At 49.3% G+C, this 57,671-nt stretch carries 48 protein-coding genes, 1 pseudogene and 1 riboswitch (1 of these 50 running past the window's edge); of the genes and pseudogenes, 34 read left to right on the top strand and 15 right to left on the bottom strand.

Annotated elements, in window-relative coordinates; translation table 11 throughout:
• Positions 1-694 carry the 5' portion of an aldo/keto reductase gene (locus HPT30_RS21690; RefSeq protein WP_175373412.1) on the bottom strand. 170 nt of this gene lie to the left of the window's left edge, so 694 of the gene's 864 nt are visible here — the first part of the coding sequence; the start codon lies at positions 692-694; the stop codon falls past the left edge of the window.
• A gap of 190 nt (positions 695-884) precedes the next feature.
• Here HPT30_RS21690 and HPT30_RS21685 point away from each other — a divergent pair, with 190 nt between their 5' ends.
• The 4 genes from HPT30_RS21685 (at position 885) to HPT30_RS21670 (ending at position 4,896) form a co-directional block, all read left to right on the top strand.
• Complete coding sequence (locus HPT30_RS21685) at positions 885-2,810, top strand: ATP-binding protein (protein WP_175373411.1); 1,926 nt, start codon at positions 885-887, stop codon at positions 2,808-2,810.
• A gap of 263 nt (positions 2,811-3,073) precedes the next feature.
• Complete coding sequence (locus HPT30_RS21680) at positions 3,074-3,310, top strand: ribbon-helix-helix domain-containing protein (protein WP_175373410.1); 237 nt, start codon at positions 3,074-3,076, stop codon at positions 3,308-3,310.
• Between the two features lie 24 nt (positions 3,311-3,334).
• Positions 3,335-4,462, top strand: coding sequence for a DNA polymerase III subunit beta (dnaN, locus tag HPT30_RS21675; RefSeq protein WP_175373409.1), 1,128 nt, complete (start codon positions 3,335-3,337; stop codon positions 4,460-4,462).
• An 89-nt stretch (positions 4,463-4,551) separates the two neighbouring features.
• Complete coding sequence (locus HPT30_RS21670) at positions 4,552-4,896, top strand: zinc ribbon domain-containing protein YjdM (protein WP_066378195.1); 345 nt, start codon at positions 4,552-4,554, stop codon at positions 4,894-4,896.
• 177 nt (positions 4,897-5,073) lie between these two features.
• Here HPT30_RS21670 and HPT30_RS21665 read toward each other — a convergent pair whose 3' ends face one another.
• Positions 5,074-6,177: a GIY-YIG nuclease family protein gene (locus HPT30_RS21665; RefSeq protein ID WP_175373408.1), complete on the bottom strand. Its 1,104-nt coding sequence runs from the start codon at positions 6,175-6,177 to the stop codon at positions 5,074-5,076.
• Positions 6,178-6,355: 178 nt separating this feature from the next.
• Between HPT30_RS21665 and HPT30_RS21660 the strand changes: the two genes are divergently transcribed.
• The 5 genes from HPT30_RS21660 to HPT30_RS21640 all read left to right on the top strand — a co-directional run bounded on the left by HPT30_RS21660 (position 6,356) and on the right by HPT30_RS21640 (position 10,654).
• Entirely contained in the window at positions 6,356-6,625 is a 270-nt protein-coding gene (locus tag HPT30_RS21660; protein ID WP_175373407.1) for a hypothetical protein, read from the top strand.
• A gap of 235 nt (positions 6,626-6,860) precedes the next feature.
• The gene (locus HPT30_RS21655; RefSeq protein WP_217622481.1) at positions 6,861-7,430 is read left to right on the top strand and encodes an ECF-type riboflavin transporter substrate-binding protein; all 570 of its coding nucleotides are present in this window, start codon (positions 6,861-6,863) and stop codon (positions 7,428-7,430) included.
• Between the two features lie 116 nt (positions 7,431-7,546).
• The gene (locus tag HPT30_RS21650) at positions 7,547-9,253 is read left to right on the top strand and encodes an ABC transporter ATP-binding protein (RefSeq protein ID WP_175373544.1); all 1,707 of its coding nucleotides are present in this window, start codon (positions 7,547-7,549) and stop codon (positions 9,251-9,253) included.
• The gene (locus tag HPT30_RS21645) at positions 9,250-10,083 is read left to right on the top strand and encodes an energy-coupling factor transporter transmembrane component T family protein (protein ID WP_175373405.1); all 834 of its coding nucleotides are present in this window, start codon (positions 9,250-9,252) and stop codon (positions 10,081-10,083) included. The genes HPT30_RS21650 and HPT30_RS21645 overlap by 4 nt, the downstream gene beginning before the upstream one ends.
• Positions 10,084-10,171: 88 nt before the next feature.
• A complete protein-coding gene (locus tag HPT30_RS21640) occupies positions 10,172-10,654 on the top strand; it encodes a GyrI-like domain-containing protein (protein WP_175373404.1) in 483 nt (160 codons plus the stop codon).
• Between the two features lie 111 nt (positions 10,655-10,765).
• On the opposite strand, the gene udk is transcribed toward HPT30_RS21640, so the two are convergent.
• Complete coding sequence (gene udk, locus HPT30_RS21635) at positions 10,766-11,401, bottom strand: uridine kinase (protein ID WP_175373403.1); 636 nt, start codon at positions 11,399-11,401, stop codon at positions 10,766-10,768.
• A gap of 371 nt (positions 11,402-11,772) precedes the next feature.
• Between udk and HPT30_RS21630 the strand changes: the two genes are divergently transcribed.
• The 4 genes from HPT30_RS21630 (at position 11,773) to HPT30_RS21615 (ending at position 15,305) form a co-directional block, all read left to right on the top strand.
• Positions 11,773-12,981: a nitric oxide synthase oxygenase gene (locus tag HPT30_RS21630; protein WP_175373402.1), complete on the top strand. Its 1,209-nt coding sequence runs from the start codon at positions 11,773-11,775 to the stop codon at positions 12,979-12,981.
• Positions 12,982-13,204: 223 nt separating this feature from the next.
• Positions 13,205-13,762 (top strand): TetR/AcrR family transcriptional regulator, encoded by a 558-nt coding sequence (locus HPT30_RS21625; RefSeq protein WP_175373401.1) that lies wholly within the window; start codon positions 13,205-13,207, stop codon positions 13,760-13,762.
• Positions 13,763-13,867: 105 nt separating this feature from the next.
• Positions 13,868-14,854 (top strand): NAD-dependent epimerase/dehydratase family protein, encoded by a 987-nt coding sequence (locus tag HPT30_RS21620; RefSeq protein WP_175373543.1) that lies wholly within the window; start codon positions 13,868-13,870, stop codon positions 14,852-14,854.
• A gap of 94 nt (positions 14,855-14,948) precedes the next feature.
• Entirely contained in the window at positions 14,949-15,305 is a 357-nt protein-coding gene (locus HPT30_RS21615; protein WP_175373400.1) for a nucleotide excision repair endonuclease, read from the top strand.
• A gap of 118 nt (positions 15,306-15,423) precedes the next feature.
• Here HPT30_RS21615 and HPT30_RS21610 read toward each other — a convergent pair whose 3' ends face one another.
• The gene (locus HPT30_RS21610; protein ID WP_175373399.1) at positions 15,424-16,410 is read right to left on the bottom strand and encodes a BadF/BadG/BcrA/BcrD ATPase family protein; all 987 of its coding nucleotides are present in this window, start codon (positions 16,408-16,410) and stop codon (positions 15,424-15,426) included.
• A 148-nt stretch (positions 16,411-16,558) separates the two neighbouring features.
• On the opposite strand from HPT30_RS21610, the gene HPT30_RS21605 reads away from it, so the two are divergent.
• The 3 genes from HPT30_RS21605 to HPT30_RS21595 all read left to right on the top strand — a co-directional run bounded on the left by HPT30_RS21605 (position 16,559) and on the right by HPT30_RS21595 (position 19,458).
• Positions 16,559-17,221, top strand: a complete 663-nt coding sequence (locus tag HPT30_RS21605) for a glycosyltransferase (protein ID WP_175373398.1) — start codon at positions 16,559-16,561, stop codon at positions 17,219-17,221.
• A gap of 273 nt (positions 17,222-17,494) precedes the next feature.
• A complete protein-coding gene (locus tag HPT30_RS21600) occupies positions 17,495-18,154 on the top strand; it encodes a hypothetical protein (RefSeq protein WP_246317332.1) in 660 nt (219 codons plus the stop codon).
• A 5-nt stretch (positions 18,155-18,159) separates the two neighbouring features.
• The gene (locus HPT30_RS21595) at positions 18,160-19,458 is read left to right on the top strand and encodes a polysaccharide deacetylase family protein (RefSeq protein WP_175373396.1); all 1,299 of its coding nucleotides are present in this window, start codon (positions 18,160-18,162) and stop codon (positions 19,456-19,458) included.
• Positions 19,459-19,541: 83 nt separating this feature from the next.
• On the opposite strand, the gene HPT30_RS21590 is transcribed toward HPT30_RS21595, so the two are convergent.
• A complete protein-coding gene (locus HPT30_RS21590; RefSeq protein WP_175373395.1) occupies positions 19,542-22,322 on the bottom strand; it encodes an O-antigen ligase family protein in 2,781 nt (926 codons plus the stop codon).
• A gap of 225 nt (positions 22,323-22,547) precedes the next feature.
• Here HPT30_RS21590 and rlmN point away from each other — a divergent pair, with 225 nt between their 5' ends.
• Together rlmN and HPT30_RS21580 are read left to right on the top strand one after the other, a co-directional pair.
• The gene (gene rlmN / locus HPT30_RS21585; RefSeq protein ID WP_175373394.1) at positions 22,548-23,645 is read left to right on the top strand and encodes a dual-specificity RNA methyltransferase RlmN; all 1,098 of its coding nucleotides are present in this window, start codon (positions 22,548-22,550) and stop codon (positions 23,643-23,645) included.
• A 175-nt stretch (positions 23,646-23,820) separates the two neighbouring features.
• The gene (locus HPT30_RS21580; RefSeq protein ID WP_175373393.1) at positions 23,821-24,111 is read left to right on the top strand and encodes a DUF6509 family protein; all 291 of its coding nucleotides are present in this window, start codon (positions 23,821-23,823) and stop codon (positions 24,109-24,111) included.
• Between the two features lie 69 nt (positions 24,112-24,180).
• Here HPT30_RS21580 and HPT30_RS21575 read toward each other — a convergent pair whose 3' ends face one another.
• The 3 genes from HPT30_RS21575 to HPT30_RS21565 form a co-directional block, all read right to left on the bottom strand.
• Positions 24,181-24,930 (bottom strand): esterase family protein, encoded by a 750-nt coding sequence (locus HPT30_RS21575; protein ID WP_175373392.1) that lies wholly within the window; start codon positions 24,928-24,930, stop codon positions 24,181-24,183.
• Between the two features lie 2 nt (positions 24,931-24,932).
• A complete protein-coding gene (locus HPT30_RS21570) occupies positions 24,933-26,108 on the bottom strand; it encodes an ATP-grasp domain-containing protein (RefSeq protein ID WP_175373391.1) in 1,176 nt (391 codons plus the stop codon).
• Between the two features lie 119 nt (positions 26,109-26,227).
• Positions 26,228-27,676: an FAD-dependent oxidoreductase gene (locus tag HPT30_RS21565; RefSeq protein WP_175373390.1), complete on the bottom strand. Its 1,449-nt coding sequence runs from the start codon at positions 27,674-27,676 to the stop codon at positions 26,228-26,230.
• A gap of 223 nt (positions 27,677-27,899) precedes the next feature.
• On the opposite strand from HPT30_RS21565, the gene greA reads away from it, so the two are divergent.
• The 13 genes from greA to HPT30_RS21500 all read left to right on the top strand — a co-directional run bounded on the left by greA (position 27,900) and on the right by HPT30_RS21500 (position 43,640).
• A complete protein-coding gene (greA, locus tag HPT30_RS21560; protein ID WP_175373389.1) occupies positions 27,900-28,379 on the top strand; it encodes a transcription elongation factor GreA in 480 nt (159 codons plus the stop codon).
• 173 nt (positions 28,380-28,552) lie between these two features.
• Positions 28,553-28,656, top strand: a riboswitch (purine riboswitch).
• Between the two features lie 177 nt (positions 28,657-28,833).
• The gene (locus HPT30_RS21555; RefSeq protein ID WP_175373388.1) at positions 28,834-29,454 is read left to right on the top strand and encodes a xanthine phosphoribosyltransferase; all 621 of its coding nucleotides are present in this window, start codon (positions 28,834-28,836) and stop codon (positions 29,452-29,454) included.
• Positions 29,448-30,746: a nucleobase:cation symporter-2 family protein gene (locus HPT30_RS21550; protein ID WP_066378253.1), complete on the top strand. Its 1,299-nt coding sequence runs from the start codon at positions 29,448-29,450 to the stop codon at positions 30,744-30,746. The genes HPT30_RS21555 and HPT30_RS21550 overlap by 7 nt, the downstream gene beginning before the upstream one ends.
• A 104-nt stretch (positions 30,747-30,850) precedes the next feature.
• Entirely contained in the window at positions 30,851-32,185 is a 1,335-nt protein-coding gene (locus HPT30_RS21545; protein ID WP_175373387.1) for an MFS transporter, read from the top strand.
• A gap of 4 nt (positions 32,186-32,189) precedes the next feature.
• Entirely contained in the window at positions 32,190-33,344 is a 1,155-nt protein-coding gene (locus HPT30_RS21540) for a glycosyl hydrolase family 8 (protein WP_246317330.1), read from the top strand.
• Between the two features lie 28 nt (positions 33,345-33,372).
• Positions 33,373-34,905: a glycan biosynthesis hexose transferase WsfD gene (wsfD, locus tag HPT30_RS21535; RefSeq protein WP_175373386.1), complete on the top strand. Its 1,533-nt coding sequence runs from the start codon at positions 33,373-33,375 to the stop codon at positions 34,903-34,905.
• The gene (locus HPT30_RS21530) at positions 34,902-36,446 is read left to right on the top strand and encodes a hypothetical protein (protein WP_175373385.1); all 1,545 of its coding nucleotides are present in this window, start codon (positions 34,902-34,904) and stop codon (positions 36,444-36,446) included. Before wsfD ends, HPT30_RS21530 begins: the two co-directional genes overlap by 4 nt.
• Positions 36,447-36,474: 28 nt before the next feature.
• Positions 36,475-37,725 carry a glycosyltransferase family 2 protein gene (locus HPT30_RS21525; RefSeq protein ID WP_175373384.1) on the top strand — a complete coding sequence of 417 codons (1,251 nt, stop codon included), beginning with the start codon at positions 36,475-36,477 and terminating at the stop codon, positions 37,723-37,725.
• Positions 37,726-37,797: 72 nt separating this feature from the next.
• Complete coding sequence (locus HPT30_RS21520; protein WP_175373383.1) at positions 37,798-39,891, top strand: cellulose biosynthesis cyclic di-GMP-binding regulatory protein BcsB; 2,094 nt, start codon at positions 37,798-37,800, stop codon at positions 39,889-39,891.
• Positions 39,881-40,735 (top strand): diguanylate cyclase domain-containing protein, encoded by an 855-nt coding sequence (locus HPT30_RS21515; protein WP_175373382.1) that lies wholly within the window; start codon positions 39,881-39,883, stop codon positions 40,733-40,735. The genes HPT30_RS21520 and HPT30_RS21515 overlap by 11 nt, the downstream gene beginning before the upstream one ends.
• 275 nt (positions 40,736-41,010) lie before the next feature.
• A complete protein-coding gene (locus HPT30_RS21510) occupies positions 41,011-41,259 on the top strand; it encodes a type B 50S ribosomal protein L31 (RefSeq protein WP_175373381.1) in 249 nt (82 codons plus the stop codon).
• A 154-nt stretch (positions 41,260-41,413) separates the two neighbouring features.
• On the top strand, positions 41,414-41,935 hold the full coding sequence (locus HPT30_RS21505; protein ID WP_175373380.1) for a YcxB family protein: 522 nt from the start codon (positions 41,414-41,416) through the stop codon (positions 41,933-41,935).
• A gap of 130 nt (positions 41,936-42,065) precedes the next feature.
• Positions 42,066-43,640 (top strand): histidine kinase N-terminal 7TM domain-containing diguanylate cyclase, encoded by a 1,575-nt coding sequence (locus HPT30_RS21500; protein ID WP_175373379.1) that lies wholly within the window; start codon positions 42,066-42,068, stop codon positions 43,638-43,640.
• A gap of 98 nt (positions 43,641-43,738) precedes the next feature.
• Here HPT30_RS21500 and HPT30_RS21495 read toward each other — a convergent pair whose 3' ends face one another.
• The gene (locus HPT30_RS21495; RefSeq protein ID WP_175373378.1) at positions 43,739-44,791 is read right to left on the bottom strand and encodes a copper amine oxidase N-terminal domain-containing protein; all 1,053 of its coding nucleotides are present in this window, start codon (positions 44,789-44,791) and stop codon (positions 43,739-43,741) included.
• Positions 44,792-44,993: 202 nt separating this feature from the next.
• Here HPT30_RS21495 and HPT30_RS21490 point away from each other — a divergent pair, with 202 nt between their 5' ends.
• Entirely contained in the window at positions 44,994-47,561 is a 2,568-nt protein-coding gene (locus HPT30_RS21490) for a DUF2339 domain-containing protein (RefSeq protein WP_175373377.1), read from the top strand.
• On the top strand, positions 47,530-48,858 hold the full coding sequence (locus HPT30_RS21485) for a DUF3999 family protein (protein WP_175373376.1): 1,329 nt from the start codon (positions 47,530-47,532) through the stop codon (positions 48,856-48,858). The genes HPT30_RS21490 and HPT30_RS21485 overlap by 32 nt, the downstream gene beginning before the upstream one ends.
• A gap of 138 nt (positions 48,859-48,996) precedes the next feature.
• Here the strand turns inward: HPT30_RS21485 and gdhA are convergent, their stop codons facing one another.
• Positions 48,997-50,382 (bottom strand): NADP-specific glutamate dehydrogenase, encoded by a 1,386-nt coding sequence (gdhA, locus tag HPT30_RS21480; protein WP_175373375.1) that lies wholly within the window; start codon positions 50,380-50,382, stop codon positions 48,997-48,999.
• A 356-nt stretch (positions 50,383-50,738) separates the two neighbouring features.
• On the opposite strand from gdhA, the gene HPT30_RS21475 reads away from it, so the two are divergent.
• Positions 50,739-51,017, top strand: a complete 279-nt coding sequence (locus HPT30_RS21475) for a hypothetical protein (protein WP_175373374.1) — start codon at positions 50,739-50,741, stop codon at positions 51,015-51,017.
• Between the two features lie 187 nt (positions 51,018-51,204).
• Here HPT30_RS21475 and HPT30_RS21470 read toward each other — a convergent pair whose 3' ends face one another.
• From HPT30_RS21470 to HPT30_RS21450, 5 genes and pseudogenes are all read right to left on the bottom strand, one after another.
• The gene (locus tag HPT30_RS21470; protein WP_246317328.1) at positions 51,205-53,136 is read right to left on the bottom strand and encodes a glycoside hydrolase family 30 beta sandwich domain-containing protein; all 1,932 of its coding nucleotides are present in this window, start codon (positions 53,134-53,136) and stop codon (positions 51,205-51,207) included.
• A gap of 174 nt (positions 53,137-53,310) precedes the next feature.
• Positions 53,311-54,699, bottom strand: coding sequence for an MATE family efflux transporter (locus tag HPT30_RS21465; protein ID WP_175373373.1), 1,389 nt, complete (start codon positions 54,697-54,699; stop codon positions 53,311-53,313).
• Positions 54,700-55,015: 316 nt separating this feature from the next.
• Positions 55,016-56,248, bottom strand: coding sequence for a peptidase T (pepT, locus tag HPT30_RS21460; RefSeq protein ID WP_175373372.1), 1,233 nt, complete (start codon positions 56,246-56,248; stop codon positions 55,016-55,018).
• Positions 56,249-56,345: 97 nt separating this feature from the next.
• Complete coding sequence (srtD, locus tag HPT30_RS21455; RefSeq protein WP_175373371.1) at positions 56,346-56,993, bottom strand: class D sortase, LPxTATN-specific; 648 nt, start codon at positions 56,991-56,993, stop codon at positions 56,346-56,348.
• 31 nt (positions 56,994-57,024) lie between these two features.
• Positions 57,025-57,671 (bottom strand): annotated as a pseudogene (locus HPT30_RS21450) (hypothetical protein); the annotation flags it as partial.

Below are 57,671 nucleotides of genomic sequence, written 5' to 3'. Positions count from 1 at the left end.
GCTGTGCCAGGTCATCCAGCGGGCCACCAGCTTTGCCCAGTTCACCTGTCGCAAGCGGGAACCATGGAATGAAAGCGATCTGATTGGCGATTGTATAATCGAGTACGGCTTCTGCATCCCGGTTAGCCAGATTATAGAGGTTCTGGACGGATACGATGCTTGCGGTTTTACCGGCTTCCTCCAGCTGCTCAACGCTCACTTCGCTAAGTCCAATGTGCCGAATTTTTCCTTCTTGCTGAAGACGTACCAGCTCTCCCAGTTGCTCGGCCAGCGGAACTTGGGGATCAATCCGGTGGAGCTGCAAGAGATCAATCCGCTCCACGCCCAGATGGCGCAGGTTCAGTTCAACCTGCTGACGAAGATACGCCGGTCGGCCTACCGGCACCCAATCTTGAGGAGTTGGCCGGGCAACCCCTACTTTGGCAGCGATGATAAGGCCATCTGCATAAGGGTGCAGAGCCTCCTTGATTAGCACATCCGTAACCAGCGGTCCGTACGCGTCAGCGGTATCAATGAAGTTCACACCAAGCTCCACGGCGCGTCGCAAGACGCGTACAGCTTCTTTCGGGTCAGCCGGATGGCCCCAGGCACCCGGACCGCTTAGTTGCAACGTACCGAACCCAAGACGATTAACTTGCAAATCTCCTAGGGTATAAGTGCCGGATGCCTCTGCGGTAACTTGATTTTGACTCATATTTTTCCTCCCTGTTTAGTGAGTTTTGGTGATTGCTTATTCATGCTCCAACATGATTAAATTGTATCAGGAGTTATTATTTTGCAGAATACGCATGTGTTCGTGCGCTCTGTTCATGTTGGTTCGTGTTTAGTATGCATGTTACAAGTTATTTCTGTCCTTTGAAGCCACCTAGGGAGGTGCATTGCCTATGTCGCACAACACTCAAGATCTGATGCAGCCGGAAGAGCTTATGAAGATGCTCAGAATCAGACCCTCTGCGTCCCGGAAGAAGAGCTTACGCCAGCGTGATCTGGCTTTGCGGGTTGGCGTGGATACAAGAGCTATTCAACAGTGGGAAGGCGGAGACAGATTGCCCAGTGCACATAACTTGCAAAGGCTGGTGCAGGCATATGTGGAGGAAGCGGCGTTTTTGCCCGGGACTGAACGGCAGGAAGCGGGGCTGCTATGGCAATCCGTTAAGCAGGTATATGATAGCAGTCCCGGTACGTACCGTTATTACCCGGAGTTCGACGAGAACTGGTTTGCACAGATTTTAGCTGATAGAGAGGCAGCACCTAACCATTCTGTTATTCAGCAAAAGGGAGCGACAACACAGATACCTGTTGACCTGGCAAGTTCGGCAGTGAGGGTGACTGAACGCTCCGAACTCAAGCGGCGCCCCGCGGGCAATCTGCCGGTCCAGCTCTCCAGCTTCGTCGGACGCGTACCGCAGCTTGCCGAGCTCCATGATCTGCTGCGCCAATCCTCCTTGGTCACCTTAACAGGTCCCGGTGGAAGCGGGAAAACTTCTTTCGCCCTTCATCTTGCCTCCTCCTTGGCGGATAGCTTTCCGGATGGCATTTGGTTGTTTGAATTTGCAGCGGTGTCTGATCCACAGCTGGTCGTAGTCTACATGCTGTCTACTCTTGGGCTAGAGGATCGGCAGGGGCGGACTTCAATGGAGACGGTTCTGGATGCTATTCAGAATAAAAGCATGCTCTTTATCTTCGATAATTGTGAGCACCTGATCGACGCTTGCGCGGTGGTTGCAGAGTCTTTGTTGGCGTTCGCCCCTGCCCTCGTTATTCTGGCCACAAGTCAGGAACCGCTGAACCTGCCGGGAGAGAACCGTTACCCGGTCCGAGCTTTAAGTATTCCTCCTGAGCAAGAGTTATCCTATGGGCGATTGATGGAGTATGAATCGGTCCAACTGTTCGTCGAGCGGGCTACCTTGCTCCTTCCGCATTTCAAGGTTCAAGAAGCGCAGGCTGTACTTGTCGGTGATATTTGCCGGAAGCTGGAGGGCAATCCACTGGCACTGGAGCTGGCCGCGGCCCGAATGAATGTGCTCTCCCTGGAGCAGATCAATGAACGGCTTACTGATCTGCTGGGCTTTCTCACCACAGGCAAAAGAACAGCCACTCCGCGTCAACAGACCCTGAAGGCGACCATGGACTGGAGTTATTCCTTACTGTCCGAGAAGGAACAGCTGCTATTCCGGCTATTAAGTGTTTTCATGGGCGAATTTACGCTGGAGACCGTGGAAGAGGTCTGTGTGTATCGTCCAAGACATCAGGAGCCTTGCTCGCTTAAGAAGGATGAGATTTTAGATCTTTTCGCCAATCTGGTCAATAAATCCTTAGTTTCCATGCATAGCTCCACGTCCTCGGACCGGATGACCTATGCTCTGCTGGCCCCGGTGAAGCAATACACACAGGAAAAGCTGGAATCCTGCCAACTGGAATGCCACAGGGTGCACGGTGCAGATAAAGAACATATTTACCGGCTTCATGCGGAGTATTTTGCCCGTTTTATTGAAGAGATAGAGCAGGAAGTCAAAGAGGGCAATACCTCCATTGCGCTTGCGAAGATCAGGGCCGAGTACGATAATTTGCGTGCCGCTCTGCAATGGGCGTATTCGCAAGACGATCCCGAGGGAACGGGACTGCGGATTGCCGGCGCCCTGTGCGAGTTCTGGTCTCTGGAAGGCAATTGGAGCGAGGGATTGCTGTGGCTGTCCAGATTGCTGCCGGCTGCCAATGATCATGACAACCTGAAGGCGTTGAACAAGGCTCTGAAAGGTAAAGAGTTGTTGATGTCAGCCCAAGGCAGCGGGGATACTTATACGGCTTAACCTATTCTCTTATAGGAATTCATGCAGATCGCGTGATTCCAAGCCAATTAACACTCTATTTTACAGCCAATAATGAATAACATAACTGACCGTATGCGAGCTTTGGCTTGCCGGGTCAGTTTTTTTGTTTCTTTTGTTAGGAGCTAGCCTTCTGAAATATAGTTATGTTCAAAATATTGTCAGCAGATATCTCCATATGGTAGAATTAGTTAATGTAATATTGATATAGGTAACCTAATTCAAAAAAGTGAAATGGTGATCATATGGACAACAAGAAGATTAAAGTGGATGTCGCTAATAAGGAGGGGCAGCTTGGTTTTGTATTCACCCGAGGGGGACTTCGTGAAGGAGCGGGTAGAAAGGGAATCGGAGTGACCAAGAAGGTCTCCTTAACCTTAACGGAGGAACTATGGAACAAGCTTGAGGAGCAATGTGCTGATGATGAAGTGTCCCGTTCGGAGCTCATCCGCAAGATGATTGAAGCTTATTATTCGAATTAGTGTAATCGGGAGGCAGGGTCATCTATGCGGGTCAGTGTAACTAAGGAATCTCTTCTGCATGCGCTCCAGCATGTGCTAAAGGCCGTTTCGGTAAATCATCTCATCCCTATCCTGTCAGGGGTTAGCATTCGGAAGGATCAGGATGCCCTGATCTTTACTACAAGTAACACGAACATGACCATAGAATACAGAATTTCTCTGACCACTAGCTCCACGCCGGAACAAGAGGACGGTGCCATTGTTGTACCTGCACGGTATTTATATGAGCTCGTCCGCAAGCTCGAACCGGGGTCCATCAGATTGGAGACTACAGAGCAGTGGATACTGCTCCTTTCTTCAGGAGATGCACATATCCGGTTGTGCGGAATGGATTCTACAGAGTTCCCTACGATTCAGAAGACAGATCGTCACAAGGTAGCAAGCTTTAGCATTAATAATGCTGTGCTAAAATCAGCTGTTAGGCAGGTAGCTTCTGCGGTCTCCACCTCCGAGACTAGGCCAATCCTGACGGGAGTATTTTTTGAATGGAAGAATGAAGTGCTGCGTTTAATCGCTACTGATGGCGTGCGTCTCGCCCTACGTACACTGACTGTGGAACAATCTGCTGCTATTCATGTCCAGGGCGTTATCCCGGGCGTCAATCTCTATGAAGTATCCAAAATGCTGAAGGACGAGCAGGGGACGACCGTTATTGAAGTGGGGACTAACCAGATCCAATTTACGTCAAAAGAACTGCAGGTGCAGTCCGCTCTCCTTGAGGGGGCCTATCCATCTGTAGAGAAGCTAATTCCACAGTCTTTTTCATCCGAACTCACGGTGAAGACGGTATCTCTATTGCAGGCGGTGGAGCGCGTGTCTGTGTTGGCTTCGGGGAGTATTATTAGGCTGGTTGTTTCGGGGGGCAGTCTGGAGCTATTGTCGCAAACGGCGGAGATAGGGGATGTTCTGGATCAGGTTGCTCTATTAGAAAAGAACGGCGAGGATTTCAGGATTTCCTTGAATGCGACCTTCCTCCTCGATATTCTTCGTTGTATAGATTGTGAGGATGTCAGATTCAGATTTACGGGAATCATGGGGCCGCTTGTTATTTTGCCGCAAGACCTCTCTGCATCTATGCTATTTCTGATTACGCCTGTAAGGACCGCCAACTGATAATAGCCATATATAGTGGAACCCTCTCCCAACTTCCCCTATACTTGTATGGTACGACTATCAATTTATCGAATGGAGTTTAAGAATTCATGTCTACTTTACCAAACTGCCCGGAATGCCAATCGGAATACGCTTATGAAGATCGAGGAATGCTGGTCTGCCCGGAGTGCGGCCATGAATGGTCCCCGGGAGCAGAAGCCGAGCATGACAGCGAAGAAGCGAAGGTCATCAAGGATGCCAATGGAAATGTGCTCAGTGATGGCGATACCGTAACTGTGATTAAGGATCTCAAGGTGAAAGGAAGCTCCCTCGTTGTCAAAATAGGCACAAGAGTCAAGAACATTCGCCTGGTGGAAGGCGATCATGATATTGATTGCAAAATCGACGGTTTTGGCGCGATGAAGCTGAAATCAGAATTTGTCAAAAAAGTATAGTTTAAGCCTGGCAGCAAGCATTCTGTTTCTCATGGAGAACAGAGTGCTTTTTTAGAGAATCATCACAAACCAGCAATCTTTCCAGGAATTCCAGCTTGTCTCACAGACACGGGGGTGTTCCTACGCGAAAGGGAATGTTGGTTTTGTTGTGGAACTGGGGAGTACCTCAGCGGCTATTCAAATGGCATAACAGTTTAGCAGCATCTCACGCACAGCATCGTTTATGGCCGCGTCGTTCTCAGGGGTAAGCCACTCATCGCGAATAATCATGTGGCTACACGAGTTGCCCTTAAGATAACTATATATAATCTGGGCCTCATCAATCTCATGCCTGCTGATGTCAGCCGATCGCTGAAGTGGACTGCTCCGAAAGTTATCTCTGATGATTGTCGTAATCTCTGCCTGCAGACTGGCGTTACTGAAATCCTCTGATTCAAGCTTGGTTTGAAAAAGAATACGGTTGCCCTGCAGCAACAATAGCTTGAGTGTCCGGTCGTTCATGGGTTCAACCATCGCAATCCGCTGATTTGCTCCCGCAAACTCAATGACCTTCTCTTTCTGCAGCAGGGAGCGTACTGCCCCAATATAATCGCGGTATTTGGCTGCGGCTTCGTAATTATAATTCTCCGCAGCATCCGCCATTCGCTGTTCCATACCTTCCAGAATGCTCATGTCTGTCCCGTCCAAGAGGGCAACAAAGCGGTCCATAATGCCGTTGTATGTGACCAGGGCTTCCCCGCCAGCGCACATCCCGATACACAAGCCCAGGGAGTGGTTGAGGCAGAGCGAAGCTTTTTTGGAGTGGGGATTGCTGCAGAGAATGCTGTAGCCTTCCAGGACTCCCTGTACCGCCCGCTCCACAGTGCTTCGGCTTGTGTAAGGGCCAAATAACAATCGTCGATCGCCTTGTTCGGCACCGTCCCCGGGGTCATAGGATACTTCAATCCTCCGCCGGTTACTGTCAGTTTGGATGACAATATAGGTGTAGGCGAGGGGATTTTTCATCTTTCTATTATAAGGCGGCTTAAGCTCCTTGATTAATTTGCACTCCAGCATAAAGGCTTCGAATTCGGTATCCGTCAGTGTATAGTCCAGATCTTTAATGTTTTTGACGAGACGTTTGACCTTGGGCGAATGGGATTTGGAGTCTTGAAAATAGGACTGAACCCGCCTCTTCAAGGCCTTGGCCTTGCCGACATAAATAATATTTCCCAGACTGTCTTTCATTAGATATACGCCGGGGGTTAAGGGGAGATTTTTTACCTTTTCCGTTAGATTCATATGTATCCCTCCTTGGCTTGGCAGCAGATTCATCTATAGTTCAAGTATAGACGATGGGCTAAGGCGTATAAAGAATAGGGATGAGGTCGATCTCTTAATTGGGGATGCATAAGATGAACCCCTCTTATCCATCCTAATCAGGAGCAGCAGGAATGCCAGAAGGGGGACAATCTCATCCATGAATAATAGCAATGATACCAGTTGGAAAGAAGACAATGTGGTGACCCAGGCACAGCGGTCAGTAAAGAAGCTGCACGATGCAGTATCCCAGGCGTTGAGCCATCCGAACGAACAGACGGTCGAACAGGCCGAGAACCGGCTGGAGCATACGGAACAAGCGGTCCATGAGGCGCAGCGGGTGTTTAACGGTAAGGGCGCGGAGTTGGCTGAGGAGTTACTTGCCGATGAGAAGGATCGCCTGTCTTCGCTGGATAATAGTAACCGCTGATAGCGGTTGCGCATGAAGTTGATGCAGCCCTCAAATGCTGATTGCAGCAATGAGGGCTGTTTTTGCGAAAATAACTTCTAATTTAACTGATTTTTATTTAAAATAGTACAGAATGCGCTATAGAAATACCCACTAATCCGATGTATAATTAATGGATAATTACATACATAAGATGCTTACTTCATGGCTTCATAGTGTGGTTGCAAGCGTAAGATAATTTATGAACACAGGGGAGATGAAGAAGATGGCAAAGGGAAAGATATTATCCATTAAGACGATTGTAGCGATCGGCATCGGTTCGGCGCTGTTCGTTATTCTGGGAAGGTTCGGTTCCATCCCTACGGGTATCCCGAATACCAACATTGAGACTACATATGCACTGCTTGCACTATTCGCACTGCTCTACGGGCCAACGGCTGGAGTATTGATTGGCTTAATCGGGCATACCCTTAAAGATGCGATTTTTTATGGGTCGCCGTGGTTTAGTTGGGTTATTGCTTCCGGGATAGTAGGACTCGTTATTGGCTTGATTGCCAGCAGAATCGCTATTCATGATGGAGAGTTTGGCAAAAAGGAGATTATTCGTTTCAACATTGCTCAGATTGCAGCGAACGCAGTAGCTTGGTTCGTTGTAGCTCCTATTCTCGATATTGCTATCTATGCAGAGCCAGCAAATAAAGTATTTACACAAGGCCTGATCGCGGGCGCATCGAATATTGTAACGGTAGCTGTGATTGGTACACTGCTGGCGATTGCTTACAGTAAGACAAGAACCAAAAAGGGAAGCTTGACCAAGCAGGCATAATCCCCTACAATCCAAACCAAAGGCCGGTGAGCATCACCGGCTTTTCCATTGCCATAAAACATAAAATCCCTTGCCTGTTAAGCCAAACCAACTCTGAGGAAGGTCATGTATGAATGATGAATAGAGCGGTAATCGAATTTACGAATTTTAGTTTTCAATACCGGGCGCAGACTGAGCCCACGCTTCAAGACATTAACCTGACGATCTACGAAGGGGAGAAGGTGTTAATTGTAGGCCCCTCCGGATCGGGTAAAAGTACCCTGGCTCACGCTATCAATGGGTTAATTCCTGCCACTTATCCGGGAGAAATCAGCGGTACCCTGCGTGTTATGGGTCAAGATCAGCAGGAGCTGGGAATTGCCGGGTTGTCGGAGCGGGTAGGAACAGTCCTGCAAGACCCTGACGGACAGTTCGTCGGGCTCACCGTTGGCGAGGATATCGCCTTCAAGCTGGAGAACGATGCCGTTTCCCAGAGCGAGATGACTGGTAAAGTAACCGAGGCCGCCCACGCTGTGGATATTTACGATTTTCTGGGAGCTTCACCTCAGGAGTTATCAGGCGGGCAAAAGCAAAAAACAACCCTCGCCGGTGTACTGGTGGGCGAGGTCGATATTCTGCTGTTCGATGAACCGCTAGCCAGTCTCGATCCCTATACAGGGACCAAGACGATTGAGCTAATCGATCGGGTACAGCAGCAGACTGGCAAAACAGTCATCATCATCGAACACCGGCTGGAGGATGTGCTGCATCGTGCGGTAGACCGCATCATTGTTATCAATGAAGGACGTATTGCGGCAGATCTCCCGGCTGCGGAGCTGCTTAGCTCGGGATTGCTTCAGGAAGCCGGTATTCGCGAGCCGCTGTATCTCACCGTGCTGAAATATGCAGGCTGTCCCATTACGCCTGACATCAAGCCGGAGCATATAGAAACTATCGTGCTGGAAGACGCTGCTGGCAAGCTTAGAGACTGGTACCTTGCCAATGACGAACAGCCAGAGTACCTGGATTGCCCGCCTGTACTGGAGCTGAGGGATCTTTCGTTTGGTTATGAGAAGAACCATCCGGTACTGCACGGGGTGTCTTTAAAGCTCGGCAAGGGAGAAATGGTGTCTATTGCTGGAAAGAACGGGGCTGGCAAATCGACGGTATCGAAGCTGATTTGTGGATTTTACCGTCCTTCATCGGGCTCGATCTTAATGAACGGGCGTGATATCGGCTCTGATTCGATCAAGGAACGGGCCAGCCGAATCGGCTTTGTCATGCAGAACCCCAATCACATGATCTCGAAGACGATGATCTTTGATGAAGTGGCCCTGGGGCTTAAGGTTCGCGGTATGGCGGAGAGCGACATTGAGAAGCGGGTGCACGAAGTGCTTCAGGTCTGCGGACTATATCCATTCCGGAACTGGCCGGTCTCTGCGCTCAGCTATGGCCAGAAGAAGCGGGTGACGATTGCCTCCATTCTGGTGTTGCAGCCGGAGATTATTATCCTGGATGAGCCAACGGCCGGCCAGGATTACCGTCATTACAATGAAATGATGGAATTCCTACTGGGTCTAAGCAAGCAGGGGATAACGGTCATTATGATCACTCATGACATGCACCTCATGCTGGAATATGCACAGCGAACTATTGTACTGGCGGATGGCCGAAAGATCGCCGACGATCGTCCGGAACGTGTTCTATCCGATAAGGCCATTATACACAGCGCTAATTTGAAGGAAACCTCGCTGTACAGGCTGGCAGAACGTGCGGAGATTGATCAGTCTTCCGAGTTTGTCAGACGTTTTATTGCTTTTGACAGGGAGGCTCGCCAAGGATGAAGGTTAAGATGCTATCCTATACCGACTTGGACACACCAATCCACCGTCTGACTGGCGCGACCAAGCTGCTGTTTTTCGTGCTTTGGTCGGTTTCTGCAATGATTACCTATGATACGAGAGTGCTGGTGGTCATGCTGTTGTTCAGTCTATTTGTCTTTAAAATCTCTCGGGTACCGTTTCAGCAGTACGCATTTGTTCTATATTTTATCCTGATCTTTTTCGTCCTGAACCATCTGGCTATCTTCCTCTTTTCACCGCTGGAGGGCGTATCCATATACGGCACGCGACATGATATTTTCCATATTGCCGGACGGTATACCGTCACTTGGGAGCAGCTGTTCTACCAATTAAACATTGCGCTTAAATATGCCGTGGTCATTCCGATGGCGTTATTATTCCTGCTGACTACGGACCCCAGTGAATTTGCCGCTTCGCTGAACCGGATTGGCGTGAATTACCGGATTGCTTATTCCGTCTCGCTGGCTCTGCGCTATATTCCCGACATCCAGCGTGATTATGAGAATATTTCATTCTCTGCCCAGGCAAGAGGTATTGATACCTCCCGTAAGGAAAAGCTGCCGACCCGGCTGAAAAATATCGCCGCTATCCTGTTCCCGCTCATTCTGACCAGTGTGGAGAGGATTGACAAGATCAGCACGGCCATGGAGCTGCGCGGGTTTGGCCGGGGCAGCAGACGCACCTGGTACAGCTTGCGGCCGTTCACCAAGAGCGACTATATCGCCTTGGCTTTGATTATCCTCATTGCGGCAGCGTCTGCCGTGATTACATTTTATGACGGCTCACGGTTTTATAATATTTTCGTAGAATAATTACCTGATTTTATGAAACTGGACAGAGGGGTGTCTACTTTGACTCTGTATAATAAGTCACAAATACAGAGAAAAGAGGATACACATTATGCATACCCAGATTGTTCGCAAGCCAGGGATTACCCTGACAGGAATAAGTGCACGGACGACAAATGCGGAGGAAGCCGGTCCGAACGGAGTTATTCCTGGGTTGTGGGGACAATTTTCCCAAGCTAATCTTGCGGAGGCAACAGGTGCATCTAACCCTCATCTGACTTATGGGCTGTATACGGACTATGAAAGTGACTTCACAGGTGCTTATACGATCTTGCTTGGTCATGAGCACGGAAGCGCCGAGATCCATAAGGAGAGCGGGTTTGCCCATGCTGTCGTACCGGAGAGCAATTATATGGTGTTCACAACTGTAAAAGGGCCAATGGAAGTAGTGGTTCCGCAGGCTTGGGCGGAGATCTGGAAGTATTTCAAGGATTCGCCGGAGAAGCGTACTTATACTGGTGATTTTGAGCTGTATGATGCCCGCAAGTTTGATGCGGCGGGTGTAGAGGTGCAGATTTATATTGCTGTAGAATAGAAAAAAGCTGCCGGGATTCTCCCGGCAGCCTGAGGCAGACCTGCGGGTCTGCCTTTTCTTATATAATTCAGCGGTTATATTCTTTTTACCGGCTGTTGTGTGCCCGGTTGTTTACGCTCCGGACCATTGTTGGTCGCCCGTCAAATATTTCTCGGTCAGGACGGACAGCAGGTGTATACCGACCTCATTCTCTCCACCTTCAGGGATAATGAGATCCGCGTATTTCTTGGAAGGCTCAATAAAAGCTTCGTGCATCGGCTTCACCGTAGTCAGATATTGTTGGTGAATCGACTGGATGGTACGGCCACGCTCTTCGATATCGCGGAGTACGCGGCGAAGAATACGTACATCAGGATCGGTATCGACGAAGACTTTGATATCGAGCATGTCCCGCAAATGCTCATCCGACAAGACATGAAGTCCTTCGATGATAACGATGTTGTTCGGCAACAGTTCTTCCGTCTCTGTGGTGGACCGTGCATGAACCGTAAAATCGTATACTGGAGCCTGGGCAGCGAGCCCTTGCTTCAGCTCTTTAAGATGCGCAATTAGCAGCTCATTGTCAAAGGCGAACGGATGATCATAGTTGATCAGAGACCGCTCTTCCATGTTGAGATGCGAATGGTCTTTATAGTAGTTATCCTGAGATATGAATGTTACTTTGCCCGTCCCAAGCCGGTCTATGACGGAACGAGCCACCGTGGTTTTACCCGATCCGGTGCCGCCGGCGATACCAATAATAAGCATGGCGATTTAATATCCTCCCTAACCATTGCCGTTGCAATTCCAATATTGTAGCACAGCAACAACATTTTTTCATCACGATACGACAAATGAAAACTGGCATTTTTTAAAATACGGCAATATTGAGAATTCAGTCATACGGAAGGCTGTTACACGCGTGATTTTTGCATGAAACAGAGGATTTTTATTGAAAATAGGTTAAAGGTTGATTTCAACTGGGGTTGCAGAAGCAGGGCTGTCGGGCGACTGTTCATGGATGCAAAGGGAGATGCCAGTTTAGAGTGCTGTGCAAGAGATGTGGACGGCAGGGGATAGATGGTATACTTTGATCAAAGAAATGAGGCGGATTAGCCATAGATCGGGGAGTGGGCAGCATGGAAAAAGGTAATGTGGAGGAACTGAAGGCGCAAGCGGAGGTCTTCCTCAGAGGTTGTCATCAGGAATTGGGATCATCTGAAGCGCAGCTGGAGAAGCGTATTTCGGAGGTACAGAGGGAGATTGCAAGCACGGGAACCTACCGCCATACCGGAGAAGAGCTGACGCATGGGGCACGCATGGCTTGGCGGAATAACAGCCGCTGTATTGGCCGTTTATTCTGGCACACAATGGAGGTCATCGACGCGCGTCAGGCAGAGACCGAGGACCAGATTGCGGAAGTGCTGCTTCAGCACATCGAAAGAGCTGGAAACGGTGGCCGCATTCGGTCCGTAATCACTATATTCCGCAGTGGGGAAGACCCGGCAAGTCGAATTCGCATCTGGAATCATCAACTGATCCGCTATGCCGGTTATCCGGCAGAGACGCCGGGGAGTAAGCGTTCCGGCGACCCTGCTTCCGATGCTTTCACCGCAGTGTGTCAGCAACTGGGCTGGCAGGGAACAGGCGGTGACTTCGATGTGCTACCGCTGGTGGTCTCGATTGGCGACGGGAAGCCTCGCTGGTATCCAATTCCTGGGTCTCTAATCAGGGAAGTGCCTTTTACCCATCCTGAAATCGAGCGGTTCCCGGAGCTTGGGCTGCGCTGGTATTCGGTGCCGATCATCTCGGATATGCAGCTTGAAATCGGCGGTATCCAGTACACAGCGGCTCCTTTTAACGGATGGTATATGGAGACCGAAATCGGCTCCCGCAATCTTGGGGATACTGGAAGATACAATCGCCTGCCGGCAGTCGCCGACCTGATGGGGCTGGACCGTTCCACGAACACTTCGCTCTGGAAGGACCGGGCTATGCTGGAATTGAACCGGGCGGTACTGCATTCGTTCAAGCAGGCTGGTGTCAGCATCGTGGACCATCATACGGCGGCAGACCAGTTCGTTAGGTTCCAGCAGCAGGAACAGGAAGTGGGCCGCGAGGTCTCCGGCCGCTGGAACTGGCTAATCCCGCCAATGTCGCCTTCGGCCACCCCCATCTGGCATGACAGCACCTTGAAGGAGTTAGATCTGCGTCCGCGTTTCCGGTACCAAAAAGCCGCTTATACAGGTTGGCTGGATGGAACTGAACTGAATCAGGAGAAGTCTGACGATACAGGGGCCGAAGACAGTGGGGCGGAACTGGTATGTCCGTTTCACCATAAGTCCTGAGCGTCTGCAGGCGTTTCAACCATGTATTGCAACGGCTGTCTGACCAAATTCATTTTTATATAAGACGCACAAAGGGTTCATCCTTCTAGGTAAGCACTAAGCAACCCCCTGATGGCTGACAGCTGCAATTAGGGGTTGCTTTTTGGATAGGAGAGGATTATACTCATCCCAAGAGAGTGATTGATCAATAACCAATCGAATGAAACGCTGCAAGGAGGTTAAAATGAGCAAAGAATCGACTACGACCCGTGGCAAGGCTGATGAATCGCCCTCTATCAACCGCCGGGAGCAGATTTTGGAGGCCGCGGTTGTTGTCTTTGCGGAGCATGGCTATTATCGGGCTACAACAGCTCAGGTTGCCGAGAAGGTAGGCATTTCCCAGCCTTATGTATTCAAGGTCTTCAAGAACAAGGAAGAGTTGTTCATAGCGGCTTTGGAACGGTCATTTGAACGTATTGTTCAAGCCTTTCAAGGCGTTAAGGCATCGGCTGACACTCTGCTTCAGGAGGCAATCCGCACTTACGAGCTGCTGATGGAGACGCATCCCAATGAGATTATTCTTCAGGTTCAGGCTCTAGGTATCCGCGATGAGTTGATCCGGCAGACAATGCAGGGTGGAATGAGCAGAGTGACGAGCCTGGTGGAGGGGAAATTCATTGCTGCTGGAATGCCGCAACCTGAGGTGCTAGTCAGCAGCTTTATGGCGAACGGTATGTTGTGCAATATTGCAATGGCCTTGGAGATGCCTCAGCTGAAGCCGAAGCATCCGAAGGAGCTGTAGCGAACCAGGCACAATGCAGACATTCTAAGGGCAAATGCCCTTAGAGATTTTTTTCATCATTAGTTATTGATTAATCACTAACAATATAACCAAGGAGGAATTATGATGTTATTGAAAAAAGCTTTAGTGCTGGGTGCAACGGGCGGAACGGGAACTGTAATTATTGCGGAGCTGTTAAAAAGAGGGGTGCACACGGTAGCCTTCGGCCGATCCATGCCCAAGCTGGAGCAGCTGGCGGCAGACTTGGGCTATCCTGCCAGTCTGACTCTGACGACAGGGGATGTATTCAACAGCGAGGATGTGTACTCGGCTGCGCAGGGCGTTGATGTTATTTTTCACAGTGCTTCAGTTCCTTACAACGAAATGATTACGCGTCTGCTTCCTATGGGGGAATCGGTGATGGAAGCTGCGAACAGATTAGGCACCAAAGTAGTAGCTGTAGATGGAATTTATCCCTATGGCAGACGGCATAATGAGCAGCCTATCGATGAGAATTATCCCAAGAATCCGCATACCAAGAAGGGAAAGAAGAAGCTGGAGTTCGAGCGCATGTTCTTCAGCCCGCGCTGGAACCATACGAAGAGAATGATTGTGCGTCTGCCTGATTATTATGGCCCTACAGCTAACGATGCTTCCTATTTAGGGACGACACTTGCATCAATTGCTGCTGGTAAGCCGGGGGCGTTCGTCGGAACGATGACCGTGCCGCGGGAATATGTGTATCTTCCAGATGCGGCCGTGATGATTGTTGAATTGGCAAGCCGAGAAGAAGCCTATGGACAGAACTGGAATATTCCAGGCGCAGATGTTATCTCTGGGCGGGACATTGTTAACATCGCCCGAAAGGCCAGTGGAACATCTAAAATGGTGATACCGCTCGGCAAACCTAGTCTCTCCCTGCTGGGTCTGTTTATCCCGGTGATGAAGGAGATTGTGGAGATGCTGTATCTGACGGAAGAACCGCTGCGTTTAAGTGGTAAAAAGTACGAGCGTCTGGTCGGGCCGATCCCCGCAACCCCTTATGAGAAGGGCATTACAGAGACGATTCAAGCCATTAAGCGACGTCAGGGTCTGGTGAAGGCCAAGTCCTGAACCCACGGCTGATTTGCTGAAGTTAGAAATGGTGTTGCGTGATGAACTGTGATAAGATTTAGTTCTATATAGACAGAGGAAGTGACTCTTACAAATGATCAATATCACCATTCCGACACCGGAAGTTACCATTACCAAACAAGAGAACCCAGTGCTTAGCAACATCTACGGATTTACTGATTTCCACCTGATTACCCGTGAGCTGGGCGGAATCTTCATGTTCTACAATGACAAGGACGAGCTGCTGTTTGTGGGCAAAGCCAGAAAGCTCAGACCAAGAATCAAGAAGCATTTTGAAGACAGCGTATCGCCAATCAAACAGCACCGCGACGAAGTCACCAAGATTGAAGTGTACCTCGTGGAAGATGCAATGGACAGAGAGATTTACGAAACGTACATCATTAATACCGGAAAAGCCAAATACAATGTAGATAAAGTGTTCTACAAATAAATGTTTTGAGCACAAACAAGCGTCTGCCTCTCTTGGCAGACGCTTGTTTCGTAATATTAAGGTCCGCGAAGATACTGCTGGTGGTCCGCACTCAATAAAGACCCCTTTCAGGGCCCTGTTAAGGCCGGGTGTGGACACTTTTTTCCAAATTACAAAGTAAGCGCTCCTGTATGCCGTCGCCGGATACCCGGCTGATCGCGTATAGCACGGACCCCGTGACAGGGGTGAAGCGTGGCTCTACGATGGAAAAGACTTTATTGCGGCCATTGCTCAGTAGTACCGGCAACTTGTCTTTGAAATAACTACTGTTAATAACGCTCCCAATGAACGCGACCGGAACGGTATCGCTTGTCAGATATGGAGCCACCAGCTCTATGCCCACCTTCAACTGATAGATTGCCCGGTCTGATACCCGTCCCGCCAGGGAACTTCCCTTGGAGGCTGCTTCAGTGATAAAAGGTGTGAACCGCTCGAATTTGCGATCCCGGTCTCTACGGTCCGGGGTAAAGCCCCTTTGTCCGAGTAGCCACAGCTCCTGAACCGTGCTTACGTCCCAGTGACGAAGCATTTCCTCGATCAGTTCCTGATCTGTTCCGTCTGTATGCCCCGCCAGCACTTCATATACGGCATCATAAGCCAGAAAGCGTGCGCCACTTCTCGTGTAATGATGGAAGTCATAATTTCGGATAAGCTGTCCGTCTTCCTTCAATGCGACTATGATTGACCCTGTACCGGAGAGGGCAACGATGCCAGGCTTCGTGAGAAGGGCTCCGTAATGGGCAGCGACCGCATCATTGTAATGCCACTTCGGGCAGTTCAGTCCTTCCAGATCGGTTAGCGCTTTCACCCATTCCAGATCCTCTTCTGAATCATAGCCGGCGATGCCGGCAGCAAGTCCGCTCACATCGTCCAGTGTCCTGTCTGCTGCTTGCAAAGCCTCTTGTATCCCCTGTTTTACATTATGTGTGGCCTGCAAATCTTTATGTACCCAAGCTGCCCCGCTCTCGACATAAGAGAGAACACGCCCATCCAGGCTACTGATCATTACCCGAGTATGGGTACCTCCCCCATCTACTCCGATAACCACTTCCTGATTCTCAAGCATAGGAGCCCTCCTTGGCTATATTCACAACCATTATAGGGGGAAGCGGCGGCCGATGAAAGGGCCTGAATCTAAACGATGAATGAAATAAGCGGGTTAGTCCACACTATTACACGATATTCAATTCGCAGTTTAAAGGAGAAGGTATTACATGAGTAGATGGTTCAAGCTAATATTGCTGTGCGCATTCGTTACAATCAGCGTGACCCCGGCATCCGTTCAAGCAGCTCAGGCTTCAGAGAGCATGTCTGCTCGCGTGGGCAAGCAGTGTGTGAGTCCTAAGCAGGTCAAACTTAAAGAAGACTTCAGAAAGCTGTGGACCGATCACGTCCTCTGGACAAGAAGCTATATTGTCAGTGCTTTGGCAGGCCTTGAAGATAAGGATAAGACCTTGGAGAGACTGCTGAAGAACCAGCAGGATATCGGAGATGCCATCAAGCCTTTCTATGGCGAGGCTGCGGGCAATAAGCTGACTAAGCTGCTGAAGGAACATATCTTATTGGCCGGCAAAGTTCTTGAGGCCGCGAAAGCTGGCAATGGGGCCGATCTGGAAAAATACAATAAAGAGTGGCATCGAAATGCCGACGATATCGCCAAATTCCTCAGCAGTCTTAATCCGAATTGGTCGGAGAAAGAGCTCAAGGAGATGCTGTACACCCATCTTCAATATATTACCGAAGAAGTGGTAGCAAGGCTCGGCAAGAAGTGGGACACAGATATCGCTCTTTTCGACAAGAATCTGCAGCATATGCTTATGCTGGCTGACATTCTAAGCGGGGGCATTATTAAGCAGTTCCCAGAACAATTTAAATAATGATTCACTCCAAGGCACCCGAAAGGGTGCTTCTTTTTTTATAGGGAGGAGGGCCTAGAGAAGGACAGTGAATTACTTAACTTAATAAAATAGGTCTTAAGTAACAAATGACAAAGTTAGATATAAAGGCTCACTAATCACCTGAACAATTAAACTATAATAGACTCGTAAAGGGTCGACATATTTTGACATTTATAATTGAGGTGATTGGAATAGATGATTTCTCCCTTTTTCAAAAAGAAAGAAACAGCCGATAAGCAGCAGAGGCCAAATATGGTTCAAAAGATGCAAATTTCTGAGGAGCCTGAAATCGAAACAGAGATCGTGGATGTCGTAGAGCAGCCTGTGGGCATGATTTCGACAGGTAAAGCGCAGCTCGATAAGAAATCGCTTGATTTGATTTTTGCTGTGGAGCAGATGATTCAGGCCAGACAGCATGCCGAGACGAACATACATGAGCTTCAGGATCGCCTTACGCATACGAACGGGCATGTGGAACGGCTCAACCGTGATATTAAGAATCTCAGCAAGGTCATTGACGAGAGAGAGAAGAACGTTATGGAGCTGGAAAAGAAACTGATCGAAAAGAATCTGAAGGTTGATCAGGTACTGGAAGATTACCGGGAGCTTCAGGCATCCTTGTCTACCGAAATTGACGAGCTCAAGAATAGCATCGATCTGGAGCAACAGAAATATGTGAATCTAGTCCAGAAGCACAATGAAGCACATGCGGAAAAACTCAAGAAAATGAATGAGCTGGAAGAGAAGATCGGGCGTCTGGAAACAGAGAATGCTCATCTGAAGCAGAAATACGACACCGTGCGGCAAGAAAAAACCTACCTCTCAAGTATGATCAGCGACTTCACCAATCGTATGTCCGTACCTTTCGGCAACACGGGTAATGAGCGCAAAGAAGGAAACGGGGACGTATAGACTCCATGTCCGCGAGTGAAACCGACAGCACGGTAATGATAGAACTATTGTCGCTTGGTAAGGGACAAGATGGTTATGAGATTGAGGTAGGCTTGACGGACGGCAATGGGTATAACATACGTATTCTTGAACTGGATGAATATACATATAGCCAATTGAATGCACTGGGCCCTTTTGACTCGGAAAGAGTGAGGTTGTCGCTTTACCCCAAATGGGACCCGTTTCGGAATATATATTACAGCACACTTATCAGAATGAAGTCTACCTTCAATGAAACGCTGTATTTTGCCTGCTCACAGTATTATGTATCTCAATTGAATGAGTTGAAAGCTATAGAACGTATTGTCCAAGCGGAGGAGACGGTGCCCGAACATCTGCAGCCGTCATTCCGAAGTGAACAGGTGAGCAGTGTGGCCGATTCTACAAAAGAGCGAGCTAAATCCGTCGTAAAGCGGCGAGTAGGCCCCGTTGTACTGCTTGCCCTAGTATGTATTCTATTGTTGTTGTCCCCCTTAAGCGTAGACCGTGCACTCTCGGTCAAGAATGAAGAGGCACTCGAACACTCTGAAATTGCAGAGCAGCCGACGGCTAGCTTTCCTGCGCCTGTGCTTCCTCAGCTAAACAATGCTCCCGACACTGTTCCGCTAACTCCCTCTGCAGAACCTGTAGTCTCTCCACAAGCCTCCCATAAGCCCCAGAAACAGGCTCTGCCAATTGAAGAGGTTGTCATAGACAAGAATAAATATACATCTAAACTGCCCAAAGGGTATGTCGCACTGTCCTTTGATGACGGGCCATCCAAGTATACTCAAGAGATCGTGGATATTCTGGTGGACCACGGCGTGAAAGCGACCTTCCTGTTCATAGGGAAAAATGCGGTGCATCATCCGGATGAGGCTAGATATGCCTTGGCCAAGGGGATGTCAATCGGCAATCATTCCTGGGATCATAGCAAGCTGACGGCGAACAGTGAAGTTGTGAACAAGGCGAATCTGGCCAAAGCTAGTCAAGCGCTGCAAAAGATTACAGGTGTGCCGATTTCTCTCTTCCGACCGCCTTATGGAGCCATAGATGCCAAGGTATCGCGTAAGGCGGCGGAGCAGCAGATGAAGGTACTTATGTGGAACCGGGACACGGAGGATTGGCGGAAGAAGGCACCGGAAGAACTGATTCAGTATTTCCATAGCGTTGATCCCTCCGGCGCGATCTTTCTCATGCATGAGAAGAAGATAACGGTGGAAGCTCTGCCTGAAATTATTGAGTATCTGAAAGCGAAGGATCTGAAATTTGTTATATTCAAATAGCAGGACATAAGAAGCGTATCCGTGAGCTAACGGATACGCTTCTATTTGTTAAGACTATTGATCCTTCAGGAACTTGACGAAGGCTAAAATTGTAAGGCAGCAGCGGTATCCACCTGCGCCGATTCCGCAGGATCGGCTGCAAGCAACTTATCATAAATGGTTTGGTCGAGATCTGCGTTTGCTCGTTTCAAGGCGGCGAGATACCAGCGAGCTATTTCGCGATTAGTAGCGTCGCTGTAATCTTCGCTCAACCCGGATTTTAAGGTGGCCGCCGCATCTTGCAACTTCCCGGTAATCATTTTCATTTTGCCAGCATTCAGTGTTATTGCCGGAGGAATAGTTAGCTGTTTCCCCTCTAGCTTCTCGGGAGGAAGTGTGTTCCAATATTCCAGATCGGCAAGAATTTGATTGTAGGCCTGGAGTCCGAAGTTTAGATTAGCCTCCATATTGTCTTCATCATCCCCCTTGAATGCAGCTAATCCCTGATCATAGGTGCGGCTGATAAGTGTACCGTACCAATCCATTTCCCAGAGATTGTTGTTGTTTAAGAGATCTGCGTAATTCTCATTGAATCCGAGCCTTAGGGTAGCCTGCGCCTTCTCCGGCTCACCGGACAACAGCTGCATTTTGCCCACGTTCAGTGCAATGGTCGGTGTGACGAGGTATGGACGTCCTTGTAATTGCTCTTGAGGCAACGTCTTCAAGTACTCCACCCCAGCCAACACCTTGGCGTAGGCTTCAAGGCCAAGGTTGAAGTACGCCTGTTTCTCAACCTCATCCCCCCGAGTGTTGGCCGCGGTCCCCATGTTCAAAGAGCGACTGATCAAGGTGTCAACCCATTTAATATCCCAGACGAAATTGTCAGCATGATCACGATACACGCCGAGGGCTAGATTACCTTGACCATTGAGGTCATAGTAATCGGCCAATTGGGTCAGTAGCTGCTTGTTGTAAGGCTCGTTTGTGAGCGCTCGTGTGACTACTTGATAGGACTCATCAAGGAATTGCTCGTTCCGAGTCTGATTAAATACCTGCTGGTCGAGAGAAGAAAGATATATTGAGGCTTCAGGGTGACCAGGGCGTTGATTCAGTGCCTTAACGAACGGTGCCTTGATTTCTTCGTATGTTTGGCTGACACGAAGTAGCTGTTTACCTTTAGCAATCGCATTGGTTGAACTGATATAACCGGCCAGAATGAATAGCAGAATGAATGAGCCTGCCCCGAGTACGGAGAAATACCCCCACCGCAGCCATTGTTTATTCCAGTTCCGTTTTAGTGGTTTGCTGTCCATCGTCACGGCCATTCCAGCCAGACCGATGAAGACCAATATGCCCATAAACGCATAGCTTAAATTGAAGTCCAGCAGACTGTGAAGCAGGATGGACAGTGCAATAATGAGATAGAAGAAGCCATTGTTGTACTCGTCTGTTTCTCTTTTTACATAAGCAATCAAATATTTGTAAACAATATAAAGAATAAAGCCCATGAATACTATAAATCCCAAAATGCCTACCTCTATCAGATACTGCAGAAAAAAATTATGCACCTGGTGACTGATATAGGGATTATTCTGGTAATGTTCATACAGTGAGGCCCAGCCTCCCCCTCCGGTACCAAGGATCGGATAGTCCTTCACAACCTTTATAGCATCCTTATAAAAGGTTATGCGCTCAAGCACACTATGCTGATTAAAGTTAATGTTCTCAAGCCGCGTCTTCATGTTGGCCGGCAGAATATTTTTCATGCTGGTGCCGATAAACAGGAAGGCTATGATTCCGGCTAACAGTAAGGAACCCAGTGGAATCCACAGTCCAGACCCTTTGCGTGAATTCAGTCTGTGCAGTTTCCCTCCCAACCAGGGTGTGGCATAACGTTGAATTAGCCAGCTTAGCACGGCAGCGATCAGAGAACCTCCAAGTAGATATCCCCATCCCTTTAAGGCGGTGGAAGAAGTGTATACCTCATTCAGCGCAATCCCTGCGTTTGTGACAGGTGCAGCAATGATTAGGGAGATGACACCAGCAATGCCAAGATGTACGATCCATAATATCTGCTGTAAGGGCTTCAGGAACAGAAGCAAGAGAATGAAGACAACGGGCAGCATGACCAGTCCCCCGCGTGATAAAGTCAGCAGAATGGACACGATGACGGGAACCAGCATAAATCCATGAGCGAGCCTAGCATATCCTTTGCGGGAACGAATCAGGGCGAATACGGCTACGAAGAGGAAGGCCATCAGGAAGGCTGCGTATGTATTGGCATATTGGAAAATGGAAGTCAGTCGCAAGCCGTTAGAGTCGGTCATCACCGCATCGTTATATTTTCCGCCGTGAACAGGTTCAGAGAACCAGCCGACCAGCTTGCCGGCCAATTCCCAGCTTCCCAGCCAGTTGAGGAGTCCGAAGGCTACAATAAAATAAGCGATAGTAAGCAGGCTGTGCTGAAGAATAATGTTTATCCGTGCCTGCTTCAACAGAAAGACTGAAATGATAAAGACCGCTGCAAACATGCTCTGGATGAACATCATATTCATAGCTGAATAGTTGGACACAGCAACCAATAAAGACAGGGTGTATGTAACCGGCAGTAGCACAGCCGCCAAAAGGATGAGATCACGCTGCTCGGTTATTTTGAATTTGCTGGCATTCAGCGCGATCCAGCCCAGCAGCATCAGGAGGCTTACCAAGACGGATATGTATAGAGATTTCTCGAAATCTCCCCTATACCCATTAAACAGACCAATCTGGAACGGGGCCCAAATCAAAAACAGAATAAGCACAATAACTAGTACCCATATTGGGCTTTCAATCTTTGGTGAACCTTTGGACTGCGCTACATTTTTACCATACACAGGTTTGGACACGTCTATAATCTCCTTTTACTGTAGATAATTGAATATTTTATCATAGTTATATTTACAAAGTCTGCTAATAAATGTTTTCTGTGTGTAATTGCTATAAATACTGCGAGTCTTATTAACCGCTCTTGTTTTAATAAAAAAAATTTGAGACAATAAATAGGCATTGTTAGCCTGGCTGGAACACGCTAGAATAGATTGGACTTTAATGTGTTGAAAAGAGGATAACCAATGAATAAAGAATCCATTTATGGATTGACTTTTGAACAACTGACGTCATGGCTACTGGAACATGGACATAAGAAATTCCGGGCCACCCAAGTGTGGGAATGGCTGTACCGGAAACGCGTCACGGACTTTGCCCAAATGACGGATGTAAATACAGACTGTATCGCACTGCTGGCTGACCACTTCGTGATTCGTACGATGGAGGAGCATGTGAAGCAGGAATCGACAGATGGAACGATCAAGTTCTTGTTCCGCCTTAAGGATGGTAACCTGATCGAGACCGTGCTCATGCGGCAGAAATATGGCTTGTCCGTCTGTGTAACTACACAAGTGGGCTGCAATATCGGCTGCAGCTTCTGCGCGAGCGGACTACTGGCGAAGAGCCGGGATCTTTCCGCTGGAGAGATTGTGGAGCAGATTATGAAGGTGCAACTGGATCTCGATAGCAAAGGAAAAGGCGAGCGGGTAAGCCATGTGGTTGTGATGGGCATCGGTGAGCCGTTCGACAACTTCAAGAATATGGTCGACTTCCTTGGGGTCATCAAGGACCATAAGGGGCTGGCGATTGCCGGAAAAGGCATCACAGTATCGACAAGTGGCCTGGCCGATAAGATCAGGGAGTTCGCTGATGCTAATCTTCAAGTGAACCTTGCCGTATCTCTGCATGCGCCTAATAATGAGCTGCGGACACGGATTATGAAGATTAACCGCGCCATTCCGCTGGAGAAATTGATGCCTGCCATCGATTATTATCTGGAGAAGACCAACCGGAGACTTACGCTGGAGTATATTCTGCTTAAGGATGTTAATGACCAGCGGGAGCAGGCGCTAGAGTTGACTGAACTGATCGGGGATCGGAAACCGCTTGTTAACGTGAACCTGATTCCATACAATCCGGTGGATGAGCACGGCCAGTATCAGAGACCGGAGCGGGAAACGGTGCGCGCGTTTTTTGATACACTCAAGAAGCAGGGCGTTAGTGTCAGCACCCGTCTGGAGCACGGAACTGATATTGATGCTGCATGCGGTCAGCTGCGCAGCAAGCAAATCAAGAAGACCAAAGAAGGCAAGTCTGCACAGGATACAGTTGCAGCCGGCTAAAATTTGGATTGCGGACGTCCCTGCGGGGACGTTTTTTTCATGCTTAAAGTCAGGCACTCTCTGTTCTCAGGAAGAAATAGGTACTGATTTATGTAGAACCTCGTTTGCCGCCCAGCCGATGTTAGGTTATGATACAGGTACGCGGCAGTTGCGAGGAAAAGAGGTTGATGGATCAGTGTTGACAGTAAAGAGCTACATAGTGGGTCAAATCAAGGACCCGTTCGGAATTATTTCCGGCAAACGATATGAGTTTATGGTTCATTTGGATATTGCGGAGGATGACGAGTTGTTTGTGGACGGCGGCGTTTCCGCACGGACCATTGTGAAGGTTGAAGATGATGTCACTAGCATCGTAAGCTACGATCTGCTGGGTACGGCAACTCACCAGCTTCTGGAGTTCGATCTGGAAGAAGATGAGGAAGCAGAGCTGCTTCAGTTCTGCAAAGAGAATCTGCCGAAAGAATAAGGCATAACGGCAGACAATTAAAAGAGCGCCCCGGGCACGATGCCCGGGGCGCTTTAACGTTAGCAGGACTTAGAGGCAGCCGCTGACATAATGATGAATTTGCCGGTTCCACCAGGGCCAGTCATGGTCCACATCTGAGCCCCAATAGTCGATACGGGCCGGGATTTGCTTGCGCTCCAGCAGATCCTGCAGTAAGTGTGTCTCCTGCAGCATCTCGTCTTCATAAGCACCCTGGCCGCAGCAAATGATGATATTGCTGTGCCTGTACTGGTTCAGGTAATAGTCATCGTGCAGCCCGGGCAGATAATCCAGTGGTGAGTTGAAATAGACAGCCTCACTGACATAATCGCCAAAGAAGTATCTTGTAGAGTAGACCCCGCTAAGGGCGATTAAGGTATCGAAATATTGCGGATAACGGAAGAAGAAATTGCCGCTGTAATAAGCGCCCATAGAGCAGCCGGAAATCAGAATACGCTGCTCGTTGCCGCCATTGTTCCATTTGCTCTGATGAAGGATGCCAGGTACCAGTTCTTGAGTAATGTATTTATCGTATTGCTCATGTCTGGCGACTCTATCCTCGATATTCCAGTGCGTAGAGAAGAAGGTCTCCTCATCGATGCTGTCGCAGGCCCAAATCTGCAATTTACCAGCATCGATAAATTCCCGGAGCGTGTTCACCATGCCGGAGTCCTCATATTGATAGAATCTGCCGAGCGAGGTGGGGAATACGAGCATAGGTTTGCCGGCATGGCCATAGATTTTATACTCCATATCACGGTTCAGAAATTGACTGTACTCTTTATGATAGCTTATCCTCATCCTCACACACCCTGTTCTTCTTGTTGGATAAAGTGGACAATCTGTCTGATCTTATCCAGATCCTCTGCACGGAACTGATAGGCGCTGTTCCCGGAGGCCCTGCTGAATACTTCCTCAATCACATTGAAATGGACGATGTTTGCGCCAAAGGCGGCCAGAATATCTTCATGGCTATAGGTATAAGTTTTGTGGTTTTTGCGGCTGGCATAACCGGTGTAGTATTTGCCGTTATAAGGACCTCCAACCTCGTTATGAACAATCATAGAGGCCCATTCCTTGTATATATCGATGTCATGAGTGTAGTTGATGGCATCCGTCATCCAGGCGCCGGGCGGCCGCATGTTGACCTCCAGCGCAATGATTCGTCCATCCTTATTCGATTTGAATAACTCGATATGGAAGAAGCGTTCACGAATATCGAAGGCCTTCAGAATACTTTTGCCAGCCTGCTCTACCTCTGGACTGACATATTTGAGGCAGAAGTAGAAGAGGTGATCATCGTTGTTGACGACGTCCATGACACTTTGCTCAAAGCGGTGGCTGGTCGCAAAACGCACGGTCCCATGAATATCAACCAGTCCATCATAGGTAAGGATAATGCCATCGATGAATTCCTCGATAATAAAAGCCACGTCCCCGGGCTTTGTTGCAAAGAAATCGTTCAGCTCTTGTTCATTGTTGATCTTGTAAGTCATGCTGGCGCCTGAGCCAAGGTCAGGTTTGACGACCAGAGGGAAATCGACGGTCTGAAGAAAGGGGTCAATGTCGGCACGGGTGGTTCCTGTGGAGAATTGCACGGTGCTTACACCGCTTTTATGGAAAAACTCTTTCATTTTGGACTTTTGCTTCAGGTTATACACAAAATCCGTTTTGGTGCCATAGATGTTGAAATCAGTTCGAATGCTGGCGTCCTGTTCCAGCCAGTATTCGTTCAGGGATTCGAAGCGGTCGATTTTGCCGTATTTGTGAGTGAAATACCCTACGGCTCGCAGAATCTCATCATAATTCTCCAGATCACCCACCTTGTAATACTCTGTAAGCGAGGTTGTCAGCTTGTCCTCCAAGTGGGCATACTCGACATCGCCAATCCCTAACACGGTTGCTCCCTGTTCGTGCAGATGGTAACAAAACTCTGTGCTGTTCTGTGGGAAGTGAGGGGAGAAAAATACAAAATTCATGATAACAACCCCTTTAGCTTAAAAGTATTAATTCCGAGTTGAATTGTATGATTTAGATTCAATCTACCAGCTTCATCCTGATCCGTCAATCCTCGGATTCACCTTGAATCCTTGCTCTGCTAGGAGAGCACGATTTTATAATCCTTAGCCAGGTATTGATGAATTCGCTTGAAATCCGCCGCTGTCAGGTCAACCAGCCGCTTATTCTTTTCCCGGCCTATAATAATTCCAATCGTTTGTGCCGCCAGCGCTGTGGTTGGCATGATTCTGGCGCTGCCGTAAGCCTTGATGGTAGCACCGACATTTTTGCCCGTCACCAGCACATTATCATAGGACTTCAGCTCGAACGAACGCAGCGGCAGACCGTAATGGTCCGGCTTGCCAAATCCGATGCCGGTTGGAATGGTCCGAGTGCCCTGCAGGTCAATCGGATAGCCTCCAATGCTGACATTATCCCAGAACATTCTGCTGCTCATGAGATCAGGGTAGTCCAGCACATATTGCGTCTCGAACCGGTTATAGTCGCGGATGTACAGATAGTCGGGGAAGCCGTTCAGCTCCGCCTTAGCGAAACCGGGAATATTGGCACGCAGGAAGCTCAGGATATGTGGTGCTTCAACACGGCCTTTGGCTACTGCACTCTGTACGGAGATGGGATCGGCAGGATTGACATCATAAATGAGCAGACCGTTGATGATGGCTTCGCCGTCCTTCTGATAGGTTACGTTCAGCCCGCGCAGCTTCAACAGGCTATTCTGGGCCTTGTACTGGTTGGTGATGTTGCTGAAGCCGGTGGCAAACTGCCAGTCTACATAGGTGTTAGGGCCGTATTTTTTGGCTACGTTGGTTAATGGATAATCATTCAGTACAGCCTGGTGCAGCTTGCCCCAGTCCACATTCTTAAAGTTCAGCATATAGGTGGCGGCCATGTAATCTGGTTTCTTACCGTTATAGATGGTCTCCATTCCCGGAATGCGCTTGCCGTTCAGCTTACCGGACAGGGCATTGAAATCTGTATTTTCCACCCAGTATCTGGAGGTGACGGTTGTTTTGGAGCCGTTCTTTAGACGATAGGTGAGGGATTGCAGGGACTTATCCTTGGCGCCGCTCACGGTGGACACCGAATCAATGGTGACTCCACTCTGCATCGGGATACCTTGGACCAATTTTTCATAATAGAGCTCGAAATCGCCTGCCTTGCGGATCTTGCCTTTCTTGTAATCGTTGAACAGGTTCTTGATCTCGCCTTGAACCAGATTCCTCTTGCTGTTGTCGTTCACATCATCGAGGAAAAACATCTGGCCTTGGAGTAACTCGCCGCCCGGGCGACTGCGCGGGTCTAGAATCATTACCTTCAATCCCTGGTTACGTGCCTCTCTGGCGAGCAGGACGCCTTGAATTTCGCTCCCAATCACAACGACATCATACTGGGGAGCTTCTGAACCAGATGCTGTAATAGCTTGAGCCTTTGAGGAGAAAGGAATAGGGGTGAGCAGCGACAGAATAAGTGCAATAAGCAGCCATCCTTGAAATTTCTTGAGCTTGCTTTCAGCCGGTTTGAGTTTCACTTGCCATACTCCTTACTGTAGTCATTTTTTGAGGCATATACCCTGGAAACGGGGAACACTCATATGACTATGGTACAGTAATTTCATTCTTTCCGGCAGACGGAAATTTCTCGTCAGGATTGGAAATATTAGATTATCATCCCGGTATAGCGTTTTCTTTTCGCAAGTTCGCTCAATATAGGTTACACTACAATAAAGGCAAGCCAAATAGGAGTTGTAGAATATGTCCAATGAAGAAGTATTGTTAACTAAAGAAGGGTTGGCCAAGCTGGAAGATGAGCTCAGAGACCTGAAGACCGTCAAGCGGAAGGAACTGGCCGCACGTCTGAAGCTGGCAATCAGCTACGGGGACTTGAAAGAGAACAGTGAATACCACTCTGCGAAGGAAGACCAGTCGTTCATGGAGACCCGGATCATGATTCTGGAGAAGATGCTGACCAAGGCCCGGATCGTGGATGAGAGCAGTGTGGATCTCTCTGTGGTTAGTGTAGGGGCGACGGTTACATTGAACGATATTGAATATGCGGAGAAAATCGACTATAAGATCGTAGGCCCAGCCGAAGCAGATGTGCTGGATAACAAGCTGTCCTATGAGAGTCCCCTGGGCAAGGAATTGCTGGGGAAGAAAATTGGTGATGTTATCCACGTCAATGCACCTGCTGGTGTCATCAAGTACGAATTGCTCGAGATTAAAATGGTATAGCCTACTCCCGGGGACTCTGGATCAGAGCTCCGGGAGTTTTGTTTTAAGGGCGTAGGGATGGCGGCGTTTCGCGAAATGGATGAAATGGTTTATTTCATGAAGACAGGGAGAAACACCCTTAAAATTTTGCTTGTAACACCTGAGCTGACCGTGTAAGATATACAAAGTATTCAATCGGAATATTCATAAAAACTCATATAATCATGGGGATATGGCCCATAAGTTTCTACCGGATGACCACTGTAATTGTCCGACTATGAGTGAAGTAGCGCATCTAGGGTTCCGCTTCTGCTGCTATGGCGAAAGAAGGGCTGGTCCAAGCGATGCGGACACTATAATGTGTTACACCACCCAGGGACAAAAACCCAGAAGGACAGATTCACTTGAGAGGAACCGCTCAAGGAGTCTGTCCTTTTTTATTTTTCAACAAGAGAAGGGGCGACGAATTTTCATTATGAAGGTACTAGAGGAACGCATTAGACAAGAGGGCTTGATTCTATCGGACAAGGTGCTGAAGGTAGATTCATTTCTGAACCATCAGGTCGATACGGAGCTGGCACTGGCGATCGGACAAGAGTTTAAGAGGATTTTCGGTCACCTGCCAATTACAAAAATACTCACGGTGGAAGCTAGCGGCATTCAGTTTGCCATGGCTGCAGGGATTGCACTGGGCGTTCCATTCATCTATGCCAAGAAAAGAAAGGCAGTCACTCTTTCCGAAGCGGTATATTCCGCTCCTGTACATTCTTTCACCCGTCAGGAAGATTACCAGATTAGCATTTCGCAAAAATATCTAGGGCCTGCGGATAAAGTACTCGTTGTCGATGACTTTCTGGCTACTGGCGCAGCGCTGGTGGGGCTGGCTGATATTATCGAGGAAGCAGGCGCAGAGCTGCTTGGCGTAGGCTGTGTGATCGAGAAGAGCTTCCAGGAAGGACGTGGGCTGCTCGAGCAGCGAGGGATCAACGTTCATTCCTTGGCCCGGATCGCTTCTATGGTACCAGGAGAGATTCATTTTATAGACAATGATTCAACCGTAGAATCACAATCAATGAAGGAGAGTGCAGGATGTTAAGCAAACAAAAGGTATTCACACTTGGGCTTCAGCATGTACTGGCGATGTATGCCGGCGCGGTCATTGTCCCGCTGATTGTGGGAGGGGCGCTGAAGCTTAACAACACACAGATGGCGTATCTGATCGCCGCCGACCTGTTCACCTGCGGGCTGGCCACACTGCTGCAGGTCATGGGCACTAAGTATTTCGGCAGCCGTCTGCCGGTCATTCTCGGCTGTACCTTTACTGCAGTAGGCCCGATCATTGCGATCTCCCTCTCCAGTAATCTGGCGACGGCCTACGGGGCCATTATTATCTCAGGCATATTCGTCGTGCTGGCAGCCCCCTTATATGGCAAGCTGCTGAAGTTCTTCCCGACCATCGTTACCGGCTCTGTCGTGACGATCATTGGTCTTTCATTAATTCCGGTAGCCATGAATAACGTGGCTGGCGGCCAAGGCAGTCCTGACTTCGGACAGCCGCGCAATCTGCTGCTGGCTTTGATTACCCTATTGGTAATTCTTATTGTTAATCGTCTGGCGACCGGCTTTCTCCGCTCGGTATCCGTGCTGGTCGGCCTGGTGGTCGGTACAGCCATCGGCTACGGTATGGGGATCGTTCATTTCTCTTCCGTAACTGAAGCTTCTTGGGTAAGCATTGCCCAGCCGTTCTACTTCGGCTGGCCGGAGTTCAATCTGACAGCGATCGTGACGATGATTATCGTGAACATCGTTAGTATGGTAGAATCCACAGGCGTCTACTTTGCCGTAGGCCGTGCAACCGATCAGAAGGTAGAGCAGAAGCAAATTGTGAACGGACTGCGTTCGGAAGGCCTTGCCATTATGCTGGGCGGGATTTTCAATGCTTTCCCTTACACTGCATTCTCCCAGAATGTCGGATTGATCTCGTTGACACGCGTGAAGACACGCAATGTTATTTTTGCCGCAGGTGGAATTATGATCGTGCTAGGTTTGCTGCCTAAGCTTGCTGCACTGACTACCGTCATTCCTAGTGCAGTGCTTGGCGGAGCCATGATCGTGATGTTTGGCTCGGTAGCTGCTTCCGGGATGTCGATTCTGTCGGAAGTGGATCTGCGTAAGGATGGTAACCTGCTGATTGCTGCATGCAGTATCGCAGTGGGTCTCGGTTCGGCTACGCTGCCGGCTATGTTCGACCAACTGCCTGAGTTTGCCAAAATGCTACTGCAGAACGGCATCGTGTCAGGTTCGTTGACCGCCATTATTCTGAATATTTTCCTGTCCAAGACCAAAGATAATGCAGTACCTACAGCGGTTTCGCAGGAAGCCCAATAAGATACGTCCATTAAGGACAGCAGAAGAGCAAGCCTATTCCGAGGCTTGCTCTTCTTTGCATGAAGTATATACTGGATTCATAACAAGAGATAGGATGGAACCTAATGAATGATAAAGTCGTGATGCCCCTATGGACCTTTTGCCTCTTTATTGTCGTGATGAACACAACGATGTTTAACGTATCGATTCCAACGATTATACAGGATCTGCAGATCACTGCCGATTTGGGTTCATGGGTGATTTCCAGCTATTCAATCGGATATGCGTTGTCTACAGTGATATACAGCCGACTGTCGGATCTGGTGCCGATCCGCAGGCTGCTTACCGTGGGCCTGATTACGCTTGGGCTGGCTTCGGTCTTCGGACTATTTGCACATCATTTCACGGCGCTTTTAATCACAAGAATTCTGCAGTCGGCAGGATCAGGCTCCATGGCAGGCCTCGGTCTTGTTCTGGCCAGCCGGTATGTGCCTGCCGAGCGCCGGGGCGCAGCGATTGCCATGATCTCAGCGGGGAGCGCCATGGCGTTCGGCCTCGGCCCGATTGTAGGGGGCCTTATCAGCCAATATTGGGGCTGGAACGGACTGTTCGGAGTCACCTGCCTGGTGCTGTTAGTGTTGCCGGTACTTCTTCGCCTGCTGCCCAAGGAAATGCCGCGGCAGGCGAGCTTTGATGTGCCGGGGGCTGCTCTTACGATCATTAATGCGGCCAGCTTGCTGATTGCTGTAACAAGCCAGTCTCTGATTTGGCTCGGGATCAGCATGGTTTCTTTCGTGATTCATGCACTGCATCTCAAACGGGCAAAGAGCCCGTTCATCAATCCTCAGCTACTGGGCATGCCCGGGTATGGAAAGCTGGTAACCATCGGATTCTGTATCCTGGTGTTGAATCTTGGCAACCTATTCCTGATGCCGCTCGCTCTCGCCAATCTATTCCATCAGTCGGCGCTATCAATCGGCCTGTTCATTGCCCCTGGTGCAGTCTTTTCCGCCTTCTGTACCCGCTTCGTCGGCCGCTGGATCGACCGTTATGGCAATATGCGCTTCCTGCTGATTGGGCATGCGATCATGGCCTTCACGCTGGGAGTCTTTGCGCTGGATCTTTCGGCCTCGCCAGCGATTATTCTGCTCGGCTACCTCTGTTTCTCCCCAGCCTTCTCGGCAACGATGGCATCGTTGAACAACGAGACCTCACGAATTCTTCCGCCTCAATGGATCGGGTCCGGGATGGGGCTACTGCAATTGATCCAATTCTTTGGCGGCTCGGTGTCTGTAGCCGTCTGCGGTTTACTGCTGCATGCCCAGAAGGATCTTGCTCCAGCCTTAGCGTACAAGCAAGTATATGGGGTACTGCTGGCTGTCTGTTTATGCTCTCTGGGTGTTCTGATATGGTACAGAGGGTCACGCTCAAGGAGCCAAGTCATCTCAGAAGGGAAGTGACATATTGAAGCCAACTATGAAACGAAAGCTGAGCTCTATTGCAGTAATAGCCATCAGCATGAGCGTGTTATCTGCTTGCGAAACGACTGTAAAGACTGCTATCCAAGAGCCTATTAGCCATACGGAAGCTCCGCAGGAGACAGACAGGGTGGTGCATAAGACAGGAGAGATGGCGGAGGCACAGACGCTCTATTCATTCATCTCCTCCAGACTTACTGGAGAGTACGGCGTATACACAAATCTGCTGGATACCGACCAAAAGGGCGAGGCTGCCACCGGACACGAGATCTTAAGCGAATCGGCGTCTTTGATGATGAGATATGCAGTGCTTACCGGCAACCAAGCCTTATTCGGTGCTGAGTGGGAGAAGGCAAAGAAGACATTTGATATGGAGGGCGGCTTCAGCTATCGCTTTAGTCCTAAGCTACAGAAGCAGTACCCTGTGAATGCGGCAGTGGATGATCTGCGCTTAATCGGGGCGCTGGAGGAGGCCGGAACGGCCTTTAAGGATGAGGGCTACTCGCAGGAAGCGGCGAAGTACGGGCAAAGATTTTATCATTACAATGTGAAAGACGGATATATGTACGATTTTTACGATAAAAAATACAATCTCACTAACAAGTTTGTAACTTTATGTTATATTGATATGAGTGTGTTGCAGAAATTGTCGATTCCTGTTGAGGAACGCGCCGTGCTTATGCACAACATGCAGGAAATTCAGGAGCAGGGCTATCTCTCGGATTCATTTCCGTTCTATGAGACCCGCTTTGATTATGAAACCGGCAGTTATAAATCTGAGAATATTAATACAGTAGAATCGCTGCTGACTATACTGGCCTTGTCGGAGGTCCATTTGCAGAAGCCTGCCAGCATCCGGTTTATCCGCGAGCAGGTGGAGGCGGGAACACTCTATGGTCAATATACGCGGGAAGGCACTCCGGTGAATGATATTCGTTCCACAGCGATTTATGCCATAACGGCTATGATCGGGGCGCAGCTCGCAGATGATCAACTCTACCGTACAAGTATCGAACGGATGAACGAGTTCCGTGTGCTAGATACGGGAAGTGTACTGTATGGAGGGTTCGGTGACACGGCGAGCGGACAAGCCTACTCTTTTGACAATCTGATGGCGTTGTTGGCTTACACTTACGAATAGCAAACTGTACAGAAGGAAAGGAAACTCTATGCTTGAATACAATCTCAGACCTTCATTTCGACAAAAGCTGATGTTTTCCAACACCTTGACTTCCCCGGCATTTATAGCAGCATCTGGGGTATTGATTATTACCGTTATCGCCTTATTTACAGCCCCCTATATTGGTATGGCCGATAATGGCGATTTCTTTCGCATCACTTACAGCAACGGGCTTTATTTCAACCAGCCGGACTATGACAGTCAGTACTTTGGCTACTTTATCAAGCAGTTCGGAATCTTTCAGTATTACAATGAGAACCAAGCGATTCTGAGCTCTTCCCAGTCGTTGTTTATCAAGCTGGCGATCGGCCTGAACAAGTTGTTGTATAGCGATAAGGTGTTTGATGTTCGTTTTCAAGCTGCGATGTATACCATACTGTATGTGTGCGCTATTTATATTCTGATAGAATCGATTACGTGGAAAATGTCCCGCAAGCAAGGGCTGCTAATTGCAGCGATTGCTATTTTTATCTTTGGCGATACGGCCTATACGGCTTTTTTTAACTCCTTTTTTGGTGAAAGTGTGGTCACGATCATGATGATTTTCGTGTTCGGTTCCTGGCTGGCATTATACCGCAAACGATACAATGACTACGCGATGCTGGCCTTATTGGTCACTAGCACGGTTATCCTGACCACCTCCAAGCAGCAAAATGCCCCAGTGGGCATGATTATCTCCGTGCTAGCCATCACACTTATCTGGATTCGCAAGGATGCTTTCTTTCGCTGGCTGACTATGGGCTCTGTAATCTTTATGATGCTCACTGGTGTTGCCACCTACTTGAATATTTCCAAAGAATTTGTGGATATCAACCAATACCATGCCATGACCCGCGGGGTGCTAAATCTGTCCTCGAACCCGGAAGATACACTGAAGTCCTTTGGCATCGATGAACAGTACGCCATTTTGAAAGGGACGATTTACTATGAGCAATACAGTACGATTGATGTGAAATCACCTATTCTCCAGAGAGAGTTCTACAGTCAATACGGGTTCGGTCCGATTCTGAAATACTATGCCAGCAATCCGGGGCAGTTGACTTCTATTCTGAATGTAGCTGCCAAAAGCGCGTTTACAATAAGGCCGCCGGCGATGGGGAATTACGAGAAATCTGCGGGAAAAGAATATGGTGCACACACCCTTTTCTTCTCTGGCTACAGCCTACTTAAACAAAAGCTTGCTCCTCATACATTCGGTTTTGTTGTTATCTGGGTGCTGGTAATTCTGGGATTGTACATGCCATCCTGTATAGCAGCTGTCAAGGAAGGGAACCTGCGGGGAATTCAGCGCATGGCGCTCGTGCTGGCAACGATGGGCGTAGGGGTATCGGGTATCTTGGTTTCGATTATCGGAGCGGGTGATGCCGATTTATCCAAACACGAATTTCTGTTCACGTTATCGTTCGATCTCGTAACCTTCCTGGCCGTGTCCAATGTCATTGGCCGTTCCATATTCAAGGATGTAGAGCGGAATACAACCGGTGCTTATAATCCGGAAGTGCATGAGGGTGTGGGCGCGTGAGGAATCGAGTCGCAATGGTTGTACTGCCGTTATTTCTCTGTCTGCTGCTCCTTACGCCTACCCCTGCGCAATCTGCCGCCGCGCCGCCGCGTGTCCTGCTGCTGTTCGATAGTCTGGCGAAAGGGACCGTACGCGAGGGCAATGTTGATGAGCTTCAAAAGCAGCTGGCGGCCTACAGTGCGCAGGTTACACTGGTGCACCTCGATCAATATGTTAAAGGCTCCATGAGTGATTATTCCAATGTGATAACGGTAATAAATGCCGCTGATATTACTACTGACAATCATGTTTTTCTGGAGGATTTAGCGGATTATAAGGGGCAATATTTGCATATTGGGTATAACCCTACGGCTGACACGAAAGAGGCACTGCATCTATCGGTGGCTATACAGCCTGGCGGTAGCGCGAGTCTAAGGATTGGCGGGTTGCCGGAGGCAAACCTGCAGGTGCAAGATATGCCTTATATTGCCGCAAGCCAAGCAGAGCGGTCATATGGGAATCTGTTGTTTCTCGGAAGCAGTGTACAGGTTCCTTATGCTGTGGGCAGTGGGAAATATACGTATGTCCCTTATCTGAAACAGGGAGATGGAAGCTCACTGGCGATGGCCTGTGTGCTGAGAGAGTGGCTTCATATTACAGATACCCCTCATTCGTATCTCGTATTAAAAGAGATTTATCCGTTCACTGATCTAAACCTGCTGCAACAGATGGCCGACCAGTTATACCAGAAGGGCATTCCTTTCATTGCGAGTATCCGCCCCGTCTTTACCAATACTGATTTTCCGGCAATGCTGCGGTACCTGGAGGCGCTGAAGGCTGTTCAAGCCCGTAACGGCAGTATTGTGGTTAATGTCCCGGTGATTGGCCCCGTCATTAGCCGGAGCGACGATACGCTGCGGGAGAAGATGAGCATCTTCATCAATCTGCTGGCAGATCAGGGCGTTGCGCCACTTGGAGTCGGAGCAGAAAGCTACTGGACCTATGACAAGGAATATGCACAGACCGGCCTCCTTTTCTTTGACTCGGCAGTGCTTTTTCCTAATAAGGAACTCCATTATATGGAGCAGACCAATACATCGAAGGCATTTATCTCCTCACTATACAGTGTGCCACTGGATGATCTAGTGACACAATACAAAACAGGGAGCAGTGGACTGACAGATCTACCAATGGACACCGCTATAGTCGCCGATTTTCCGGAGGATGAAGCTGGAATGGAGAAGCTATTGCAGAAGCTGGAGCAGTCCTGGATTCCTTTTTCAGATTATAAGCAGGAAGCACATAGGGTGGCTACGGATACCCATATCATTACCTCTTCGCAGGGCGTGATCTCTATAAATGGTCAAGAGCTGAATATAGATTACAGCCCCAAGGCTGTGAGCGCAGACTTCGAGTATGAACATGAGCAGGTCAAGAGCTTCACCAGGCTGTTCAGTGTACAGAACCAGTTCTTTATTGTGGCGATTATCGTGTCCTTGGTGTTCTTCGGCGGGCTGCTCGTTATCGGCTACCGGATGTATCGCCGTAAATATATGAAATAAGAAAATAATTTGTTCTTAGGAGAAAACCATGACAATCTCGGATGTGTTGATGGTAATCGCGGTGGTCTGCATCTGGTCACTGCTGCTGGTGAATGTGGTTCTTATTATTGCCGGATACTTGTATTACATTAAATCTGAAGATGAAGAAGTACCTGCGATCAAGGGTGAGATCCCCTTCGTCTCCATCATGGTACCGGCCCATAATGAGGGCGTTGTCATCAGTCGGACGGTGGAGTCGCTGCTGGAGCTGGATTACCCGCATGACCGCTATGAGATCATTGTCATCAATGACAATTCGTCGGATAATAGCGCGGAACTGCTCGGGAATATCAAGGATCGCCATCCTGAGCGTAACCTGATCGTGATCAATACGGATGCTATAACAGGCGGTAAGGGCAAGTCCAATGCCCTCAATATTGGTTTCACCCACAGCAAGGGGGAACTGATCGCCATCTATGATGCTGACAATACACCTGAGAAAACGGCGCTGAGGTATCTCGTTGGGGAGATTATGAATGATGCTACCTTAGGCGCGGTGATCGGGAAATTCCGAACCCGTAACCGTGATGCGAGCTTAATGACCCGGTTTATTAATATTGAGACCCTCTCTTTTCAATGGATGGCGCAGGCAGGCCGCTGGAAGCTGTTCAAGCTGTGCACCATCCCAGGCACCAACTTCATTATGCGCAGATCGATTGTGGAGAGTATCGGTGGCTGGGATGTCAAGGCGATCGCAGAGGACACGGAGATCAGCTTCCGCATCTATATGATGGGCTACCGGATCAAATTCCAGCCGAAGGCTGTGACCTGGGAGCAGGAGCCACAGACGGTGAAGGTCTGGTTCAAGCAGCGGACGCGCTGGGCTAAGGGCAATATATATGTCATCGTTAAAAATATCCCGTTACTCTTTAACCGATCTGCGAAGCGAGTCCGCTTCGATATCCTGTATTTCCTGTCCATCTATTTCCTTCTTCTGACCTCGCTCGTGACTTCTGATATCCTGCTGATTCTGCATGCGTTGGGTTATGTACATACGACTATTGCCGGATTAAGCAACTTTCTTTGGCTGCTGGCGGTTATCCTGTTCATAGTAGGTACTTTTATTACACTGACGACGGAGAAAGGCGAGATGAGCGTCTCCAACCTATGGATCATCTTGCTGATGTATGTCTCTTATTGTCAGATGTGGATGGTGGTTGCGGCCTATGGATTGTATAACTATATGAAGGATCAGATCTTTAAACGGGAAGCCAAATGGTACAAGACCGAGCGTTATTAACACCGGACGGCGGGCAGAGCTTGAACCCGCTGTCGATGGAAGAGAAATACAAGACAACAGGAGAGTTCAACGATGATAAAAAAACAACTGGCAATATGGGCGGTCTGCCTCACCCTTTTCCTGGTCCCCTTGCATGTCGTGGCTGCCGAAGTTCTTCCTGGAGCCCAAGGGAAGAGCTATGAGACTTTCTTTACCGGAACCGACTCCTCATTGACGGGGACAAGCTCCCGGCAGCAGTTCTTTGAGATCATGGATTACTGGAATGTACAAGATCTCAAGATCAACCTGCATTTTCAAATTTCGCAAATTACAGAAGATCAGTTGTCGAGTGTGACCCTGTCGCTCAACGGCAGTCCCTTCTACACCTTCCGGCCCTCACTTGGGAACAACGGGGAGCAGCAACTGATCATCCCGGCACCGAAGGGATTCCTGAAGCAAGGGACGAACACGCTTAGCATTCAGGGATATTTGCGGACCAAGATAACTGACGATCAGCTCTGTACTATTGATAATACGCCGGATAACTGGCTGCATTTGTTCAATACCTCAAGTGTAAGTGTAGTCTACACGCCGAAAGCCCTGACTGGAGGCATTAGCGACTTCAGTAAGCGTTTCTCAGGCATTGATATGGTCAAAGGGGGCAAAAGCCTGCTCGCCGTGCCAGAGAACGCCACGGGTGTGGAGCTGGAAGCAGCGTCTTACGCTCTCTCCGGGTACGCCAAGGCCAATACAGTGAATGACCGCACCATTGCACTGCTTCCTTACCGGAGCGATACCGTTCAGGATAAAGAAGCGGTAGTGCTGGTAGCTATGTATGACCGGCTCCCCGCCAACCTCAAGGCCGCAATTACTGCATCGGAGGATATGGGGACTCATGCAATCATCCAACTGGTCAACAAAGACACACGGCCTACGCTGGTTGTCACCTCCAGGGATGAGAACCTGCTGATTAAGGCCGGTCGGCTGCTCAGCAATGGACAGCTTACCCGTCAGATCAGTAGTGATCTGAAGGTTGTCGGTGATACGACAGAGGTAGCTACGCCTCCGTTCGCCCTTAGCTCCAATATTACTTTTACCGAGAGCGGGGACAAGCTAACCGGACCGTATCATCAGGAGCAAACTTACTTTGTCTCGTTGCCTTCCAACCGTTCGATTGCCGATGCCGGTAAGATCAGTCTGGATCTCCGCTATGCGCAAAATCTGGACTTCGACCGTGCGATGGTGACGGTTAGCATCAACGATACCCCGATCGGAAGCAAGAAGCTGAATCGGGAGCTGGCGAACGGGGATACCCTGAATCTGGCCATTCCGCAGAATCTGAACATCTCGGGCAACTTTTCGGTCAAGGTGGCCTTTGATCTGGAAGTAACGAACGCGATCTGTACGCCGAATACAGAGCAAATGCCATGGGCGTATATCGGCAAGGACTCTATGATGCATCTGAACACAAAGGACCGCACCGATCTCTTGTTCAACAACTATCCGTATCCGTTCCTGCGCGATGGGGTCTATAATCATGTCGCCATAGTGCTTCCGCAGATGTTGGATGATTATACGTTTCGCAGCGTATCTAATGTGATCAATTTGCTAGGCCAGTATGCGGATGGCAATACGGGTGATATCCAGTTCTATCAGGATAATGTCAACGCAGACCGTCTGAAGAACAACAATATCATCGCCATCGGCAGCTACAAAGACAATAAGGTCATCCGTGATAGTAATGACAAGCTGTATTTTAAATACAATACCGACGGCACTAGAATTACCTCGAATGAAAAAATGAGCATTGAAGACAGCTATGGTGGTGAGATCGGTACCCTGCAGTTGATCGAATCACCTTTTGCAGCGGGCCGGGGGATGCTGGCTATTACGGGCGTTAGCTCCGATGATTATTATGTGGCTTCCAGGCTGCTCGCCACCGAGAAAGACAAATGGAAGGTGTTCGGTGATGGTGTAGTAGCCGACAAAGATGGCAACGTCAGTGCCTATCGCTTTAAGACCGTCTCCGGTGCCGAGAAGGACTCGGCAGTGCAGCAAGTCCTGGAACGAGGCGACGTGCTCGGCTTTGTAGTCGCAACCGTGCTGGTCATTGCGTTGGTGCTGGTATCCTTGATTCTGCTGCTTCGCAAACATATGAAGAAACGTGGTGATAAGCGTGAGACGTAATCGCAGCATCCTGGTATCTGATGCCGCCTTTCTGTTATTCCTTGTTCTGGCCTACATCTGTATTGTGTTCATTGCCGGGTCACCGAACCATTACATCCAGAACATTATCATCCTGAATGTGGCTTTTATCCTGGCGGTAGTTACCTATTTCACTACAGTGACGGCCGGACTGGTGCTGAACCTTGCGTTTATTTTCGGATACGGATTCTTTATTATGTTCCAGACGATATCACAGGGAGAGACCATTGGTCTGAACACCTATTTCTGGCTTATTATGACCCCGCTTCTAACCGTTGTGGTCTGGATCTTCACGCTAGGCAACCGTCAGCTTCAGACTGAGAATGAGAGCCTCAAGAAACGGGCAGCTCAATTGGCAACAGTAGACGAAAATACCGATCTGCGCAATAGTGTGGCGTTCCAGAAGGATGCCAGCCTGTTCACCGGCATTTCTACACGGTACAAGATTCCTTTAACCCTTCTTGTGGTAAAGGTTAAGTACTGGGATGAAATCCGGCGTTTGATTCCGGAAGAGCAACTTACAGAGGCGATCTATGATCTTTCGCAAATCAGCCAGTCCAGTATCCGCACCAATGATGCGATCTACCTGCTGGATAAGGATGATGCCACATGGGGACTGCTGCTGTTCACAGACCGCGACGGGGCGAAAATCGTTATTGAACGGATCAAGGACAAGCTGCTGGAGCTGAACGATAACGGGTTCATGAGTAAATACAAGGTTAAATTGGGACTAAAGATTGGGGCTGTGCAATATCAGCCTGACACTATCGAGAACCCGCTCGATTTCATTGTCCAGGCCAAGAAACAGCTGGAGTACGATGTATGATTAGGTAAGACTACAGATTTGTTGAGCTGCATAAGCTGAACTTAAGAATTAGGCAAGCTGACTTGAGAATGCCCTATAAAGATAAGGATATTATCAATCAGCAATGTGCTATTCTTAAGTTCACTTTATATACAAGTGGATTATAAATAACTGATTTTGGGAATGCTGTTTCATTAAGATTGCTTTCATGTCGGAGTTAGCGTATGATGTAGACATGACTTAATTCGTAATATTTACGATTTGAATCCATTTACTCAGAAAGAAGGTCATCGGCCATGAGAGAAGGCATACATCCCAGAATTAACCAGGTCATATTCCTGGATGCCAGCGTAGGTTTCAAGTTCCTCAGTACCTCCACCAAGTCGTCTAATGAGACCATGGAGTGGGAAGATGGCAACACCTATCCGGTGATCCGTGTGGATGCCAGTTCTGCCTCCCACCCGTTCTATACTGGTAAGCAAAGAGAAACAGAAACCGGCGGACGCGTGGACAAGTTCAAGCAGCGCCTGGCGCAGAAGAAATAGACACTATTCCTGACCAGACAACCCTTTTAAGTGGAGGGTTGTCTTTTTTGTCTACTCAGAGTCTGTTTCGGTCCATTCAGGAGGTCACAGCCTGCATAATTAGTGTTAGAATTAAAGGATCGTACAATCTATTACGCGCTGAAGGAGAGTCAGGATGTCACAAGAGATCAAGGTGGATACCGAGCTAAGCAGCGGAGATGTTCAGGAGTTTAACCTGTGGTTCAGCCTGAATAGCAGAATCATCGTCACTTCGTTCAGTGTGGTTGCCTATTTCGCAATCATGCTGGCAATAACTAAGAATTACAGCACTTCCAGTCTGTCTATCCTCGCAGTAACGGCGGTTGGACTGGCTATCATTCTTTGGTTTATTACGCGGTCAAGTTTGACCAAAAAGTCGAAGAGGGCTTTTGAAAGCGACAATCAATCAAAGCTACCCCAAAGCTATGTGATCTCGGATGAGGGCATTCGGCATCAGTCCGATTCAGGCTCAGGGCACGTCAAATGGGAAGAAATATATAAGATTGGGGAGACGGCCAGTTTGTTTGCTTTTTTTGTCTCTGCCAATCAGGCGCTGATCCTTCCCAAACGATTTTTCCAGTCGGAGGACGACAAACAATTCTTCAAGGAATTGGCCAGAAAGCATATGTTCTCAAACCGGGTCAAATTTAAAGGATAACCTTGAAATACAGCGGCTACGTAAATATATCTACCAATCATTTCCTTAAGGATTGTGGAAGAATGATTCAATTGTTAGTGAGAGTGAGCTATAATGAGGCAAAGCTATCTAATAATAGGAGAAATTTTACATGCCGTGGATACAGGGTTATCCGTATTATTTAATCATGGGCAGTATTCTCAGTCTTTATATGGGTGTCAAGGCTTATCAGTTTCGTAAAACACCAGGAAGACGCTATTTATGGATTTTGATGCTGCTGGTTAGCTGGATATTTGCAGCGACAGCCGGAGAGATTATGGCTATTTCCTTTGGTGCGAAGCTATGGTGGAAAAACCTGCAGCAGCCACCGCTGTTTATGAGCACGATTTTTACATATGCTGTTATCAAGGACTACGTGTCCCGCTCAACGGCAGAGCTTCCGCGTCGGCTATTCCTGTATTCTATTCCTGTTTTTGCTTATGTGCTGCTTATCTTTACGGATTCCTATCATCATCTGATGCGCAGCGAGGTGGGCGTGGCAATAGAGGCAGGCATCAGCGGAGTCATGGTTCAACCTACATTACTCAGTATGTGTCTGATCGCCTATGATCAGCTTTTTGGTGTCTATGCCCTTTACTTGCTGACTGCCTCCATGTGGGGTGCTCCCAAATATTATCTGAGGCGCAATTTGCTGCTGCTTGGCGGACTTCTGGTACCCGTAGCTTCCATCTTTCTGCTGCCCATTCTGAAGATTACTGTTACAGGCTTCACTGCCTTTACTTATTTGCCGGCAACGATAGCGGCTTACTTCACCGTATTCAGAGATCCTTATCTTGCCCTGTACCCACTGGATAAGAATAAGATTTTTGAGAATATGAAGGATGGCATTGTTGTGATTGATCCTCACGACATTATTATGGATATCAATGAAAATGGTGCCATGATGCTATCTGATTTATCTGGAGAGTGGCCTTCGACTTGGCTTGGCAAGAATATTACTCCGTTGCTGGTACAGCATACGGAGCTTGCTCAGGCCTACAGGCAGAGACGAGCAGGTGAATATGAGATCGAAGTAGCTGGCCCGGGCGGCTCATACTATGGGGTCTCACTGATTGTAACAGAGCCTAATGAACTTGAGACAACAGGTATCCTGCTAGTCTTCAGCGACCAGAGCCAGAAGAAGCGTTACGAGCGGGAGTTGCTGCATCAGGCTACGGTGGACGATCTGACCGGGCTCTATAACCGCAGGCACTTTATGGGGCTGGTACAGAAGCATGGATTGCGGGAGGGGAAGGGCACAGCACTGCTGCTGTTCGATATTGATGATTTCAAATTAATCAATGATACATATGGTCACTTGGCAGGTGACCAGGCGCTGGTCGACCTGTCCAGTAAAATTCTGAGTGTATATAAAGACATCGGCATCTCGGGAAGAGTGGGTGGCGAAGAATTCGCCGTCTGTTTCTTTGCCAGCAGTGAAGCGGCGGCGCTGGAGGAAGCGGAGTTTTTCCGGACTATGATCAGGGAGCATGTCGTGAATTTGGATGGCCGGAATACCATCTCCCTGACCGTGAGCATCGGGATCGCCTTTACTCAGCGGGGTGATGTGACTTTCGAGACATTGTACCGGGAGGCGGATGAGGCGTTGTACTTGTCCAAGACCACAGGCAAGGACAAGGTCACCTTGGGTGGTCAGCCGCCAGTCGGCGAGGTTCTGAAGAGTTAACACGCAAGCAATAAATATAAAGAAGGCCTGACTCCATACTGGAGTCAGGCCTTCTTTGTGACAGGTGCTGCCGTTCGAACGGGACTGTTTTAACCGTTTTAAGGTTGTGCAGGCTGCACCACGATTTTGACGGCTGTGCCGATCGGTGGCAGACTCTTGGTCATCATCGGGGTGTAGAAGCCGATCACCTTGGCCCCTTTTACAAGGCTGCTGCTTTCTATGGCCTCGCCTTTTCCATTAACCACCTCGGTGTCCGCAGCCAGGCGAAGTACGATTTCACTTTGCGAAAGGCCGGTGAGGGGGTCGCCCTTCAGACGGAAGCTGATACCCCCATCTGCATCCTTCAGCACTTCCTCCACGTTGCCTGCGGTTCCAAGCAGGTCAGCTTGTTTCTTTTGATCCAAAACGGTTATGGAATACGTAGGGGTTTGCGGCGGTAAGCTGAAGGTGCTGATCATGGAATGTGTTGCCTGTACAGTCATCCCGATATGAAGATCGGTGAACGCAAGTGTCCCTCCGTCAGCCGACTTAAAGACAGTATCCGGGCCGACAGTGAGGATGATCCCGTCCGTACCTGCGCCTTGAATCTGCACAGATTTATATTTGCCGCTTTCGTCTTGGTAAACCGATGTGATAACACCAGTGTCGATCACAGCTTCTTGATCTTGAATGTCTGTATGAATAAGAATCGAGGCCCCTTTCACCGAAACAGATTGATGCAGCACTTCGCTGGCGAAGGAAGCCGGAACATACAGCTTGTCCCCCTTTAACACAGGGGCGGTGCCAAGCGGAGTGTACATTCTATTGATGACATAGCGGTCCTCGCCAGTCTTTACGGTTGTGAAAATATTACCTTGGCTCAGCTCAACTGATTTGGTCTTGCTGTTCCATTCCAGCTTAAAGCCCAAAGCCTCTGCCATAGCCCGCAAGGGAATCAGCGGTTCCTTACCTCCAGGAAGCTGATAGCCGGTATCTGTAAGGGCAGTTCCGTTAATCTCAATCGTGAAAACTTGTTGTCCTGCGCTCGCTACAGAGTGTTGCGCACTGTTATTTTGGGTAGTTGATGCTGGCTTGGCAAGAGCCGAGCCTGTGGTTAATGCCATAGATAGCGTTAAGAGGACTGCGCTGGTTTTAAGTACGTTGTTGTTCATGTTGTAATTCTCCTTTAATCACGAGTAGTTTAGGCCATTGTTACTTATCTGACGCCGGTTTCTTCCAGAATGTTGCACCTGATGAAACGAAACCTGCAAACTGGTGGGCGAAAAATCTCAGTAGTTTCAGGCAAATACATCGAATCAGCGTTTATTTGTAGTAAAATGAAAATATTAACAAATTAAGTCATGGGGAGGCGCTATGGAGCAGTTCAGAGAACGGATGAAGTCTGTACAAGAGCGGCAGAATGAGCTTCTACAAGACTACGGAAAGCTGATCGCTGAATATGAAAGTCATGACTTGGTGAATGAGCATGAGGCACTGAAGAAGAGATATGACGAGCATCTTATGATTCTGGATGAATTCAGACTTAAGGCATCCCGGCTGGAGGTGGAGAACTCCGAGCTGCGTATTGCTCTGTCAGAACAAATGATGGATGAGAAGCGTAATATTCTCCGGGTTTCACAGCAGAAGCTGCATACTTATTTTGCATCCAGAAGCCGTGGCTATGCAGATCGCCTGACGGCTCTCGAGCAGGAGGCTAAACACCGTTTGGAGCGGATGTACAGCACGGCTAACCGTCAGTTGGGTGAGGATAAAGAGGTAATCACCGCCCGGCTTGGGGGCATTGCTGCTGAATTGAACCAGACAATTCAGTTACGGCGCGAGCGGCAGAGAGAAGCTGAGCAGGTTCTTCAGGCCGGGTTTGGGGATAAATACCGCGAGCTTGAAGCCGAAGGGATTAGCGAGGAGGTTCTGCAGCGTAGAAGGAAGCAGAATCAGATCGAGATGAAGATCGGCTTGAACTGGATCAACCGGCTAGGTATTCTGCTCCTGATCCTCGCTGTCGGTGCAGGGTTCAAATACAGCTATTCTACATGGTTCAATGACTACATGAAGGGCAGCGCCTTTTTCCTGTTGGGGGCCTTGTTGCTTGGCTCCGGGGAATGGCTGTTCCGCAAAGGGAGGAATGCGTTCGCCCTGGGTCTGCTCGGCGGAGGAATCTCCATTCTCTACGGCTCCATCTTTTACAGCTACTTTCTACTGGAGATTATAAGTATCTATGTTGGGTTGTCCCTCTCTGTACTCGTGACGTTAACGGCAGTGCTGCTGTCACTGAGGTATGAGTCCCGGACGATCTGCTCGCTTGGCCTTGTCGGCGGATACCTGCCTCTTTTTTCCTACATACTGGCGTTTGGACTGGAAGGGAGCGCAGTTTATGCCGCGATGGGTTATCTATTTCTGCTGAACCTTTCGGTGCTGCTGATCTCGCTGCGCAAGCGCTGGGTGGTCGTTAATTACATCAGCTTTCTGTTCAATACGCCATCCATGCTTATGCTGATCGTGCTGTCTGGCAGTAATGGCGTAAATATGCTGTATGCAGTGCTGACTTTTGCCATGTATCTGGGTATTACGCTGTGGTATCCGTTCAAGTATCGATCCAAGCTATCCTGGTGGGACTTCGCCTTGCTGGGCTGCAATACGCTGGTTAGCTGCATCACCTTATACGTGCTATTAATAGATGCGGGATTGGGTGATTATAAGGGTGCGCTGGCATTGCTCTTCTGCCTTATGTATTTAGGACTCGGTCGAATGCTCGAGATGCTGATGGTACAGGAGAAGCAGAGTATGCTGCTATTCTATGCCACCTCATTAACCTTCGCGGTGTTGATGATTCCCTTTCAGTTGGGTGCAGCTTGGTGGTCCATCGGCTGGCTGGTCGAGGCAGTTGTGCTAACCGTATACGGCAGCCAGCATCGGTTCAAGGGGCTGGAACGGGCAGGATGGGGAATTCTGGTCCTTTGCCTGGGAGCCTTCTTCGGGCTGTCGGTGCCAATTCAGATGATTATGGAAAATGCGGCACTGCCTAAAGGCGATCCCTATTTTGCCTTGAAATACGCTTTTATTACTACCGGTATGCTGATTATTGCTGTGTGGTATGCCGTCCGGCACCAAAACAAAGAGACGTCGGCAGTGAGTGGGTTAATGGAAACTCGGTTGGCCGTCTGGTTTAAATATGCTGCTTTACTGAATGTTTGGGCCTTTCTACTCTATGCGTCAGGCCTGCTCTACCAACGGGTGGTTCCCGATGACTTCACACATACGGTCTTCTATCGCTGGGTACTGGCCGCTGTGATCTCGATAATTCTGGCCTATGTACTGCCGAAAGTGAGGATTCTGTTTGATACTGTAGTCAGGTATTTCGTCTTACTGTTATATGGCGTGGGCTATGTTATTTGTATCGGAATTACGGCAGGGCTACCGAGCCTGGAAGGCGAACTGGCGCAAAATACGTCAGCCGATTATATCGCGCTGGGCCTGCTTGTAGTCTTCAACATTTTCGTCTGGTTCAGCAGCCGCGATGTGCTGGTCGCCATCCTAAAGCGGGAATATCGGAGCATGGAGCTGTACCCTGTCATTATGGGCATTTATCTGCTCGGCATTATTACTGCATTCCTCGGTGTGCAGCTTCAATTACATGATGCCGGTCTGATCTTCAGTCTGGTCTATCTTCTGCTGGCGGTGCTGTTCATTCTGTATGGCTTCAGCCGACGGTATGTGTATATCCGCCGCTTCGGCCTTGGGCTCACACTCTTGGCAACAGGCAAGCTGCTGCTATATGACTTGAGCCTGCTGGGCGCTGGTCATAAGATCATCGCGTATTTCAGCTTCGGTGTCTGTCTGCTCGGAATCTCCTACCTGTATCAAAAAGTATCCAACAGAATGGAGGAGGCTTATGCGGAGGCAAAGACGGATACGCAAGGTTAGTATCAATCTGCTCCTCTTAAGCTGTCTCGGACTGAGCGGGTTAGGAGCAGTTATTCTCCCGCCCTACCAGACCCTTGGAATAAGCGTTGCAGAAGCGGCTTCATCCAAGGGGGATGGGGCAGAGAAGAGTGGCCAATGGCGATTCACCAAGGACATCGAGCCAGGCGGTGATGCGGCATATCAGGAGTTTTTTCTCGACGAAGAGGTATATCAGCATGCCAACGCCGGCTTGAGAGACTTGCGGATTGAGGATAGTCGAGGACAGTTCGTCCCTTACTACCGGGAATCAGGAGAGGCCGAGCAGAAAGAGCAGAACATTAGCTACAAGACCGACTTAATCCATAAATTCAATAAGGACCTGGAGACGACCTTTGATTACAGGGTGATCCCGAATGAAGAGAACCGTGATATTCAGGGCAGCAGGCTGGAGTTCGATCTGCCCGAGGAAGCATTTTTGAAGCATGTCCAAATATTCGGCGGGTATGACGGGAATACGTGGGAACCTCTGGGCAAGGGTAATCTGTATAGGGCTGGAGAGTTTGCACAGAGTGGTATTGATTTGGGCTCGGCTTACAAGTTCACCTACTACCGTCTGGTGGTCCAAAATAACGCGGAGAAACTGGAATTTGGTTTAAAGAGGCTGATGCATAAGACAGCTACGGTGACGATCCAAGACTTCACGCGGCAGCGAGAACCTGTCTATGAGATGAAAGAGGATGGTTCGAAGACGCAGCTTGTTATCCATAATGATAACCGGCTGAAGGTATCGGCGATCCGGCTGGAGACGACCGGGAATTTTACACGTGCTTATATGCTGCATGATGACAGTGGAAAGGAACTTGGTACTGTAGGGGGGAGCAAGCTATATCGGCTTGATTTCAAGGATTCCCGCATTGCCGGGACAGATATTGTTCTTCACGAGCCCACGACTGCACCTTACTTCACAGTCACCATTGAGAACCAGGATGATTCTCCGATTCCGCTCCAGGGAGTCCAAATGGATTACTTGTTGGATAAGCTGGTGTTTCCCGTTGATGGGGATGGGCCATTCCGGCTAGTGTATGGGAACAGTGGGGCTGTAGCACCCCAGTATGACATTGTAAGCTTCAGGAACCATATTGAAGGGGAGAAGATAGGCACAGCCAGATTGGGACCTGAGAGCGCCTTACCAGAGGTGTCAGCTATATCTTCTACCGGGTGGCACTGGCTGACTGGTGCCATGGGGTTTAACGCTGTGATTATTATTGTATCGCTGTTGTTGATGATCTTTCTGATCCGTAAGCTGAACCGGAAATAAGTTGAAAAGAGTCCCGTATCCAGCGGCGTGTGCCATTTTGACTGGATACGGGACTTTTCGTGGATATAGAAGAGGGACCCTTGAATTGCAGGGTCCCTCCGTCAGTGGCCGGCTATTGAATAGCCGGCCTTATTATTTTTAGATTACACCTTCAGCGAGCATAGCATCTGCTACTTTCTTGAAGCCGGCGATGTTAGCGCCAACCAGAAGGTTGCCCGGATGTCCATATTGTTCAGCGGCTTCTACGGACTGCTTGTAGATGTCGACCATGATATCATGCAGCTTGGCATCCACTTCTTCAAAGCTCCAGGACAAGCGCATGCTGTTTTGAGCCATCTCCAGTGCAGATACGGCTACACCGCCAGCATTGGCAGCTTTGGCCGGTCCGAACAGAACGCCAGCTTTATGGAACTGTTCAATGGCTTCCAGAGTGGATGGCATGTTCGCACCTTCACCAACCGCTTTAACTCCGTTCGCGATCAGCTTCAGCGCCAGGGCCTCGTCGATCTCGTTCTGAGTTGCACTTGGAAGCGCGATGTCACAAGGAATTGTCCAGATCTGGGAGGAATCCTCGGTGTACACAGCGTTCGGGTGCTCCTTCACGTATTCGCTGATCCGTTTTCTCTCTACTTCTTTCAGACGACGGACAGTGTCGAGGTTGATGCCGTCTTCGTCATATAGGTAACCGGAAGAGTCACTACATGCTACGACTTTCGCGCCCAGCTGCACAGCCTTTTGGATCGCGTAGATAGCAACGTTACCAGAGCCCGAGACAACCACACGGCTGCCTTCGAAGGACAGGCCTTTGGATTTCAACATCTCATTGACGAAGTACACGGTTCCGTAACCTGTTGCTTCAGGGCGGGCATGGCTTCCGCCGTAGGTTACGCTCTTACCTGTCAATACACCGGCAGGGTAGCCGCCGCGGATGCGTTTGTATTGTCCGAACATGTAGCCGATCTCGCGCGCGCCGACACCGATGTCGCCAGCCGGAACGTCTACTTGTGGGCCAATGTAGTTGTGCAGTTCTGTCATGAAGCTTTGGGCGAAACGCATGATTTCGCCTTCCGATTTGCCTTTAGGATCGAAGTCGGAGCCGCCTTTACCGCCCCCGATATGCTGGCCGGTGAGGGCGTTCTTAAAGATTTGCTCGAAGCCGAGGAATTTGATGATACTGGAGTTCACGGACGGGTGGAAGCGGAGTCCGCCTTTGTAAGGTCCGATGGCACTGTTGAACTGTACCCGGTAGCCGCGGTTCACGCGAACTTTGCCTTGGTCGTCTACCCAAGGTACCCGGAAGAGAACAAGACGTTCCGGTTCAACAATTCTTTCGAGAATGGCGTTCTCTTGGTACTTAGGCTCAGCTGCCAGGATAGGAAGAAGGGATTCCAGAATTTCCTTAACGGCCTGGTGGAACTCAGGCTCATGCGGGTTCCGTTTCACAACGTTGTTGTAGACCTTCTCAACATAGAGTTGAGCATCGTTGCGGGAGATGTCTGTATCGATCGAAGGTACTAAGCTCATGAATTCAACCGCCTTTACGTATAATTATTTTTCTTCGGGTTTAATGCTTCTTCGCGTTACTGCTTTCACGCTGGGATATATTTTTTATTATTTTGGCATAAGAACGCGCCGCTAACAACTGTTTTTTGAAAAAAGTTTACTCTCGATGACACGTTTTTTTGCAGAAAGGGGTGAATAATTATACGTGTATGGGAGTAAATACAAGGCAAAACAAGGGTTCTTGGCTATATTTATGCGGGTAATTCCCGAATTTGAACGCTTTCGCACAGTTTGTGCGGAAGTTAAATCTCCCAGCTCAGGGCAGACTGTGTTACAATGGCTTTGCAGCAACTTGTCTTGTAAGGAGATGACTATCAATGAGCGAACAGGTAAATGAGCAGGAACTGGTGGCGGTGTTGTCCGCTAAGACTAAAGTGGATCCCGGATTGATCCGGTTGGTGCTGAAGCATGAGCAGACCTTTATTAATAAAGCCCAAGCTAATGCCAAGGGTGAGGTAGACATTGATAATGATGATCTAGTGGATTATATCACAGCTCAGCGTGATGTGAAGCTGGACGAGCTAACCGTGGAGACCCTTCTCGATGCGGAGATGGATTATCTTATGGACAAGGGACTGGCAGGATACATCGATTAAACTTCAGTTTTATTGATGTACAGCGGCTACCCTGAATATTGTCCTCTGTTTCTATGAATTAAGCAAGCATAAGTCGTGCACTTATGCTTGCTTAATTTTAGAAGTGTGACGGGTATTGTCCAAGAACAGCCTGCCCCTGATGGAGGGGCGGGCTGTTACCTGTTTTTCTGGCACGCAAGTTGCAAGGTTATTGGATACTGAATTTGAACTTCTCCCAGCCGTCAATGCTTGTGCGATTGGCAATCAGTGCGCTATTACCAAAGTTATCAGCCGTCACGTATCGGTTGTTGGCATTCGATAGTAGCGAGATGGTGCCGTCGCCATTGTCAATCCATTGGAACTGCTCCCAGCCCTGAACGGTGTCTCTGCTCGCAATGAGGCTATCAGCGCCGCCGTTCTCCGCTGTCACATATTTGTTGTTCGCCAGTGCTCTCAGGGAGATCCAGCCGCCGCCTGCATCGGCCACCTGGAATCTCTCCCATGTGCCGACCGTCGTCCGGTTGGCAATCAGTGGACTTGCGCCTGCATTATCCGCTGATACATACAGATTGTTCGCCATGGATTGGAGTGCGATGGTGGAACCGATCGGTACACTGCCGGTGCCGCCACCTCCGCCACGGGCCCAGATGTACGTACCTACAGTTTTGGCGGGGAGGGTGCCCAGGAGCTGCTGTCCTTCGGAGAGGATTTTGAAGCTCTTGGCGGAACTGGTCTGGTTAATAACGACCGTCACGATGCTGTTGTCGGGATTGAGGAAAGCCACATTGGTGACCGTAGCTGCAGAGCCATAATTGCTGTCTATTCGCTTGGCTCCTGGCTTCACGAATTTGGCGTACTGACCGATGAAATTGACTTCTGGTGCTACCCAATACGTATTGCGGTTCGACGTGCTCTGGATGAGCATGGTCGGCCCTGGTGTTCCTGTCCATTTCTCAGGCTGGATATTCTGGTCCAGCATTGTGACCCAGTTAGTGTAAGAACCCGACCAGTTGCGGAAATACTGCGCCATCCTGTCGGCTCCTCCCGTGCCCCACACGGCGCGTTCGGTCATTTGCATAGATTTACTCGGATAGGTGTTGCGTACCGCTGTCATGGCCGTAGGATCGCCGGAGTAGTCATGGAAAGCCACCCCTTCAATAGCCGCATTTGCTGCAGCGTTGTCCAAGACGCCAGGAAGATGTGTCCAGACCTCGCCGAAGTTATGATCGTACGCCCATAGCTTGGTGGAGATGCTGTAGGTGTCGAGCTGGGATTTCAAGGCGATCGCCAGCTCCCGTTCGTTGGCAGAGGTCAGGAGCATGCTTGGATAATCAGGCGCGGCATACAGCGGTTCATTCTGCAGAGTCATCGCATAGATGGGGATGCCCCGGCTTTGGTACTCCTGAATGGCACGACGGTAGTAGACCGCCAGATCATTCGTATTTTCCCGCTTCAAATAGCCGCCAATCAGGCTGTTGTTGGTCTTCATCCAGGCCGGTGCCGTCCAGGAGCTGGCGAAGATTTTGACCGGATTGCCGGTCTCGTTACCGATGGCGATGGCTCGCTGCACCGTAGAGACTATGTTATAGTCGATGTCCTTCTGGATGGAGAAGCTGCCTCTGGTATCCTCATAAGTGTAGAAATTGCGGCTGGTAAAATCAGAGGTTCCGAAGGTGATCCGGAAGAGGTTCATTCCCGCTCCGTTCACGGGATCAATCAATCTGCGCAGGACCTCGTCCCGCTTGGCCGCGGACATCAGAGACAGGTTATAAATAGTAGACTCTTCCAGCGATGTGCCGAATCCCAGCATATTCTGGTACTGGACGTCGGGATTTACGGTGATGGCTGTGGCAGTGGAGCTTGTGGGATTGGTGAGGGGGATATCGGCCTGCTTGCTTGTAGCATACTGGATACCGGCAGAGGCGGCGGCGGGGTTATTGTACCAGATACTGCTCCCCGGTGAACCTGTGGTTGATTCGGAGCTGAAATAGACCTGGGCAGCTCCTGGTGCGGCCTGAGCGGAAGGGGTCTGGAACGGTATGGCAAAAGAGGTGAACAGTACGGTTGCAGCTAACATCAGCTTGGAGAGCGGCCTGGGCCGGGCTTGCTTCTGTCTACGCTTGCGAGAGTGCTGAATCATTAAAATTCCTCCTTTTTAAATATAGTTGATAACGCTTACATTATAATAGGAAGCTTGTCTGAAAAAGTATGTGTTAAAATTTAGAAAATAGTCCTCATTTTTTAAAAAAATAAATAAAAAGGGCAATTCTTGACGTCTGAATGACGCGAAGAACGGCCCTTTTTCGAATATAGATTAATGTACAGCTGCCATCGGTGAAGCGGAGGAGGATTCCGGACGATCCGGTTCAAGCAGTGCATGTTTTTCCCAAGCCCGGCTCTTCCAGCGGAAGTACATGATTACTGCTCTTAACCATTCGTCTGCTGCTGTGGCAATCCACACGCCGGCAAGACCAAGGTGAAGTTTGAATACGAGCACATAACCCAGCGGTAAGCTCATGCAGACCATGGAGATCAGACCCATGTAGACAGGGAACTTCGCATCACCGGAAGCACGCAGGGAGTTGATGATCACCAGGTTGGTTGTGCGTCCTGTCTCCAGGAAGATGCTGAGCAGGATAACCTGGGCACCCATAATAATGATACTCTCATTATCGGTGAATAGTCCAAACAGCGGTACCCGGAATAAAATAACGATAACGTCAATAATAACGGTGACCAGCATGGCCCATTTTACACTGGAGAATACACGTTTATACGCTTCTTCCTTACGTCCTGCACCCACCAGATGGCCCACGATGATGGAGGTACCCATGGATACAGCTACACTGAATAGATAGATGTAGTTAGAGATGTTGAGCGCATACTGACGGGTAGCCATGGCTTCCGATCCCAAGTACGTAATATAGAGTGTGAACACAAGCTGACAAGCTTGATAGATAATCGATTCAAAAGCAGATGGAATACCGATCTTGAGAATTTGCATCACATAATTTTTGGACAGGTGCGTGTAATATCTCCATTTCACCCGAACTTCCATAATTCGGTAGAGCAGCCAGAAGAACAGGGCCAGACAGATCAGACGGCTCGCAACCGTCGAGATGGCGGCGCCTTCCACGCCGAGTGCAGGAAGACCGAAATGTCCGTAAATCAGCAGATAGTTGCCGATTACGTGAAAAATGTTCATCAGCAGGGAAATCACCATCGTCTGCTTGGTGAATCCATGCGTACGGATGGTGGCAGCCAGTCCGTTGATCAGCGCCTGAAAGAAGATCAGCCCGCCAACAATATTCATGTAGGAGAGCGCGTAGTCGAAAATATCACCCTGAACATTAAGCGCATGCAGCAAAGGTCTGCCCAATCCGAACAGCAGTGCGCTCAAGATTAGTCCCACCGCCAGGTTGAGGGTAATGGCATTCCCGGTTACTTCTGCGGCTTCCCGCGGTTTTTTGGAACCGAGGTACTGGGAGACGACGATAGATGCGCCGTTACCGATCACGCTAAGGACCAGAATGGCAATGGCGATAATCTGATTGGCTGCGCCTACCCCGGATACAGCATCGTCTGAGACGGTACTGATCATAAAGGTATCGACACTACCCATGAGCATGAACAGGAAGAGCTCCAGAAAGATCGGCCAGGTCAGCTTCATTAGATTAAATTGTTGATGATTTTTGTTTTCCATGATGCACCTTCTTAATTTATATATTTATACACGTATATCGTGTAAGTTCGTTCTACATAGTTTTTTTATCCTTCAAACAAAGTGTAATATTAGCACAGGTTTTCTGAAAATGCAGCATCTTTTCTCCGAAAATTCATGAAAATTGCTTGGATAAACTGGGTATAATACCCGCTGGTGAATTTGTCCGCTATAAATATAGGTATTTATGTGGAAAGAACGGCAGCGGGCGAGTGGCGTTTGCGTGGTTTTAAATGAGTGGTGCGGGCATTAAAAAAGCCGGGCAGAGGATAATTCCCTCTGCCCGGCTTTTTTAATGCTATGCTTTTTGCTCGAATAGCTTGGCTATTTCTACGATAACCTGAACCGCCTTCACCATGTTGTCGGCGGAGACGTACTCGAACTTCCCGTGGAAGTTCTCTCCCCCGGCAAAGATATTGGGGGTCGGCAGCCCCATGTAGGAGAGCTGCGAGCCATCGGTTCCGCCGCGGATTGGACGGATGATCGGCTTAATATCGAGGTTCACCATCGCTTCATGCGCGATATCAACGATCTGACGTACGGGCTCGATTTTCTCACGCATATTGTAATATTGGTCCTTGATCTCCAGAATCACATTATCATCCCCGTAGGTGCTTTTGAACTCGTCCACAATGGACGTCAGATGCGCCTTGCGGGCCTCGAACTGGTGACGGTCAAAGTCGCGGATAATATATTGCAGCTTGCTCTGCTCGGCCGATCCCTGAATGGAGATCAGGTGGTAGAAGCCTTCATAACCTTCTGTGAACTCAGGGGCTTCACCCGCAGGCAGTCTGAGATGGAGTGCCATGGCGATTTTGGAGGAGTGGATCATTTTCCCCTTGGCCGTTCCGGGGTGCACATTCACGCCGTTCACGGTGATTTTGGCTGCAGCTGCATTGAAGCTCTCGTACTCCAGCTCCCCAAGCGGCCCGCCGTCCATGGTGTATGCATAAGAAGCGTTAAAAGCGGCCACATCGAATTTATGCGGTCCGCGGCCGATTTCCTCATCCGGTGTAAAAGCCACTCTGATCTTTCCATGCTTAATCTCTGGATGCTGCAGCAGATAATTCATGGCCGTCATAATCTCAGCGATTCCCGCCTTGTCGTCCGCACCAAGCAGAGTCGTTCCGTCTGTGGTGATCAGCGTATGTCCCTTGTATTCAGCCAGTTCGGGGAAACTCTTTGTGGACAAGACCACATTGAGATCTTTGTTCAGAACAATATCGCTGCCGTCATAATTCTCTACCACTTGTGGTTTTACATTAGCTCCCGTGAGATCCGTTGCCGTATCCAAGTGGGCCAAAAAACCGATGGTCGGCACTTCCTTGTCTGTATTCGACGGCAGCGTAGCCATCACATAGCCATGCTCGTCCACCGTCACCTCCTGCATGCCAATCTCTTTCAGCTCTTCAACCAGCTTGTGAGCCAGCTCCATCTGACCCGGCGTGGAAGGACAGGTATCATTGTCTTCATTAGATTGTGTATCTATTTCTGCATATGAAATAAAGCGTGTCATCACTTCTTGTTTCAACTTGGCTCAGCTCCTCAATACAACATTTTCAAATCCTCTTTCTTTATAGTATCACGTTCCAACGCTGGTCTCATCCTCAAGCCGTCTTATAAAAAGATCAAAGTGGTTCCTTCTCCACCAGTCTGGCAGTGAGCAGATACCGGTCAGGCGCCGAACCAACGAAAGAGAATGGATAACATGTAATCAGCGTGAGGATAGGCTGTTCACTGGATTTGATCGCCCCGCGTTCGTCCTTGTCCACAATCACACTTCCAGTAATCTCGTACGTGAATTTTCCACTTGCGGTCTCCACCTCGATGGGATCATGGATTTCCAGCTCTCCGAGATTGCGGAATACAGTGTCACGATGTCCAGCCAGCACGCTGTTGCCGTCGGCGCCAATAGCCGCACTGCCAGCGTAGTGGCCAGCTCCTTTTTTCAGCTGAGGACTGTCTGTCCCTTCCAGGATGGCTACTTTTTTATTCAAGGTTGGGAAAAAAATCTCCCCGATCACCTCGCCCTCTATATAAGACGGCTTGGAGCCGGGTGCTGTCGAAGGGACGTTTATCATCCCTGCGGGGAGGGGTTGCTCTTCAATATGGGATAAATTTACAGCCTCCTCCCTCTTTTTCTCCCAGGCTTGCAGGGCTTGCCTGGCCTCTATAGGGGCTTTAACCACCTGCACGACAGCATACAGCAGCACAGACAAAGAGAGTATGAGGATCAGCTTCACGGCAATGACGGTACCGGAATGCTTCTTCTTCATACTCTCTCCTCCAGACTTAGGGAAATTCAGTTTACCCCTTCGATCTCAACCTGCGTAGAACGATGACACTGATTAGAGCTACAGCCAAGCTGATGAGAATCAGGTTATACCAAGGCTCCGCGGTATCCGGGAGCTTATCTCCGGCATCGGGAGCAGCCAGTGGCAGCTCATCATCGGCCAAGGTGATATCATTACCCGGCGAAGATGTCGGTGTTGGTGCTGGCTTTGCTGTGCTGCCAGCAGTAATGCCTGCACCCGGCGAAGCTTCTGGCGCAGTTCCGCCACTGTGATCACCGCCACCCAATGGGACCGCATCGTCGGTGATGATAATGTCGCGCGGCCCCGGCGTTGCCGTTGGCGTTGGGGCAACCGATGGTCCAGGCGTTACAATGACGCCTGGTATACCCGGCGAAGCTGTAGCCGTAGGCAGAGTTGGCGGTCCGGATGTAGGCTGATTAGTAGCTGAAGCCGTCGGTTCAGCGCTCGGTCCAGCCGAAGGTTCAGGCGAGGCCGTAGCAGATGGAGTCGGACTCGGTCCGGAAGACGGCTCAGGCGAGGCCGTTGGCGTCGGCCCAGTGCTAGGCTCTACCGAAGGTTCAGGCGAGGCCGTAGCAGTCGGAGTCGGGCTCGGTCCGGTAGACGGCTCAGGCGAAGCCGTTGGCGTCGGCCCAGTGCTAG

It is taken from the genome of Paenibacillus agri (genome assembly GCF_013359945.1).
In the GTDB taxonomy this organism is placed as follows: Bacteria; Bacillota; Bacilli; order Paenibacillales; family Paenibacillaceae; genus Paenibacillus_AQ; species Paenibacillus_AQ agri.
This window is presented reverse-complemented; position numbering and strand designations above follow the sequence as displayed.

What these genes read in the sequence shown, in the direction of transcription:
- HPT30_RS21485 (WP_175373376.1), top strand. Translation starts at nt 47,530, where the DNA reads ATGCGGAGGCAAAGACGGATACGCAAGGTTAGTATCAATCTGCTCCTC.
- HPT30_RS21470 (WP_246317328.1), bottom strand. Translation starts at nt 53,136, where the DNA reads ATGATTCAGCACTCTCGCAAGCGTAGACAGAAGCAAGCCCGGCCCAGG.
- dnaN (WP_175373409.1), top strand. Translation starts at nt 3,335, where the DNA reads ATGCGGGTCAGTGTAACTAAGGAATCTCTTCTGCATGCGCTCCAGCAT.
- wsfD (WP_175373386.1), top strand. Translation starts at nt 33,373, where the DNA reads ATGCTTGAATACAATCTCAGACCTTCATTTCGACAAAAGCTGATGTTT.
- HPT30_RS21500 (WP_175373379.1), top strand. Translation starts at nt 42,066, where the DNA reads ATGCCGTGGATACAGGGTTATCCGTATTATTTAATCATGGGCAGTATT.
- HPT30_RS21655 (WP_217622481.1), top strand. Translation starts at nt 6,861, where the DNA reads ATGAAGAAGATGGCAAAGGGAAAGATATTATCCATTAAGACGATTGTA.
- HPT30_RS21645 (WP_175373405.1), top strand. Translation starts at nt 9,250, where the DNA reads ATGAAGGTTAAGATGCTATCCTATACCGACTTGGACACACCAATCCAC.
- HPT30_RS21545 (WP_175373387.1), top strand. Translation starts at nt 30,851, where the DNA reads ATGAATGATAAAGTCGTGATGCCCCTATGGACCTTTTGCCTCTTTATT.
- HPT30_RS21595 (WP_175373396.1), top strand. Translation starts at nt 18,160, where the DNA reads ATGTCCGCGAGTGAAACCGACAGCACGGTAATGATAGAACTATTGTCG.
- HPT30_RS21510 (WP_175373381.1), top strand. Translation starts at nt 41,011, where the DNA reads ATGAGAGAAGGCATACATCCCAGAATTAACCAGGTCATATTCCTGGAT.
- greA (WP_175373389.1), top strand. Translation starts at nt 27,900, where the DNA reads ATGTCCAATGAAGAAGTATTGTTAACTAAAGAAGGGTTGGCCAAGCTG.
- HPT30_RS21605 (WP_175373398.1), top strand. Translation starts at nt 16,559, where the DNA reads ATGAGTAGATGGTTCAAGCTAATATTGCTGTGCGCATTCGTTACAATC.
- HPT30_RS21625 (WP_175373401.1), top strand. Translation starts at nt 13,205, where the DNA reads ATGAGCAAAGAATCGACTACGACCCGTGGCAAGGCTGATGAATCGCCC.
- HPT30_RS21475 (WP_175373374.1), top strand. Translation starts at nt 50,739, where the DNA reads ATGAGCGAACAGGTAAATGAGCAGGAACTGGTGGCGGTGTTGTCCGCT.
- gdhA (WP_175373375.1), bottom strand. Translation starts at nt 50,382, where the DNA reads ATGAGCTTAGTACCTTCGATCGATACAGACATCTCCCGCAACGATGCT.
- rlmN (WP_175373394.1), top strand. Translation starts at nt 22,548, where the DNA reads ATGAATAAAGAATCCATTTATGGATTGACTTTTGAACAACTGACGTCA.
- HPT30_RS21495 (WP_175373378.1), bottom strand. Translation starts at nt 44,791, where the DNA reads ATGAACAACAACGTACTTAAAACCAGCGCAGTCCTCTTAACGCTATCT.
- udk (WP_175373403.1), bottom strand. Translation starts at nt 11,401, where the DNA reads ATGCTTATTATTGGTATCGCCGGCGGCACCGGATCGGGTAAAACCACG.
- HPT30_RS21640 (WP_175373404.1), top strand. Translation starts at nt 10,172, where the DNA reads ATGCATACCCAGATTGTTCGCAAGCCAGGGATTACCCTGACAGGAATA.
- HPT30_RS21610 (WP_175373399.1), bottom strand. Translation starts at nt 16,410, where the DNA reads ATGCTTGAGAATCAGGAAGTGGTTATCGGAGTAGATGGGGGAGGTACC.
- HPT30_RS21465 (WP_175373373.1), bottom strand. Translation starts at nt 54,699, where the DNA reads ATGGAAAACAAAAATCATCAACAATTTAATCTAATGAAGCTGACCTGG.
- HPT30_RS21555 (WP_175373388.1), top strand. Translation starts at nt 28,834, where the DNA reads ATGAAGGTACTAGAGGAACGCATTAGACAAGAGGGCTTGATTCTATCG.
- HPT30_RS21600 (WP_246317332.1), top strand. Translation starts at nt 17,495, where the DNA reads ATGGTTCAAAAGATGCAAATTTCTGAGGAGCCTGAAATCGAAACAGAG.
- HPT30_RS21685 (WP_175373411.1), top strand. Translation starts at nt 885, where the DNA reads ATGTCGCACAACACTCAAGATCTGATGCAGCCGGAAGAGCTTATGAAG.
- HPT30_RS21620 (WP_175373543.1), top strand. Translation starts at nt 13,868, where the DNA reads ATGTTATTGAAAAAAGCTTTAGTGCTGGGTGCAACGGGCGGAACGGGA.
- HPT30_RS21550 (WP_066378253.1), top strand. Translation starts at nt 29,448, where the DNA reads ATGTTAAGCAAACAAAAGGTATTCACACTTGGGCTTCAGCATGTACTG.
- HPT30_RS21615 (WP_175373400.1), top strand. Translation starts at nt 14,949, where the DNA reads ATGATCAATATCACCATTCCGACACCGGAAGTTACCATTACCAAACAA.
- HPT30_RS21575 (WP_175373392.1), bottom strand. Translation starts at nt 24,930, where the DNA reads ATGAGGATAAGCTATCATAAAGAGTACAGTCAATTTCTGAACCGTGAT.
- HPT30_RS21505 (WP_175373380.1), top strand. Translation starts at nt 41,414, where the DNA reads ATGTCACAAGAGATCAAGGTGGATACCGAGCTAAGCAGCGGAGATGTT.
- HPT30_RS21670 (WP_066378195.1), top strand. Translation starts at nt 4,552, where the DNA reads ATGTCTACTTTACCAAACTGCCCGGAATGCCAATCGGAATACGCTTAT.
- HPT30_RS21525 (WP_175373384.1), top strand. Translation starts at nt 36,475, where the DNA reads ATGACAATCTCGGATGTGTTGATGGTAATCGCGGTGGTCTGCATCTGG.
- HPT30_RS21520 (WP_175373383.1), top strand. Translation starts at nt 37,798, where the DNA reads ATGATAAAAAAACAACTGGCAATATGGGCGGTCTGCCTCACCCTTTTC.
- HPT30_RS21630 (WP_175373402.1), top strand. Translation starts at nt 11,773, where the DNA reads ATGGAAAAAGGTAATGTGGAGGAACTGAAGGCGCAAGCGGAGGTCTTC.
- HPT30_RS21490 (WP_175373377.1), top strand. Translation starts at nt 44,994, where the DNA reads ATGGAGCAGTTCAGAGAACGGATGAAGTCTGTACAAGAGCGGCAGAAT.
- HPT30_RS21680 (WP_175373410.1), top strand. Translation starts at nt 3,074, where the DNA reads ATGGACAACAAGAAGATTAAAGTGGATGTCGCTAATAAGGAGGGGCAG.
- srtD (WP_175373371.1), bottom strand. Translation starts at nt 56,993, where the DNA reads ATGAAGAAGAAGCATTCCGGTACCGTCATTGCCGTGAAGCTGATCCTC.
- HPT30_RS21650 (WP_175373544.1), top strand. Translation starts at nt 7,547, where the DNA reads ATGAATAGAGCGGTAATCGAATTTACGAATTTTAGTTTTCAATACCGG.
- HPT30_RS21665 (WP_175373408.1), bottom strand. Translation starts at nt 6,177, where the DNA reads ATGAATCTAACGGAAAAGGTAAAAAATCTCCCCTTAACCCCCGGCGTA.
- HPT30_RS21660 (WP_175373407.1), top strand. Translation starts at nt 6,356, where the DNA reads ATGAATAATAGCAATGATACCAGTTGGAAAGAAGACAATGTGGTGACC.
- HPT30_RS21570 (WP_175373391.1), bottom strand. Translation starts at nt 26,108, where the DNA reads ATGAATTTTGTATTTTTCTCCCCTCACTTCCCACAGAACAGCACAGAG.